The following is a 57,218-nucleotide window of genomic DNA, read 5'->3' on the forward strand; positions in this document are numbered from 1 at the left end:
GTTTACGCCAGAAGGTGAAGTCCATCTGACCCGCAACGCTGAAGCTGAATTGCGGCTACACTTTGTGAGTGGCAAACGCGTGACGGCCCGGTACAACACGCCGTACGGCATCATGCCGATCGAAACCGTGACGCCTTATTTGGAGACCAGCTTCAAGGAAAGACCGTTTAGTGGCAACGTTAAGATCGACTACTTACTCTATGCGAATGAAGATCTGGTCGGAAACTACAAGATTAGATTGCAATTTACCGCATAAACGAGTATCATATTTCGTAGACTGTGGAAAGGACGTGCACCAGTTTGGAATTAAAAGTCTTTGAGGGCCAGAACAAAAAGGAATTATCAATGATCGAAGTTGCTCACGCCATTTTATCGCAACATGGCGATGTGATGGCATTTGCTGACTTAGCAAACGCCGTCCAAGCCTATTTAGGCGATAGCGACGCAGAAGTTCGTGACCGGCTGTCCCAATTCTATACGGATTTAAATGTCGATGGTAGTTTCATTTCTCTGGGTGATAACCTTTGGGGACTGCGAACTTGGTATCCGTTTGAATCCATCGATGAAGCGACCGTTCACGCCGAGGAAGATGAAGATCAACCTAAGCGTAAGAAGCGCAAGAAGGTTAACGCCTTCTTGGCCGACACGACCGATGACGATGATGTGATCGATTACGATGACGACGATCCAGAAGATGACGATACGACCACGTATGCATCTGACGATGACGACGATGATACGACCGGCAACGGCGGCACCCCTGATCTGGGCAAGCTCCAGAACGGGTTAGGCATCGACGACGATGACGAAGAAGACGATTCGGAAGACATTCCGGATGGTATCGAAGACCAGCTTTCCCAAATGGAAGCCCCGGACGACGATGATGAAAATCTTGATTTCTCCGCCGACGACGATGAAGCTGACGATGATGAAGATGAAGATGACGAAGAACAAAAATAATTTTGCGTTCTTTGCTTGACCTCCTGCCCAAAACCAGGTATTATGTTTTTTGGGCTCCTTGCTACTTGTAGTGAGGACAACTGGACGGTAAGCTCCCTATTCGCTATGGATAGGGAGCTTTTTTTATAGTTTTCCGACCCTAAATAATCTTACGAGGAGTTTGCACATGACCAAATATATTTTTGTGACTGGCGGCGTGGTTTCATCACTAGGTAAGGGGATTGTGGCCGCTTCCCTAGGGCGGTTGTTGAAGAACCGTGGCTTGAACGTGACCATTCAAAAATTCGATCCGTACATCAACGTGGATCCCGGTACGATGAACCCCTATCAACATGGGGAAGTCTTCGTCACCGACGATGGGACCGAAACAGATTTGGACTTAGGCCATTACGAACGGTTCATTGACAACAATTTGAACAAATATTCGAACGTCACCACTGGTAAGATTTATTCGGAAGTATTGGAAAAAGAACGGCACGGGGATTACCTGGGTGCCACGGTTCAAGTCATTCCGCACATTACGGGAATGATCAAAGAAAAGATCATGCGGGCCGGCAAGACGCTGGGCGCCGACTTCGTGATCACTGAAATCGGGGGGACCGTTGGGGACATCGAATCCCAACCATTCCTGGAAGCTATTCGCCAAATGAAGGCAGAAGTCGGCGACGAAAACGTGGTCTACATCCACACCACGTTGGTGCCGACGCTGCACGCGGCTCACGAAATGAAGACCAAGCCGACGCAACATTCCGTGCGGGAACTGCGGAGCATTGGGATTCAACCAAACATCTTGGTCGTGCGGACGGAAGCACCGATTACCGATGAGATGCGTAACAAGATTGCGTTGTTCTGTGACGTGAAACCCAGCTCCGTCATTGAATCCATGGACGTGCCGACCATCTACTCGATTCCACTGCGATTACAAGATCAAGGCTTAGACCAAATCGTCTTGGATCACTTCCAAGTCAAGGCACCTAAGGCCGATATGACCAAGTGGGCGGCCATGGTCGATCACATGCAAAACCTGTCCCGGACCATCAAGATTGCCTTGGTTGGGAAATACGTGGCCTTGCATGACGCCTACATTTCCGTTGACGAGGCCTTGCAACACGCGGGTTATCCCGTTGACGCCAACATCGATTTGAAGATGATCGACGCCGAAAAGATTACGGCCGCTAACGTGCAAGACATGTTGGGCGATGCGGACGGCATCATCGTCCCTGGTGGCTTCGGTGACCGGGGAATCGAAGGCATGATTACCGCCATCAAGTATGCGCGTGAAGAAGACGTGCCGTTCCTGGGAATTTGCTTGGGGATGCAAGTGGCCAGCATCGAATTTGCGCGGGACGTCCTGGGCTACACGGATGCCAACTCTACGGAAATGGATCCTAGCACGACGCACAAGATCATTGATCTGATGGCCGACCAAGCCGACGTGCAAGAAATGGGGGGGACCCAACGGTTGGGCCTGTACCCTTGCAAGTTGAAGCCAGGTAGTGTGGCTGCTGCGGCTTACGACAACCAGCCAATGGTTGAGGAACGCCACCGTCACCGTTATGAATTTAACAACCAGTACCGTGAAGAAATGGCGGCCAAGGGTCTGGTCTTCTCCGGGACCTCACCGGATGACCACTTGGTTGAAGTCATCGAGCTGCCCAAGAAGAAGTTCTTCGTTGCGGCTCAGTATCATCCAGAATTCCTGTCACGGCCAGAACGGCCAGAAGGTTTGTTCCGTGATTTCATCGCGGCAGCCAGCAAGGAAGTCAAAGATTAAGCTAAGCTGATTAGCGAAGGAGTAGGGGAAGTTGCCTGCTCCTTTTTTTAACGAAAAATTTCAGTTCTTCAAAATAACGAAATGCCGCCATGCCGCGGTTAATCCACTCAAAAACCACGTTAATTATTTATCGTTCATTAAGAAACTTTTAATGTGAACATGTTTGTGGACGTTAACCACCAATCATGGTATTCTGTAGGGTAATATGAGTGGCTGACTTAAATAAGTTAACTTAGCTAACGACCGTGGGGAGGGCTGTGACGTGAAGAAAAGATGGGGATGGTTAATCGCTTTGGCCGCAATCTGGGGCCTGGGCGGTGGTAGCATCGTGAGTCAGGCAAGCGATACCGCCGTGAGCGACGACTTGCCAGCTAGCTTTGCTCTGAACGGCATTTTCAATACGACCAGTAAGATTCCCAACGTCACGAATAACGCGACGCTGGTCACGAACAATCATGGGCTACAGCTGACCAGTGGTGCGACTAGCCAAAACGGGGCGGCCTGGGCGACGAGTGATAATAAATTTGACCTCAGCAAGAACGGTCGCTTTTCAATGTGGCTGTATTTTGGTAAAAATGGCGCGTCCAACTCTGGCCAGGGGATGGCGTTTGTAATGCAAAATGCGGGTGCTACTGGCTTCACCGCCTTTCCCAGTGCAGCGAAACCAGCTGGGCAATCGCTGGGGGTCTGGGGAGTCGACTACGACAACACGGCGACCGATGCCAAGGCAGTTGCGGCCTCAGCTATTCAAAAGAGTTGGGCGCTGGAATTCGATGAGCAGGTCAATAACAACCGTGACGGGGGCAACAATAGCGGCTTGGATTATAATTATCCCTATGAAGACGAGCAACATGTGGCGTCTAATTATCCGGGTGAGACCACCAGCTACGCGCGAAACGGGACGCAGAGTAGTGGGAATAAATACTACTACCGCTTAATTCATCAGGGGGCTTTTGTCACCACCTTGTCGGACGGTGCCTGGCATCACGTCACGTTGGATTGGACGGCGCCAACGGGGACCAGCGATACGGGAACCATGACCTACACGCTGGGGGACAAGAACCCAACTACCGGGGCCAGTCAAACACCAACGAATACCAAGACAGTCAGCGTGGATTTGACTAAGCTGGGCATCAATGCAACCGATAGCACCAAACAGGTCTACTGGGGCTTTACCGGGACGTCGACCACGCTAACAGCCAACAACGTCGTGGCCTTTGAGCACATCCCGGGACTGGTCAACGCCAGTTCCGCCGTAACGGTGACTGACCAGAGTACCGGTAAGACGATTAGCGACGGTGATACGGTCAACGGCAACGATGCGCTGGCCTACACCTACAAATTAAATTATGATGGTGGCAATCAGACTTGGCAAAACATTGAAGCCCAACTACCACGGCCCGCTGGCGTCACTTTCTCGGCGGGGACGATCACCTATGCCGATGGCAGCACGGAAACCTTGAGCAGTTCCGAACTGAATTCAAGCACGCTGGCCCACACTTTGGGGAAGAATCTTTCCACGGCTAATGCCAGCGCGACAATCACATTGACCGGGCAGGCAAACGCGGTGACCAGCCAGACGAGTGTGGCCAGCACCATCGGCCACTTCAATGGCAGCAATGAAATTAGTTCGGTGACAACGCCGAGCTACACCATTTTCCCCGCACGGCAATGGATATTGGCCGTGTCTTCTGGGAGCACCATGACGGCCCAGCCTGGTCAGAGCGTGAAAGTCACGGGGAGCGTGGCCGTGGATAGTAGCGCGGATGATGAGACGGTGACCAATAAAGATGTGACGATGCATGCTAGTCTGGATAACGGGTACACGATTGACGACTTCACCCTCAACGGCAGTTCCAGCGATCCCGATGAGGAGGGGGTATTTAACCTAACGATTCCCGCCGATAAACTGGTGACGGGTGTTAACAAATTAACGTTGTACACGACCGATGACCGGGGAAATAAATCCAAAGAAGTGAGCGTGACCATCACAGTGACGGGGACGTTGGCGTTTAAGAACGTGAATCCTAAAAGTTCCTTCGTGACCACGCGTCTGGCTGGTACTTCGACGCTGATTGGCCGCAATGCCGACTGGGACGTCTCCGTGACCAACGCCCGAGGGAAAGGTTCCGAGTGGTCGGTGACGGCGCAGGCCAGTGACTTTACAGATCCGGACACGGCTACCAAATTGGCCGGTGAGGCTGTCTGGGTGGACGCATCAGGCAATACCAGTTCACTGACGCAGGCGCAGGTCATTGCCAGCGGGACCAACACTGCCGCCAGCCAAACGACGAACATCGTCGACGACTGGGGCAACGCTGGTGGCATCATGCTCAAAACCAATAGCGACGCGATTAGCGGTGACTATCAGGGAACGATCACCTGGACACTGAGCAATACCTTGAATTAAGTCAGTGTCAGCACCGGCTTGACTGAAAATTGAGAACGCACAAAAACAGGCACGGCCCCAGCGGGCGCGTGCCTGTTTTGTATGCATTTAAAGCTGAAATCAGTTAGAACAACTCATGGCATTAGTAGGATTGGTCGGTTACAGCTTCAGTGTGAGAGCTGGCCGCCTACCGTCCGCCAACTATGGGTTGGAACGCAGTGGCGGACCGGACCGAGCCTGAAAAGCGGTCTCGGCCTCGCTTTGAGCCGAAACCCACGTCTCAAAGACGCCAGTTGTCTAAGCGGCATGAACCGCGCCGCTAAGGCAACTCCCACGGCTGAACCCATATTTGGCGGACTCTCGGCTACAAGTGTGCGTGATAGCAATGGTTAGCTTAGCCCCAGTTAGCGGTTGATTTAACAACTAGTCTTTAACTAGCGCCATCTTGCAGATAATCACCAACCGGCCGGAGGCAGTCAGGGATGGAGCCAGCTGTGGCGACGGTGTTGGCTGAGGTTCTTTCTCAGCCTACAGCGTGGGACGACTTGAAAGCCTGGCGAACTTTGCCAGGCTTTCAAGCGAACCGGAAGACCGCTCCTCAGGCTGGAGGTGTTCCCCAGAGCAGGCGGAACCTCTGGCTGACGCAGGCTCCTGGTGTCGCTATTCAGAACGCAGTGCAGTGGCCGCATCCTTCTTCGCAGCCATGCGGGCTGGCACGTGGCCACCCAGCATCGTCAGGATCGTGCTAATGACAATCAAGACGATACCGTGAACGGGGTTCAGGTGCGCGACGTTGCTGAGGTCCGTGATGTTTTTCAAGACCACGTTGATTGGGAATGTCAGGAGCCAAGCAATGACGACCCCGAGGGCACCGGAGCCCACGCCGAGGATAAAGGTTTCGGCGTCAAAGACCCGGGTGATATCTTTCTTCCGGGCCCCTAAGGCCTTCAAGATCCCAATTTCCTTGGTACGTTCCAGAACCGACGTGTAGGTGATGATGGCAATCATGATCATACTCGTGACCAGTGAAATGCCGGCAAACGCAACCAACACGTAGGTAATAGCATCCATCAGCCCACCAGTCAAGCTGGAGACCGTACCGGCCATGTCGGTGTAAATGACCTTATCGGCTTTCTTCTTACCATGGTTGTATTTATCCAGGTAGGTCAGGACCTTGTCCTTGTTCTTGAACGTGTTCGGGTAGATCAGGATGCTGGCAGGTGTCGTGGAGCCGCCGAGGTAGCTGACCAGTGACTTCTTGGTCGTGCTATCCACGCTTTGTCCCGTCATCACATTGTCGTCAGCCTTCTTTTGGGCCTTAACGATGTCTGAATTTTTGTTCTTTTGAATGATGTTTTGCGTTAACTTATCGCTGTACGCAATGCCGGAGGCCAAGACATTTTCGGAAGACTTGGCCTTGACCTTAACGATGCCGGCGACTTTTAACGTGGTGTTGTGACTGTTGTTGTACAGGGAATTTGAAGCCTTGTTAGGCACGTAATTACCGGTTGGCAAGCTTTGGTAGTAGTCGTTGTTGTTGACGACTTTAATGGTCGTGCCGACAATCTTGCCGTAGCTGAATTTCTGATTGTTCTTGACCGTGTAGCCCAGGTTCTTCAACGCGTTGATGTTGGTGGAGCCATCGCGGTCGACAATCAGAATCACATCGTTAGCACTCTTAGGGTAGCTCCCCGAGACCAGCTTGTAGTGTTTCTTTAAGAAATTAACGCCGCCGTCGCTAGCGCTTGGGTAAACGGAACCGCCCACCCCGGTTGAAGCAGCCATTGCAGATTGCATGGCGCTGGAACTGCTGGAGCTATTGCTATCGGCATTGGAGAAGGAAACCGTCTTGGTCTTGCCATTGATTTGGCGCAGGAGGTTCATCCCCGTGGAATAGGTGTAGGTGACGTTCTTACTTAATTTTGGATCCAGATTTTTAACGTAGTTTAAGTAAGACTTGGTAAGCTTATTGGTATGAGTTGCCTTGTCTTGCTCGCTGATCTTAGCCGTGACCTGTTTCTTGTTGTTGGCCTTGACCTTGTCATTGGACTGCGCGCCGGTGGTACTGGTGGCCGTCTGGGCGATGGTGACCGGGAACTGGGCCAAGGTGTTGGCCTGGGTCTTGTTGATCTGCGTTTGGAACCCATTGGATAACGCCAGGACGACGGCAATCCCGATGATCCCAATACTGGAGGCAAAGGCCGTTAGTGCAGTCCGGCCTTTCTTGGTCCGAATGTTGTTAAAGGACAGCTTCAAGGCCGTCCAGAAGGTCATCCGGGTTTTCTTCAGCTGAAATTGTTCGGCGTCGGCGTGTTCGTTGTAGGGGTTCGAATCGTTTTGAATCTTCCCATCGGCAAACTCGATGATCCGATCGGCGTATTGACGGGCCAAATCAGGGTTGTGGGTCACCATGATGACCAAGCGTTCGGCGGAAAGTTCCTTGATCAGTTGCATGATCTCATCGCTGGTCTCGGTATCCAGGGCGCCGGTCGGCTCATCACACAACAGGATTTCGGGCTCGTTGGCGATGGCCCGGGCAATCGCGACCCGTTGGAGTTGCCCCCCAGATAACTGGTTAGGCTTCTTATTGATGTGCTCGGTCAAGCCCACCCGGTCTAAGGCCTTGAGCGCCTTGTCTTTTTTCTCGGCATTGCTGACGCCACTCAGGGTCATCCCCATTTCGACGTTATCGAGAATGCTTAAATGGCTAATAATATTGTAGCTTTGAAAGATGAAGCCCACTGAATTGTTCCGGTAGGCGTCCCAGTCAGCTTCAGAGAAGTCCTTGGTGGATTTGCCCTCGATGGCCAGGTCACCAGAGTCGTAGATATCTAAGCCGCCGATGCCGTTCAACATGGTCGTCTTCCCGGAACCGCTGGGGCCCAGGATGGCAACGAATTCTTGCGAACGGAACGCAACGGAAACATCATCGAGCGCCTTGGTGACGGAATCACCGACGTGGTAATACTTCTTGATATGTTTGAGTTCCAGCATTTTAAAATAATCCTTCCGTTTTTTGATTTCGGCTGTTGTTACCAGTGTTTTTCTGATAAAATGTACATTATTGCAACACCGTGTCTTATATCGTAAAAAAGTTTCGGGGCTTTGGCAACCGCCAATGTCAACAGAACTGTTGTTAACGCAACACTTTTGACTGACCTGTTGTCATAATGGTCGGCGAACACTTTTGTGAGATTAACCTTACCATATTGGCAAGGCGACGGCACGTAATGTTGCTTGGCCACGCGGTCGATGAAAATGTAAGTAATAGGAGTGAAGCGTAATGGTTGGTGTGAAAAATAACCGACGGGCCCAATACACCCAGCGAGTTATTCAGGAAACAGTGTTGTCTTTGCTGGAAAGTAAACCGATCAACGCCATATCGGTCACGGCCGTTTGCGCCCAGGCTGATGTGAACCGCACGACCTTTTACCGGTACTACACGGACATTTACGACTGCGTGGCCAGTATTGAAAAGGCCTTTGTCAGCGAGCTGCACCCGTTTGAGAGTGGCACGCCGACGCAGGCCTTGGAGCACTTATTGACGGCGTTTTACCACGACAAGAAGCTTAGCAATCTGGTCTTCGTCGAGGGCAAGACCCGGTTGCTGGAACGCATGCAAAAATTGATGCGCCAAAGCGGCCCGGAACCGCCGTTGATCGATGATTACCAGGGGATGTACATTGGCGCGGGCCTGCAGAGTATCCTGAAGAAATGGGTCAAGGATGGGATGCCCGAGACGCCGCACCAACTAACACAGATTATTGTTGACACCATATTGGCCAGAAACCTCGATGACCTGCGCAAGACGAGTTTGTAACCGAACCTAGTTAAACAACGGTGATTAAGCAGATGAGGCTGGTCAAGCGCTGAAAGACATCGTTCACAAAATTGCAAATGATCAGCTCGAATATTACATTTTGCCCGAAATACCGGGAAACAGTTGTCTTTTTGGCTGGGTTTATTTATCATGGTATCTGACTGTATGGAATTATAATGGAAGAATATTAAGTGAGGAACACATCACAATGAAGAAAATGATTATTCACGGCGGCCGACCACTTTCTGGAGAAGTGACCATCGGCGGCGCTAAAAACAGCACAGTAGCTTTAATTCCGGCAGCGATTTTGGCTGATACGCCGGTCCGGTTCGACATGGTTCCGGATATCCTTGATGTGCACAACCTAATGTTAATTTTAAAATCAATGAACGTGCATTCCACGTTTGAAGATGGGGTCTTGACAATCGACCCGACGGAAATCGTGGAGGCGCCACTGCCAAGCAAAGCCATCAAGAGTTTGCGGGCATCGTATTATTTTATGGGGTCCTTGTTGGGGCGGTTCCAACGGGCCACGCTGAGTTTTCCAGGCGGTGACAACATCGGGCCACGGCCCATCGATCAACACATCAAAGCGTTCAAGGCGCTAGGTGCTTCGGTCGATGAGCACGACGGCACGGTGCGCATCACGACGGGTCCTGAAGGCTTACACGGTGCACGAATCTTCTTGGATATGGTTTCTGTTGGTGCGACCATCAATTCCATTCTCGCGGCGGTCAAGGCTGTGGGGACCACGGTGATTGAAAACGCGGCTAAGGAACCGGAAATCATTGACATTGCGACCTTCCTGAACAACATGGGGGCGCACGTCCGCGGGGCGGGGACCGATGTGATTCGCATTGAAGGTGTCCCAACGTTGCGGGCGATGAACACGCACACCATCATTCCTGACCGGATCGAAGCCGGAACATATCTGTCTATGGCCGCGGCCGTAGGGGATGGTATCGTGGTCAAAAACGTGATTCCTGAACACTTGGAGGCCTTTACCGCCAAGATGATTGAAATGGGCGTGCAGCTCGACATCAACGAGGATAGCATTTACGTGCCCCGTTCGGAGAACTTAAAGCCGATTCAAATCAAGACGATGCCGTTCCCTGGTTTCGCCACCGATCTGCAGCAGCCCTTGACGCCGTTATTGTTTAAGGCAGACGGCAGCAGTGTGGTCATCGATACCATTTATCCCAAACGCATCAAGCACATCGCGGAGTTACGTAAGATGGGCGCGCACATTCGTTCCGAAGAGGGCACGATTGTCATCGACCCGAGTGACGACCTGATTGGTGGTCAAGTACAAGCCGGTGAGATTCGTGCCGGGGCGTCATTGGTCATCGCCGGTTTGATGGCTGAGGGCGATACGGAAATCAGTCAAGCGGATAACATTTTGCGCGGCTATGACCGCATCGTGGAAAAATTAACGGCGCTAAACGCCGACGTAGAAATCGTTGATGACAGTTTAGTGGAAAATGGCCGAGATTAGTCATTGCCGCTAAGCGTGATTCATGGTATAATTCAACGGTTGACGATAAAATCAATCTCTGTTCCAGTAAATGGATCAGGGCAAAAGGAGCGTATTACATTATGAAGCAAGGAATTCATCCAGATTACCGCGAAGTTGTGTTCCAAGACTCAAGTACTGGCTACCAGTTCTTGTCTGGTTCAACGGCAACTTCTGACGAAACGGTTGAATGGGAAGATGGCAACACTTACCCATTGATCCGTGTCGAAGTTACTTCTGACTCCCACCCATTCTATACGGGTAAGCAAAAGTTTACTCAAGCCGATGGTGCTGTGGATCGTTTCAACAAGAAGTACGGTTTATCCAACGACTAATTATAAAATTTATGATTTGTCTTTACCGGTGCGCGAGGTTTTCTCGCGGCCGGTTTTTTGTTGCAAAGTAAAACGCTTAAAATTGCCAGCTAACGCTCTGTGGTGCTTGAACCTGTCGGCAGTAGTCTTCGCCGTTTAACGGCTTAAGACGCCGGTTCAGGCGGGATAGCGGCAGACTGAGCGTCAATGCTGGTGGGATTTCGTTAAGTTTTTGACCGCAGCCAGTCTGAAAGCTTTGTTTTTAGCCGGAAAAAGGGTAGAATGCAAAAGCGTAGAGACCGAATTATTTGGGGATTGGAGTAAGTGCTATGGCAGACAAAAAACAACGACAACCGAAACGTCGGTGGCGGTGGTTGTGGAGTACGGTGTTTGTCCTCCTGATCATCATTTCACTGGGGTTGATTTTCAATGAACAAATTAAAAATTGGCTGATCTCTTCCTATCAGCCGGAGATTTCCCGGAAGACGGTCAAGAAGAATGAAAAGAAAAAGGCGTCGTATGACTTCAGTAAGGTCAAGTCACTGGACTTCTCGACGGTCGCCAATGCCCGGTGGAATTCGGCGGACATTCACGTGGTTGGGGAAATCCTGATGCCCCAGTCTAAGATTCACTTGCCGATTGCCAAGGGCGTCAGCAATGAAGTGTTGGCACTGACGGCAGGGACCATGCGTCCGGACCAGAAGATGGGCCAAGGCAACTATCCGTTGGCGGGGCACCACATGTCCTCACAGACGATTTTATTTAGTCCCTTATATTGGAAGACGCGGGTCGGCCAGACCATCTACCTGACCAACGCCAAGCAGGTCTTCGTCTACAAGGTGAGCGTGCGGAAATTCATTCCGGCGACAGACGTCGGGGTGGTCGCGCAAACCAAGCAGAAGCTGGTCACGCTGATCACTTGTGATGCGACCGGGGCTAACCGGTTAATGATTCGCGGCAAATACGTGAAGCAGATGGCGTATAAGAACGCGCCACTATCCGTGCAAAAGGGCTTCCACAGTGGGTTTAACAATAAATAGCGATAAAAATCAGTGTTTTTCTGTCCAGAAGGCAGAAAATGCTGATTTTTTTATTTTTTTGAAAAATTTTTTTATTTTTTTGGTAGCGCATTCCTATGGTGACGGGATTGACGAGAAATCTAGGCGTACCAAGGGATTAGTTACGGTAGTATATACGATATACGACTAACATGATTAGTCTGATACCCGTATGAAGTAGTTTTTAAAATTCGGTAATTTGACGGTTGAGGAACAGAAAAATTCAGTTGGGACGTTACTTAAAAACACCGACAATTGCTGATGTGACGGCGTTTCAATTGTAACTACGTTTATACTATAAATGCTTATAACGGTCATGAAAGTGTTTTCCGATTACTGGTTGTCCCCACAGATAATTAAGAGTGGACAAAGACGGAGAAATGCGCTATTATATGTTTGTAAGGTTGATACAGAGATAACCGCCAAACGTTGGGGGCACGATTAACTAGGGTAATCCCGCGAGGCAGTGACATCGATCAGCCAGGGTTGACAGAAATTCATATTTAGCCAAAAAGGCTCAAAGGGGATAATTAATATGTTTAAGAAGACTTTAGGTTTCGTTACTGTTGCTGCTGCTGTTTTAGGTTTGGGCTTGGCTTCAGGGACGACTGCCAACGCGGCTGATACTGCTACGACTGGTGTCGATGCAAATGCTACTAGCGGTAAAACAACTGCTTCAGTTACCTTGGATTCAGATACAACGACGGGTGTTGGTGGTATTAAGCTAACTGCAGTTCCTACCATCAAGTTTGCTACTACTACCTTAACTGGTGCTGCAACTACTGCAAAACTGGATAGTATGGACAACGATTTGACTGTTACCAACAGTGGTATTGATTCAGCAACTGGTTGGCAAGTAACGCTGAAGAGTGACCCAATGACTAACGGCACTGATACGCTTAATGGTGGTAAATACACTCTAAGCGGGACGGCGTTTGCTTCGAAGAGTACTGCTGAAGATGTTAACGATACGACAGCTACGACGACGCCTGTTACTATTGAGACTGGTGCTAGTCAGTCTCAAAAGATTCTCTCAGCTGACGCTCACCAGGGTATTGGGATTTGGAACGCTGGATTGAATTCTGAAAATACGGCGCCATCATTGAGTATTCCTTCTCAAGCGGTTAAGGGTAATTACACACAAAACCTAACTTGGACTTTGGAAAACACGCCTGCATAAGATAAAAAATAAAATGTGAATTATGAGATGATGGCAGAGATGCTGTCATTTTTTTGTCTATTTTCGGTTAGCAAGGAACTGGTATGTATTAAATCTAGAGATGACAATTATAAATGTACATTTTATCTTATATGGATAGAATGTGCATAATTAAAAGCTGCAGAACCTCGCTAAAATCGTGGCCGTAACAGCGAATTTCGTGATGATGGGAAGAACACGTGAAAAGTTCATGTACCCCCTATAAAAGTTCACTTAAAAATATTTATTGCCACAGATATTTAATTGTGGACAAAGACACAAAACGGTGCTATTATAATTTATGTAATCAGATGAATTCATCAGATGTTTTGTAATAGATATTGTTAATTAAATTGTAGGCAAGCGGAACAGGACGTGAGGATGGGACAGCGATGCGATTACGAGATTTAGGTTTGCTGGTGCTGAGCCTGCTGATCGTCGGTTGGGGAATACCAGCCACAGCTCGTGCGGATGATGTTCAGCAGTCACAGTACTCAGTGACACTCACCAAGCCGAAGACAAGTTCTTCACCAGCCATCGACGGTGGTGGCGGGGCACTTATTGACGGTGACGATGGTGACACAGTAAGCGGCAATCCGGTGAATGGTAACAGTCATTCAGCGGGGGCAACATCACCAACTGGAACTAATGGTGGTCAAGGGGCCACGGTTAGTCCCACCAGTGGCAGTCGAAACGGGCAAGCAGCTTTGGTTGCTACTCGCAGTACTACGGGAAGATTGCCACAGACTTCTGAAGCGTGGTTCGGATTAAGTACCATGGCAGGGGTCATCATATTGTTGCTAGTTTGGATTGGGATTCTATTTAAAAGAAGAAAACAACAAAATTAGTTGAGGGAGATCTTTATTATGACTAAGAAAACTTTACAATTATTAGCTTCTGTTGCTTTGGTTGCGGGCTTGGGCATGACAACGGTTACGGCAAATGCTGCGGATGTTACTGCAGATTCTGGTAGTGTTGATACTACTGCAAAAGTTACTTTGAATGCTGGTGATTCGTCAACCGATGGAAATGGTGATGGCGATGGCGGTAACGTCGCCGGTGCATTAGCCATCACTTCTGCCCCAGACGTCGACTTTGGATCAGGGACATTGAATGGGACGAGTGATACGACGTTAACTGGGACGATTGCCAATGGTACTAATTCTCATAATGATGAAGCTACTCCAGGTGCTGTTACCGTGGTTGATCCCGGGACTGCTTCTGGGTGGAATGTGCAAGTTTCCAATAGCCAGATGGTTAATACAGCAGATGGCGCTACTGGAGCAGCTAAGAGTATCGCCGGTGGTACCTTCACCTATGGCGGAGCGGTTTTAACTGGTTCAACGACTGACAATGCGGCTGTGCAAGACGCCACTTCAGTTAAGTTTGATACTGCTGGGACGGCTAATCAAAATGTTTTCCATGCTGAAGCCGGTAATGGTGTTGGGACTTGGGCAAACACCTACAAGAGTGCCAATTTGGTAGTTCCTGCTGGTAACGCTGCTGGTTCTTACGAATCAACTTTAACTTGGACCTTAACGAATACTCCTGAAACGACATCATCTACCGATGCTAAGTAATTAACCGCAGTCAAGAACGAAAAGGGAGGGCTGCGTAGTGACTAGATGGACAGCATTAATCGTGACTTCGTTGGCCCTCACGGCTTTAGTCTTGAGTGGGTCAACTGCCGCGGCTGCTAGTGCTCGGACTCCCAATGGCGATCAGACGACCACGGCTAAGGTGACGTTAAAGGGTGGCGATACTTCTGGTGCCGTCGCTCCGCAGGATCCAGATGGTTCGGGGAACGCGTTTCCCGGCGATGACCTAGATCCTAGTAATCACGGGACCGGCTCGACTGGTGACCTGACGATTGACTATGCGTCGAACCTGGTGTTTGATGAAAATAGTTATGCAAATGGCGTCATTACCGCGACGGCGACGAATCATCAAGCCTTCGTGCAAGTGAGTGACCGCCGCTACACTGGGGATGGCTGGCAATTGATGCTGACCCCCAGTGTTTTGGTGGGTCAATCGAATTCGGCGAAGATTGATGGTAGCGATGCGTCAGTCGAACTGGGCGTGACCAAATTTCTCGCGTCGGGCGCGACCGTCAGCAAATATCCTCACGTCACCACGACAAGTACCACGCGATTACCGCTGGGAGAAATGGCCAAGGTCGGTCAAGCCGATTATGGCACTGGCTTAGGGACTTGGATCTATCGGTTGAACTACGACACCACGGCACCGACTAAATTGTTGGTCAATGGGAGCGCGGTGACCGCGACCCAGACCTACACCGGGGTATTGAATTGGACCTTAACTGATTCCTTGCATTAAAAATGTAAAAGTTTCGGAATGCGGTGGCGACAGTCACCGCATTCTTTGTTACAATGAGTTTAAAGTTGAGTTTTTATGGAGGTTGGGAGAATCATGAAACGTTGGCTAAAGATTTTGGTAACATTAGGGACGTTACTAATGGCGTTCGGTTGGGTTCAACAGACTGTTCACGCTGAGAGTGTTGGCTATTCGGTGAGTGCGGTTTTGCCGAAGAACCAAGATGATAAAAAGGTCACGTATTTTGCTTTGCGCGTTAAGCCAAAACAACAGCAGAAATTAACGATTGTTATTCGGAATACTAGTAAATCGATGAAACGATTCCAGGTAGGGGTCAATCAGGCCATTACCAATGACAACGGGGTCATCGACTACAGTAAGGCTAACCCCACGCTGGACAGTTCTCTGAAGGTCGGCATCAAGGATATCTTCAGTAAGGACAGTACTCAGAAGGTCAACGTGCCGGCGAAGAGTAGCAAGCGGGTCTCCGTGTCCTACACCATGCCAGCTGAGAAAATCGACGGGATGATTTTAGGTGGGGTCTACGTCAAGCAATTGACGGCCGCCGACGATTCCAGTGCCAAGAAGGGTGTCACGATCAAGAACGCCTTTGCCTATGTTATTGGGGTACGGCTCCGCGAAAGCAGTGTCGATGTTGCGCCGGACATGCGTTTGCATACGGTCAAGGCTGGTCAGATCAACTCTTACAACCAGATTCAAGCGAATTTGCAAAACCCACGGCCAGGTCTGATGAGTGAGCTCAAGATCAAGTCTAAGGTCACGAAAGCCAACGATTCCAAGACGGTTTTAAGCAATGACAAGAGCAACATGTCCATGGCACCAAATTCTAACTTCAACTACTCCATTCCGTGGGGCAGTACCCAGTTGAAGGCCGGCGAATACACGTTGACGCTGGATGCCTTCGCCAAGGGCGGGTACCATTGGCACTTCGTCAAGAACTTCAATGTGACCCAAGCTCAAATCAATCAGTTGAAGAATAAAATCAACACGCCACAGCAGAACAACTACCTCTGGTGGTTCGTGGCGGGTGGTATTCTGATTCTCCTCTTGCTGATTGTCATCATCTACTTGTTAATGAAGAACCGGCGTCGTGATGACGACAGCGCTTCTGACAAGACGGATTCATCTAAATAAAAATACTGATAACCGCCACGTAACGGGTCTTTAGGAGACTTCGTGCGTGGCGGTTTTTGTTTGCCATAAGGTTAGTTCATTTAACAATGATAACGCGATTTCTTACGTAAATGACGCCCGTAAACGACTGACGAGACACAAGATTTCGTGGAACCATCGTATAATTGGGTTAGATATTTAACACGGTAACGGTTCGCCGGTGTCATTAGAAAGTTGGGGCCATGACTAGTTCGACATTGAGGGGAGTGTCTGTGATGAAGTGGCAGCGTATTTGGCTGAGTGTTTTGATAGCGTTGGCAGGTCTGCTGAGTGGGCTGACGGTAGCGTACGCGGCGATGCCGGATGGCTTGCCCATTGCACCGTACTTTAAGACGGGAACCTTTACTGGCAGCAGTAATTCGGCCACGCTGGTCCCCAATGCGGCGGGAGAAAAGGAAACAGTCCAGCTGACCAACGCCGCGAATCAGTTGGGGACGATTTGGGCGGATAAGGATGCTTATTATTTTGAGCTGAATCATGATCAGAAGGCCTCGATGTGGATGTACTTCGACAACAAAGGTGGCAGTGCGGGGGACGGGATGGCGTTCGTCTTGCAAAACGATACGCGCGGAACGGCCGCCGTTTCCCGGACAAAATTGACTAACGTGCCAGCTGCTGGGGAGACCTTGGGCGTGTGGGGCAGTCCGGATGAGTATACGTCGGAAAGCCCCAGCGTGGTCTCCAGCCAGGCGATTCAGAATAGTTGGGCACTGGAATTTGACACCTTTGTCAACAATCAATTTCCGGGGAGCTATATTGATAAATCTTCTGATTTTGATTATTTTATTAATTATGTTACGGATAAGAAGACCGAGTCGCCCCATATTGCGTCCAATTATCCAGCACAATCGGGCACTTATAGCCGCCGTTATAATGCGAACCAATACTATACCGTCATGTTTCACAAAGGCATTTTGAATCCGGCTCTCTCAAACGGTGCCTGGCATCACGTGACCCTGAAATATACGGCACCGAGCAGCTATCCGGGGACCGGGAAGATGACGTACGCCTTTGATGACAAGGACGCGACTACCGGGTTAGCGACCGCCGCGACTACTACCGCCACGGTCGATATCAACACCAGTAATGTGGATCCCCAAAATACGGGCAAGGCCATGTGGGGGTTCACGGGTTCGACTGGACAATCCTTTGAAACGAATCAGGTCGTATTTGAACAGATTCCGGGACTGGTAGATGCCAGTGCCACGGCGAGCTTGTATGACCGGACCGAAGACAATGTCCAGGTCCCGGCTAACGGGATGATTATGGGTGGCGACAGACTGTTGTTGCAATATAATCTGACTTATAATGCGGGGCGAAAAGCTTGGGACAACGTACAGGCGGCCATGACGATCCCGGACAACCTTACTGTCACATCCGGCAAGGTGACCTACGCGGACGGCACGCAAGCAACGGTCGACCTGAGTAGTTATCAACCGGGCGATAAGCAGCTGAATGCGACGTTGCCCAAGGGCCTGTCGATGGAAAATAAGACCGCCACGATTTCACTGTACGCGACGGCGGCCAATCCAGCGACGAACACTGCGGTGGGGATGACGACCAGCAAATTTAGTGCCCCGCTAGGTATTGCGACGGCCGACCTGGGTGGCTTTAGCATCGTCCATTCGGCCGTGAACCTGACTGCGCAAGTGACGAGCGGCAATGCGGTCAATGTGCTTCCCGGCAAAACGACGACGGTGACGGGTACCGCCGCGTTGAAAGGGGCTACCAGCAATGCGCAATTTACCCTGCACCCGACGTTAAATGGTCAGGATCTGGCCCCGGCTACCTTTGATTCCCAAAAACAAAGTGATGGTAGCTTTACTGGGCAGTTTAGTTATCAACCGTTGGCTAGCGACCTCCACTTGGGCGAAAATAAACTGACACTGTACGTATCGGACGCCGCGGGAAATTCGTCGCCGGATGTCACGGTCACTATCAATGTGGCCGGCATCTTGAGCTATGCGAATGTCCCCAAGACGGTGACCTTCGCGGATACGCAACTGACGGGAACGAGCCAGCAAATCGGCCGCCAAGGCGACTGGAATCTGCTGGTCAACGATGCGCGGGGGAGTGGGTCGAAATGGCAACTGACGGCCCGCTTGTCGAAGCCCATGACGGCAATCAATCAGCCGGCGACGCAGTTGGATGGTGACTTACAATATCGCGCTAGCACGGCCACCAGTCCGGTCACGATTGGAACGACGGCGGTGCCCGTTGCCACTCATACCACGACCAGCAATGACGAAACGACTAACGCCACTAGCTGGGGCGCTGATGCGGGGATGTTGCTGCACGTGAACAGTAGCGCCGTTAGCGGCACCTATACGGGCGAGATAACTTGGAATTTGGCGAATGCACCGAGTTAAAGAAATACAGATATGTGGTGAAATAAGGACTACTGGCTGATTTGGCTGGTAGTTCTTTTTTGTGCTGGCAGTGCTATTTTGTACGTTACACTTTACTTTTTATGTACCAGGTATTGGCGAGCCTATTGAAACTAGGAAGTTTACATAAATGCGATTATATCAGGCGACAGATGTTGTCTGAAAGACTAACTAAATAAATTTAATTATAGTTAAACGCCTAAAACGTTAGTGACTTGTGATATAATAATATTTATTATGAGTGTTAAACGTTTTGGGGAGTAGTAATTATTTTATAATTAAAATGATTTCGGCTATCCGCCATTGGTAAAAATGGTTGGCGTCAAATAGAGTTGTAACCATAGCGGTTAGGTTATTTAACTAACATGACTAGGTGGTGGTTCGCGGTGTGCGGCGGGCCGTCATTACTTTGAGAGCTAAAGAAGGGTAAAAAATGAGACTACAAAAGATGATGGTGGGGTTCGGTGCCTTGGTGTTGGCAGTTAGTTGCCAGCTGGTAGGGGCGCGGGGATCTGTGATTGAAGATGTCAAGGTGCCTTTAGATAAAGCACCACAAGGACTCAAAATTGATAATTATTTTAAGATTCCAGGCGCGGATGATGGTATCTCCAATAATTCTGCTCAGCTTGCGGATACGCCTCATGGTAAGCAACAGGCTGTTCAATTAACTGATGCGAGCAAGGGCGGTGACGAGCTGGGACTAATTTGGACTAGTGATGCTGCCAAGATGGATCTTAGTCAGGATCAAACGGCTTCAATGTGGTTGTATACAGGGAATACTGCGCTTAAAGATAGTAATAATCGGCGCAACAATATTGGTGATGGCATGACTTTTGTCATGCAAAATGATGCAAGAGGGGTTGGTGCCAGTGCCATCAATACTTCTGATCCGGAACACCCGACGCCCGCGACTGGAGAAACGCTTGGTGTTTGGGGCGATGATTATGATAATGAAAAATTTACAACCCCTGAATCACTTGCTGCTACGGGGATTCAGGATAGCTGGGCTTTGGAATTCGATACGTTTGATAATGATAACTTTCCTGAAAGTGCAGCAGACGGTTCTGCAGGAAGTACGGCATGGGGAGAGTATTTCAAGGTGGCGGCCAATAGTGGAAATCAGTTTGACGCTCAAGTGGGTGGCATGCACATTGCATCGGGGTATCCCGGGGATGCTGGTTCATACAATATTGTGACGAAGACATTTAATTGGGTAACATATGATTCAAGCGATATTCTTCATTTGCACCCTAAATCTCATTCGCAGTCTTATCATTATGCTGAGCTCAATCATGACAAGCCGATAGAAAGTAGTTTTTTGACTGGTGATGTGTTGGGGAAGGGTGTTTGGCAGCATATCACATTAAACTGGGATGCCTCGGCGAGTGATATGAATTACACATTTGACGATAAGGACCCGGATACCGGAGCCATGCAACCAGGAAAGTCCATTTCGGTGCACGTAGATAAGGAGAAGCTAAAGCTGGGTGCTGATCAAAAAATCCGTTGGGGATTCACTGGAACGACAGGTGCAAGCTTCGAAAACAACCTAGTCGTCTTCGAACAAGTTCCTGGCCTAGTCAGTGCCGATGCTACGGCCAAATTAACCGATAAGACCAAGAATCAGGCCATTGATGAAGCCAGCGATACGGTGAATGCTGGGGACCGGATGCGATTGGATTACAATTTAACTTATACCGGTGGCCGAGAATCTTGGAAGGATATTCAAGCAAAGCTAAACTTGCCTAGCAATATCAAGTTTAGCAGTGCTAAGATCTCGTATGACAATGGTGATTCACAGACAATTAGTGGGTTGGATAGCGATAGTACTGCTGGTCAGACGCTCAGTGCCGCTTTGAATCAAGAACTCTCCAGTACTAATACCAGTGCAACGATTTCGCTTGCCGGTAAAGCGGTGGCGGGGAGTGATAGTGAGACGACGGTGGCGGCAACTAACAGCAGTTTTACCGGTTCTAACGCCATTACGCAAGCCACGCTGAACGGCTTTAAAGTTGAGAAAAATGACGATGCGGCGATGACGCTGTCGCTAACCGGTGAGGGCGTCGATGCGACTGGTACGTTGGGAGCAAAGGTGTTGACCAAGCCAGCCGACGTTGTCGTGACCGGGAAGATCACTTACACGGTGGGGACCGCTGATGCTAACAGTAGCCTGACCTTGCATCCAAATTTGAATGGGAAAGACTTGCCGACGCAGACACTGAGTAACAACGATGCCGCCGGAACCTTTACTTACAAGTTGAACGCGGACCAGCTACTGTCCGGACAAGACAACCTGTTGACGCTCTACGCAACCGATAGTAAGGACCACTCGACCAACGATGTCGGCTATACGGTGACCTTATCACCGGGAACACGCGAGCTGGCGGTGGGGACGCGATCTACGTTTAACGCAGATGATCCGGTGACCATGACAGGTGAGTCTATGACCTTGCAGCCAGACCACAACTGGGACGTCACGGTCAACGATACCAAGGGTAAAGGTGACCGGTGGACGCTGACGGCATCGGCCACGCCCTTTATTTCTAAACTGCGAGGCAGTCTATCTGCGCACCTCGATTACCTGTCCAGTGATGGTAGTGTCTCAAACTTGCAGGCTGGCTCGGCGCATATCATGACGCACACGGCGACCTCGGATAACGACGTCATCAATGTGGCGGATGATTGGAGTGATACGCAGGGGTTGCTACTGAAAGTAAATTCGGACGCCATTCAGGGGGCATACTACAGTACCGTGACCTGGACGTTGAGGGATGCTCCTGCTTAGATAAATTTTGTACCAGATGATGGGACCTACAGACATTGTGTCTGGGGTCCTTTTTTCTTTGTGGTGCGTTAGAAAATGACAATTCAATTGTAACAGAACCGGCTAAAGATTGACTACATATTTGTGAGGAAATGTTTTATAAATATTGTTATATCAACGATTTGACTAGACTAATCTAGTTGATGTGGTATACTAAATAAAACTAGTACGCGGTGTTACTATTGTACGGGAGACAATATAAAAATACTGATAAGTCACTACCGGTGAAAATCAGTAGTAAAGGGCATCGGAGTGGTTAAACGTTTGGGGGTATCGTAGTTGGTGATAGGGGTGAAATCAGTCGAGATGAAGTTAGGAGGGATAATAGTAGGTTTGCTAATACTGGGCTTAATTATGGGGCCTCAAGCGGTTCAGGCGGCAACTACTGATAAAACGGAGGATATTGCCGGTGCTTTGAAGACCGCGCCTCAGGGGGGTAAAGTCGATGGCTATTTTAAAACGGGACAAATCTTGAATAATTCTGCCAAAGTGGTGAACACGGGGCGCGAGGATGGCACTCAAGCAGTTCAGCTGACAGATGGTGGCTATAATGAACTGGGAACGATTTGGACCACCGATGCTGCTAAGATGGACTTGAGCCAGGATCAAACGGCTTCGATGTGGCTGTATACAGGGAATAAAGGGGTGTATAGTGGCGACGGGATGGCCTTTGTACTGCAGAACGGTGGGATCGATGCCAGTGCAGTAGATACTAGCGATACCAAACAACCAGTACCCGCAGTTGGAGAGACTTTGGGTGTCTGGGGATATGATGCGAATAGTAAATTTAGCCTTGGCCGCGATGCACAAGGTTTAGTGAAAACTGGTATTCAAAAGAGCTGGGCGTTAGAGTTCGATACTTTCTCCAATGAGGGAGTGCCACCTCTGTACGGTGATTCGCCAGCTGATATTAATATGAAATGGAAAGACTATTTTTCTAATAGTGCACATTTGGCAAATCAGTTCGATGTCGATGTTCCTAAAATGCATATTGCTTCTGCTTATCCAGGAGACGCAGGGGCGTACGATGTTTCTGGGAAAGATTTTTCTTGGGGATGGCCATTCCGGCATAATTCCCACTACTCTTATGCAAAGTTACGGCACCAAGGAATCATTTTCCGAGAACATGGGAGCTACCAATTACTAGGAACCGGGCACTGGCAGCATCTAACGCTAAGTTGGGATGCGTTGTCTGAAAGTATGAAATATACGTTTGACGATAAAGACCCAGATAACGGAACACCACGAAAGGGTTATTCCGCAACTGTGAGGATTGATAAAACTAAGCTTGGCTTGGCGAAAAATGGTAGTCAAAAGGTGCGCTGGGGGTTCACGGGAACAACCGGTAATGCCACCGGTAATACAGAAACCAATCTGGTGATTTTTGAGCAAGTCCCCAGTCTAGTTAATGTGGATGCAACGGCTAGTTTAAAAGATATGACCAGCAACCAAGCTATTACGCAAGCTAGTGATGTTGTCAATGCAGGGGACCGGCTACACCTCGATTACCATTTGCGGTATGTCAGTGGACGGGAGCCCTGGAAAGACATTCAGGCTAAACTAGAGCTACCCAAGAACATTCAGTTCAATAGTGCCAAGATTACCTATGCCAATGGAAATTCACAAAATATTACTGACCTGATCAGTGCAAACAAGACAGGCGAGCTCAATCAGCAATTGGACTCGCTATCTACGACCAATTTGAACGCGACAATTTCACTATCGGGTATCGCTGTGAGTGGTGGAGAGCGGGTAATACCAGCCACCAATAGTAGTTTTACCGGGACTAATGCAATTGCGCAGGCGGACCTTACGGGGGTTCAGGTTGATGAAAATGACCAGACAGTCAGGGACATTCGACCAATGATGTGACGTACCAAATCACGTTAGCATCGGGATTCCGAGAACTGGCGGTGAGTCCTAAGGCTTCGTTTAACAGTGATCATCCAATTGCGCTGAAGGGGATGGCAATGACATTGCGGCCTGATGCTAATTGGTACGTGACTGTTAATGATACGAAGGGGAAAGTTGATCACTGGACGTTGGCGGTTTCGGCTACGCCATTTATTTCTAAAGTAAAACAGTATCCTGCTGATAAGCAGCGGTTGTCCGCATATTTGGCCTACCAAATTAATGGGAATCTGCTAAATCTCCAACAGGCTTCGGCTGATATCTATCATCATGAGGCGGCATCTGATTGGGATGTCGTGAATGTCGCTGATAGTTGGGGAAAGGATCAGGGTTTACTGCTGAAAGTTCAGTCTGATGCGCTACAGGGTGCATACTATAGCAGAATTACCTGGACGCTGAAAGACGTTCCAGTGGTTTAGAAAGCTAGTTTTGATTGACTATTAGCATGATTATAATGCTGCTTAAAGTTGGAATGTGCTGAAACGAGTTAATTTCAGATATCGGAGGAAGGACAACTATGTTGCGAACATTATTGATAGGATTATTGGGATTGGTAGCGAGCATCGGTTGGTTGTTCTGTTCGATGACGCTAGCTAGTGCGTCTGGTAACGTTGACCTAAATAGTGCGTTGCAAACCACACCACAGGGGATTCCAGTTAAAGATTATTTCGATTTGACTAAATCCACGTTGAGCAAGGCTAAGGTGGTCTCCTCTGCTAATCCAGCGACAAAGCAGACCGAAGTGGTTCAAATCACGAATGGTCCTCATCAGGTGGGGGCAGTTTGGTCCAAGCCCCAGCGACGCTTCGATTTAAATCAGAATCAGACATTATCCATGTGGTTATACTTTGGAAATGAAGCTGAAAAAGCAGCCGACGGAATGGCGTTTGTCATACACAACGATTTACGTAAAGAACAAGCAATGACCCAGTTTCCCAGTAAAAGGAATATTCCAGGAGAGACGTTGGGTGTCTGGGGTGTTGATAACCACAACCAGGAGCTCAGAACGAAAAAAATGGTGAAGCAAGTCGCTGCATCAGCTATTCAACATAGCTGGGCGCTGGAATTTGATACACATCTGAATACAGATCATCGGATGAAAGGGATAAAACCTGCCAATTCATTTGATCTAGCTCGCAATAAGCCATTAATTGGGCCACATTTGGCAGCTAATTATCCTGGAGAAGTCAGTAGCTATTTACCTCACATTGCCTTGAATGCTGTGTACTATTTCCGTTATGTGTCGTTGAATCATCAAGGATTGATTCAGGCTGGAAAGGGCAATTATAATTTTCTGGCAAATGCGCAATGGCATCACGTAACGCTTAACTATGAGACGGGAGGACCCAGTAGTCAGACCGGATTGATGACGTATAGCTTCGATGACCGAGATCCGGTAACGGGAATTACAAATCGTGAAGGAGCGGTGGCTACTTTCAAGATTGACAAAAATAAAGTTGATCCAGAGAAAACGGGTAAGGCTTACTGGGGCTTTACGGGGGCTGCTGGTCAGAAAGGCGAAAACAATTTGGTGGTTTTTGACCAAGTGCCGGGGCTGGTGACTAGTCAGGCAACAGCTACTGTAACCGATGCAAAGAATCATGAAATCAAGAGTGGTGGGGTGGTACATCATGGCGAACAAGTGCGGCTGACCTATAAACTAGCATATTTGCAGGGAGACCTTAACTGGCAAAATATTTCAGCACAAATTAGCCTGCCGGATGAATTGGCTTTTGACACGGTGTCCATCCGTAACGCAGATCATTCAGAGGATACGGGGGTATCGAACTGGACTGCTGGAACGTCGACGTTTAAGCACCAGCTGACCAGTCCATTGGGTAAAGATAACAAGTGGGTCACGATTACATTTACTGGGACGGCTAAAGGAGAAAAGGGCGTGGTTCACCCAACAACCAGCAGTTTTACTAGCGCTGAAGCCGCGGTCGAAAGCACGACACCTGAACTTAGCATTGGCGACCCACTACTGACTCTTAAAATGGATACATCTCTGGATGATCCAGTAGACAATACCAAGCCGATGAGTCTGAATGGACAAGTTACGTTCAGAGAATCACATTACGCCAATTCACAATTGCGATTGGTCAGTAAACTGAATGGGGTAAAACAACGAGATCAACAATTAAGTGATAAAGATAGGGCTGGTGCATTTCATTACGTTCTTAAGGAAAATGTGTTGCATTCAGGTCAGAACTTCTTGGACTTGACCGTTGTGACTAATGATGGCCTAGCCTCTAATCGGCTAAGGGTCGTGTTGGTTCCTCAAGAAATCGATGATGAGGGGCCGGGCACCTTGGCATTTCAGACGCTGTCCCAGCAATTACAATTTAAGGGGCAATTGACTGGACAGTCGCAAGAGCTATTTCGCCAAGCGGGCTTCCAATTGAAAATTCTAGATGAGCGACCGCACGGGACTTGGTCACTTCAGGTTATGGCTGAACCACTGCTTGAGCAGACAACGCAGCAGCCGTTGGCGGGACAATTAGTTTATAGAATGAGTTCGACAGACTTTCCCTTGGATTCAACCGATGTCCAGATGATTGCCAATCATGAAAACGACGGTAAGGCAAGCACAATAGATGTTACCAGTGATTGGCAACACACAAAGAAGGTGGACCGCGGACTATTCCTCAAGCTAGCCAGCAGCGCAACTGCCGGCAATTATCAAGGCAAAATCACCTGGATTCTCAGCGACGCCATGTAAAAAAGGACCAGCCCAGCAGGCCAGTCCTCATAACCGATTTAAGCAGTCGTCAATGTATCCAACCAGGCCGGCAATGCCTCTGCCAGTTCCTGATAGGTCAACTCAAACTTGTGTGTATACCAGGGGTCATCAATGGCTTGACCTGCCCGACCCGGTAAAATGTCTAAACACAGCTTGATTTTCTCCCGGTCGGCAGCTGACGGGGCCATGCGCTGGAGATTGTAAACGTTGCTGTGATCCATGGTAATAATCACATCGGCCCAGTCAAAGTCGGCCGCCGTGATGGGGCGAGACCGGTGCTGGCTGGCATCTAGGCCGTGAGCTCGCATCGCCTTGAGAGCACCGGGATGGGGATGATTACCTTCCTCCTCGGGGCTGGTGGCAACGGAAGCGGCGGTAAACTGGTCGGTCAAATGCCGTTCTTTAACCAGCTGATTGAAGATGGCTTCGGCCATAGGGGAACGACAAATGTTACCAAGGCAAACAAAAAGTACGTGTTGCATGGGATACCTCCTAATTAATGGTTAAGACGGGCGGAGTTGCTGGAGTCCGGCTTCACCGTTTGTTATGATGAGTGTACCAGAAAAATAGGAGGAGTGAGCATATGGTAGCAACGATTATTATCATCGTGGTTGTGGTCCTCTTGGCTGCTTGGTACATTAGTGCCTACAACGGCTTGATTCGGACCCGAACCCACGTGCAAGAATCATGGAGTCAAATTGATGTGCAATTAAAACGGCGGAATGATTTAATTCCGAACCTGGTCTCCACGACCAAGGGATACGCCAATTTTGAACAGTCAACGTTAAAGAAAGTCGTCGCCTTACGAAATCAACTGACGGCAGTGCCTGACGGTGATCACCAACAGACGATGGAAGTGTCTAACCAACTGTCCACGACGTTGCGGTCGCTGTTTGCCTTATCTGAAAATTATCCAGATTTAAAGGCTAACACGCAGTTCACGCAATTAATGGAAGAGCTGACCAACACGGAAAACAAGATTGCCTACTCACGACAACTGTACAACAGTTCTGTGGCGAACTTGACGATGAAGATTCAATCCTTCCCTAGCAACATTGTCGCCAAGGTCCACCATTTCCAAGAAAGCGACTACCTGCAGGTCCCTGAAGAGGAAAAGACAGCGCCGAAGGTTAACTTCGATGACTTTAATTCAGATAAGTAGGCGATAACATGTTATATGACCAAATTGCCATGAACAAACGGCGAACCGGCTATGTCATGTTTGGGTTTGGTGTGTTGGTCCTCGCTTTGGGGGCTGCGTTGGGCTACTTGTTCTGGAATAGCTGGATTTCTGGTACGGTGATTGCGGCCGTGGTGGCGGTCGTTTACATGCTGATTATGATCAGCCAGTCGACCAATGTCGTCATGAGCATGAACCATGCGCACGAGATTACAGACGTCAGCCAGGCGCCGCAACTGTGGCACTTAGTTGAAGACATGGCGTTGGTCGCGCAGGTCCCCATGCCTCGGGTCTTCATCATTGATGATCCGAGTCCCAACGCCTTTGCGACAGGCAATGACCCGCAGCACGCGGCGGTGGCTGCCACTACGGGGATCTTGGAACGTCTGAACCGTGAAGAGCTGGAAGGCGTGATTGGCCACGAAATGTCTCACGTCCGCAACTATGACATTCGCCTACAGACCATTGCTTTGGCCTTGTCGGCAGCCATCAGCCTGCTGGTCAACTTTGCCAGCAACTGGTTCTGGTGGGGCGGTGGTCGGCGCCGGGATGATGACCGGGATTCGGGTGGCAACGTCATTGGTATTGTCATTTCGATTTTTCTGGTGATCCTGGCCCCGTTGGCCGCTAGCATTGCGCAAATGGCGTTGTCGCGGAACCGGGAGTACTTGGCGGATGCCGCCAGTGTTGAGCTGACGCGTAATCCCCAGGGGCTCATCAACGCCTTGCGTAAGATTGATGACAGTGAACCCATGCAAGCGGCCGACCCCAACAGTGCGGCCTTATATATCAGCGATCCCTTTAAACACCAGAAGAAATTCGCTGAATTATTTGCGACGCACCCGCCAATTGCGGACCGAATCGCTCGACTGGAAAAAATGTAAAAAAGACGGGCGTTTTGGGGGTGTTTCGTAGTACAATTAAGTGTGATTGAGACTAGGGGAAAGAGTGTGCAACCATGCGCGGAAATTTTATTTATTTAAGTCTAGAACCCGTGACGAATATGATTTATTCGTTGGGCATTTCACCAGCTGATTTTTTGAACGGTGTGCCGGCCATACCGAACCAGCTGCTTTTGCTGAACGAAGAATCCGGCGCTGACGTGGAGATCAATCCCCACACGCGCCTGCAAACCGTCACGGGTCAAGCGCAGATTCGGCGCTACCTGTTGGCCAAGCATGAACGGCCAGTCAAGTGGCTAGACTACACGCACGGCGATGACTTGGATTTCTTGTTGCCTAGCGAAATTGCGGAATTATTGTACTTAGCGCACATGGAGACGCATTTGCGAACGCCATTTTACGCCAAGCTCCAAAACGAATACGCCTTCTTGACCCTGCGTGATGGCTTTTACAAGACGTATTACCGGCATTTAGCGGATTTTGACCACGTGTTAGAGGTCAGTATCAAACGCCATTTGCGAGCGATGCACAACAATCGCTGGGTCTTTGCCCGGCCGTTAGCCATCAGTGATGTGCCACGAGAGATTCTCTTACAGCTGATTCAAGGCTTATTGGATGGCATGATTGTGGCGTTTGACCAACTGGTGGAGCGACACCGTATCTACGTGATTCCGGTACGGGCCATTACGCATCCCGAGCGGCAAAACACCTGGTACACGCAAGAAGAGGTGTATGCTGATTCGCGGGAAGTGGCTAGCTTACGATATGATTTGGCGACGCGCGAATGGGCATTAAGCATCCACGATAACCAAGTTTTTAGCGACGTGACGGATTTAATTTAAATGATAATGAAGGGAGTTGGACCAGCGTCTGGCTCCCTTTTGGTACACTGCCATCTGAATTTTTTGACGGAGTTTTAAGTTAGGGACCGGTAATCCATGGTATAATGTGACTCAGAATCTAATGCGGAACGAACTAAGCGGACCTTGAGGCCGCGTAGCTTGCAATTTGAAACCGGAACGATCGAGGGGATCGTTTCGTTAAATTAGGAGCAGAAAACATGAAAATGCAGCTTGCCGAAATTGCTCATGCTGTGGGCGCAATCAATGATTTTGAAGAATGGCGGAGTGTCAGTGTCACCAGTGTGGCCTTTGACAGTCGGCATTTACAGCCAGGGGGACTCTTTATTCCATTGACTGGTGAACAGGATGGTCACAAGTTCATCCAGTCCGCCATCGATCACGGGGCCGTGGCGACGCTTTGGGCGCGCGACTTAGCGACGGCGCCAGCGGATTTTCCAGTGATTCAAGTCGCTGATTCGTTGAAGGCCTTACAAGACCTGGCGCAATACTACCTGTCTAAAATCAATCCGCGGGTGGTCGCCATTACTGGTAGTAACGGGAAGACGACGACCAAGGATATGATTGCGGCCATCTTGAGCACGCAATTCAATGTGACTAAGACCCACGCCAACTTCAACAATGAGATTGGGGTGCCGATGACCGTCTTGTCCATGGAACCCAACACGGAAATGTTAGTCGTGGAAATGGGGATGGATCGGCCTGGCCAATTGGACTTCCTAAGCAAGCTGGTCTCACCGGACCTGGCTGTCATCACCATGATTGGGGAAGCCCACATCGAGTTCTTCGGGACCCGGGATCGTATCGCTGACGCCAAGATGGAAATTACGCATGGACTCAGCGACGACGGCATCTTCGTGTACAACGGTGATGAACCACTGTTGCAGGAACGGTCCGCTGATTTAACGCAACGGCAGATCACGTTTGGGCAAGGCACCGACAATGACCTGGCCGCTACCGATATTCAGGGGTCCGCAACGGCGACGACCTTTACCACCAATCAATGGCCGGACCTGACCTTTACGATTCCCATGATTGGGACTTACAACGTGAACAATGCGTTGGCTGCCTTAGCGGTCGGCAATGTTTATCGGATCCGGCCCGAGAGTGCACAAAAGGCGCTCCAAACGGTCAATTTGACTGAGAACCGGGCGGAGTGGGTCAAGAGTGCAAACGGCGCGGCTATCTTGAGCGACGTATATAACTCCAACCCGACGGCGGTCAAAGAGGTCTTAGCAGCCTTCTCGAAGACGCCGGTAACTGGTAAGCGTTACGTGGTCTTAGGTGACATGTTGGAGCTGGGGGATCAAGCCAATGCCATGCACGCAGGCTTGGCTGCCGCGATTGACCCAGCGGCCATCAGTCACGTATATTTGGTCGGACCGCACATGGTGGCGCTCCAACAGGCGTTGGCCAAGCAGGCTCCTGAGTTGGCCGTGACCCATTACGAAAGTGCCGACCTGGTAACGCTTTCAGCCGATTTACAAGCCAGCTTGACCCCCGCTGATCAGATTTTATTGAAGGGATCTCACGGGATTCATTTGGAGCAAGTATTGGCGGCACTACAGGATTCTCCAGAAAAATAAGCGATAAACTAGGCAATTTCCGCAAGTCGTGGGAGTTGCTTATTTTGTTTCAGCGTTGTATGATGGCTTAGTTGTATTTAAGAAACGAACTTACCCCGCCTTAGCCAATCACGGTCCGCACCACGGAAAACGGATTTTTTCCAAGAACCTTGAGGCACTATGGCGACGTACCCATTTAGGAGGAAATTATTTTTGAAGTTTAAAGAACTGGGTCTTTCCGAGGACCTACTGAACGCAGTTACGACAGCAGGTTACGAAGAAGCGACCCCAATTCAAGCCGAGACAATCCCCATGGTTTTGGCTGGTCAAGATGTGATTGGACAAGCCCAAACCGGTACTGGGAAGACTGCGGCCTTCGCCTTACCTATCTTGGAAAAGATTGATAAGAGCAATGAAAATGTTCAAGCGTTAGTGGTTTCACCAACGCGGGAACTGGCAATCCAAACCCAAGAAGAAATTTATAAATTAGGTCGTAACGAACGGGCTAACGTCCAAGTCGTTTACGGTGGGGCGGACATCCGTCGGCAAATCAAGTCCTTGAAGAACCACCCGCAAGTGGTTGTTGGGACCCCGGGTCGGTTATTGGACCACATTCGTCGGCACACTCTGAAGTTAGACCACGTTCAAATGTTGGTCTTGGATGAAGCCGATGAAATGTTAAACATGGGTTTCTTGGATGACATTGAAGACATCATCAAGCAATTGCCAGAAAAGCGTCAAACGATGCTTTTCTCCGCAACCATGCCACCCGAAATCAAGCGGGTCGGTGTCCAATTCATGCAAGATCCTAAGCACGTGAAGATTAAGGCTAAGGAATTAACGACCGACTTGATCGATCAATTCTACGTCCGTTCTCGTGACTTTGAAAAGTTTGATATTATGACGCGCTTCTTCGACGTCCAATCACCAGATTTGACCATTGTCTTTACGCGGACTAAGCGCCGGGTCGATGAAATCTCCAATGGGTTACAGGCACGTGGTTACAACGCTGCCGGTATCCATGGGGACTTGACCCAAAAGCGCCGGACGCAAATCATGAACCAATTCCGTCATGGTCAATTGGATATCTTAGTGGCAACCGACGTGGCTGCCCGGGGGATCGATATCAACGATGTCACCCACGTGTACAACTATGATATTCCGCAAGACCCTGACAGTTATGTTCACCGGGTCGGCCGGACTGGCCGTGCCGGGAAGCATGGGGTTTCCATGACGTTTGTAACGCCAAACGAAATGGATTACCTGCGTGAAATCGAAAAGCTGACGAAGGTGCGGATGCTGCCTTTGAAGCCGCCTTCGGATGAAGAAGCTTTGGTGAGCCAATTAGGCGCTGCCAAGGATAAGGTTACTGACTTGGTCAACAAGACAGATACCGAAAAATTCGCCAAGACTGCGGAAGCTTTATTGAACGAATACGATGCTGAAGACTTGGTAGCCGCTCTGTTGAACGACTTAACCAAGGACGATAGTAGTCAAGTACCCGTTAAGATCACCCCAGAACGGCCATTGCCTAAGCGCGGTGGCAAACGTCATGGCGGTGGCGGTTACCATCATGGTGGCGGCAATCGTCGTGGCGGTGGGTACCGTGGTCACCGTGGGAATGATTCTCGCGGCGGTCGTGGTGGTTCACGCGGTCATGACTCACGTAACCATGATTCACGTAACCATGGTGACAACCGGAATCGTCGGAGCAACGGCGGCAACGGTGGTCGGCGTAACGAAGGTGGGAGCCGCGGCTTCACCATTCGGAAGAAAGACTAATTTGCTTCACTAAAATTGATTAGAAGGAACTCGCCTCGTGGCATACGGGGCGAGTTTTTTTTACGGAAAAATTGCAGGGCCAATCATTTTTCAAAAAAATTTTTAAGTCATCAAAACGTTGTGTCACCGGGGATTGCGAAACCATTTTACCCTATAAATGGATTTTGGATAAAAATATTGGTTGCAATCTGAAAATAGGCGTGATATTATTCCCTTATCGAATTGATACGAGATAACTTATATAAGACAACGGAGGATTCTAACATGGCAAATCATTTTGACTTACACGCTGCACTGACGCTCGCCACTCAGCCGGGGCCATTCATGACCATGACCCTACCGGTAACGGGTATTCCGGCTACGGACCGGACCCAATTCAAAAGTCTTCTCAAACAAGGAAAAGAACGTTTAGCAAAAGTTGCGCCTGACAGAGCGTGGTCGGCTTACGATGAGGCCTTCAGTCCCTTTAGCCAGGGGCCACTCACCAACGGTAGCGCGGCCGGACTTCTGATCATGGCCGGCCCCACGGACAGTTATCACTACTGGTTACACACTCCCGTGGCGGCCACGGTGACGGTCACTTACCAGCCCAACGTGCTACCCATCTTGCAGGCCCGTGACCAGACCAGCGATTTTGATTTACTACTGTTGAGCCAGGACGCCTTTGAACTGGCACAAGTCCGCAGCGGCCGACCGGAACTGATCAACTTACCCGTCGATGCGCCAGCCACCTTGACGCAAGCTTTGGGCAGTGAGCAACGCGGTCGGGGACGGTGGCAACGGTCCGCGGGTGACCAGACCCATTATAGTGGGACGGGGTCGCTGGATGCCGCCCAAGCAGCCGACCAGCGGAACTATTTTCTCATGGTCGACAGCTATGTCAGCGAACACTACTCGAACGTCAACCAGGTGCCACTGATCTTGGTGGCCAGCGCCAGCAACCAGGGGAATTTCCGCAAGGTCTCCCAAAATGCTTACTTGGACCCGGTCGTTCAATTGGTGCAAAATCCCAATCTGGCGGCGGCCAATCAGACGCTGGCGGCAGTGACCTTCAAGGTGTCTGAACAACGTCACCAACAGGCAACTCAGGTGCGGCATGATGTTTACGCAAAAGCGCGGCAAGGCCAGCAGGTGGTCCAAGACCTCGGCGCCCTCGCCACGGCGGCGGTCCAAGGCCAAATCACCAAACTTTGGATTCGTGCCGACGCGACCCAACCCGGTCATCTGACCGAGAAGGGAGAAGTCATGACGGCCACGGCCCTCAGCCGGCAAAATAACCTCTACAATGATCTGGCTCTCCTAGTGAGTCGCTTAGGTGGCCAAGTCGAGGTCTTACCGGCAGAAGCGATGCCGACCCGGAGCCCCGTAGCAGCGCAACTACAGCTACGCGCGGCGATGCTTCACTAAATTCGACATAACATATTTTATGAAGGCAAGCGGACTGAGAGACGCGAGCCTTTTTTACTTAGTTGATTCAGGGGTGAAAGCAGAGTTAACGCGTTGATTCCCGGAGCGATAGGATTTGGCCCGCTAAGATTAGTGAAACTAGAATTCTGTGATACCGCCTGCTAGGGGAAACACCGCCAGCCGGGGAAGCAATCTGCCGGTCTCCGGTGAGCGGGTGATGGCCACTTAGATAATTAAGTTTAAGATTAACCTTAACTGAGCAAGTTGAGGGGGTCAATCGCGAAGGGCTGTGCTAAAATATAACGTAGACATTAATAGGAGGAGTGGCGCGATGATTTACGGAACCGGCATTGATATTACCGACTTGGCCCGGGTACAAGCCGTGGTGGCGAAACAACCGCTATTTTTAAGTAAGGTGTTGACCCCCAACGAACTACATGATTATCAGCAGTTGCGGGGGCAACGGGCAGTCGAGTTTATTGCCGGGCGTTGGTCAGCCAAAGAATCTTACAGTAAAGCCATGGGTACTGGTATTGGGGCCACCGTGGGCTTTCAAGATATTGAGATTCGCGATAATGCGGCTGGCCGGCCCATCGTCATCCGTCACCCGTTTGGGGGCATTGCCCACGTTTCCATTTCACATACGGCAACGTTGGTGATGACGCAGGTTATCCTAGAAAGAGGGAAATAATCATGGTAGTTGGGGTTCATCGGCCAACCAAGTTGGTGATTGATCGGCAGGCATTGCGAGAAAATATTCACACGGCAGTTTCTCGTTTAGCGCCGGGGTGTGAGTTATTCATGGTGGTTAAGGCCAACGGCTACGGGCATGGCGCTATTCAGGTGGCGCAGGCGGCAAAGGATGCCGGAGCCACGGGATTTTGTGTGGCTATTTTAGATGAAGCGTTGGAATTACGGGCCGCAGGATTTAATGAGCCGATTCTCGTATTAGGCGTGGGGGACCCCGCGGATGCGCCGCTGATGGCCGAAAAGCGGATTTCGGCGACGGTCGCGGCACAAGACTGGTTGACGGAAGCCCATCAGTATTTGGCACTGGCCCACGTGACGGCACCGTTGCAGGTCCACTTGGGACTGGACACGGGTATGGGCCGCATTGGCTTTAAGACCAGTTCGTCTTTGCAAACGGCGGTGGCTTACCTCAACGCCCACGCCGATTTGAACTTTGAAGGCATCTTCACGCACTTCTCGACCGCCGACAGTTCAGACGACCACTACTTCAAGCAACAGGTGGCCACGTGGAAAGCGTTGACGAGCAAATTGACGCGGCTACCACGGTACGTGCACGTATCCAATTCAGCGACTAGCCTGTGGCATGCCGAATGCAACGACAATATGGTGCGGTTTGGCGTGGCGGGATACGGATTAAACCCTTCAGGGACTGAAGTGGCGGCCCCGTATACCTTACATCCCGCGATGCGTTTAGTTAGTGAATTGGTGCACGTTAAGCGCGTCGTCGCCGGCGAATCCGTGGGCTACGGGGCGACCTATACGGCGCAACAGCCAGAATGGGTCGGCACGGTGCCGATTGGCTATGCCGACGGCTATGAACGGCGATTACAAGGCTTCCACGTACTGATTGATGGGCAACCTTGTGAAATTATCGGTCGGGTCTGCATGGACCAACTGATGGTGCGGTTACCGCGTGAATTTGCCCGAGGAACGCGTGTGACCTTGGTGGGTCGTGATGGTGACGAAAGCATCAGTCTCCAAGACGTCGCCGACTATTGTGGAACAATTCACTATGAAATTGCTTGTGGCTTTACCGCGCGATTACCCCGCGTGTACGAAAATTAAATTATGGGCTTCTAGTGTCCTGATTCATCGTTTCGTGGTAAACTAGATGAGACGAAGGATTAACTTGAGGAGGGGCAATTCATGGCTCAGTTACAACAATTGAATCGGCCGCAGTTACGGCTGCGCATCACCCGGACGGCACGGCATCAATCGTTGATTCCACTGCGTTCTGCAGCGGCGAACAAGCTAGCTTTAATTGTTGGGTATCAAGCAATGGCGCTCATCAACCGAGATTTGGCCCGGGCCTTCACGCCTTGTGAAGAGGAAGCCGAACGACGGTTAACCCAGTTTCGTAGAACCGAGATCAAGAATTAAGTTTAAAAATTAATACAGTTAGGGGATGGCGGCCCATGGCCCGTGTTGAAGTCAAACGCGGTGACGTATTCTTCGCCGACCTATCACCAGTCGTTGGTTCGGAGCAAGGTGGCATGCGCCCCGTGTTAATCATCCAAAACAACGTGGGGAACCACTATAGTCCGACCGTAATCGTGGCGGCAATCACCGCTCGGATCGAGAAGCCAAAAATGCCGACGCATGTCGGCATTTCCGCAGCTCGGACCGGAATTGAGCGGGATTCCGTCATTTTGCTTGAGCAAATTCGGACCATTGATAAGCAGCGATTGAAAGATCAGGTTACCCACTTGGACGTAAAAACGATGGCAGCGGTCGACGCTGCCCTTGCAACCAGTATCGGCTTGGTGGACAAGGCGCGTAAGAGAAAAGCGAAATAGATTTCGTACATAGCATTGCGGCAAAATTTTAGCTGGTGACTCACCTCTTTTTGGTGATTCACCAGCTTTTTTGTCTACCGCTGTTTTATTTGGGATTTGACTGGCGATGTTGGTTCTGGCTGATGCCTTGCTGTCCGTCTCATATGAGGCTTCACGACCATATGAGTGACTAAACTGGTGCCTGCGGCTGTCAGGGGTCCCACCTGCTATGGGGAACGGCTCCAGTCAAAAAGCGGGCTTCCACCTCGCTTTAAAGCCTGGCAAAACCCGCCAGTCTTCAAAGTCGTCCCACGCTGTAGGCTGAGAAAGGACCCCAGCCAACACCGTCGACACAGCTGGCTCCACCCCTGACCTCCTCCGGCGAAGTGGTGGTGTTCAGCGGTATCATTACAACTCATGGTGGCCGACGACTACTACGGCTAGACTGGTGTGGTGTTTTTGCCGAGGTTGCCAGCAACCACTAACATAGCCGAGAGGCCGTCCCATATGAACTCAGCCGTGGGAGTTCCCTTAGCGGTGGGTTGGCCGGTTAGGGAACTGGCGTCTTTGAGACGGGGGTATCGGCTCAAAGCGAGGCCGAGACCGTTCTTCAGGCTCGGACCGGTCCGCCCACCGCGCTCCAGTCTCATATGGGACGGGTGGTAGGCGAGAGTCAGAACCAACATCGTCAGCCATATGTCAAGAATCACCGCACCAAAAAGGCCAGCCACCGTAGCGACTGACCTGGACCAACTGATTTAGTTTTCGTGCCGGAGATCTTCAATTTCTGGGACGTGGAATTCCTTGCGTTCCAATGCTTTGACGATGCGGTCGAGCTTTTCTTCGTCGACTTCGGCAGGTAAGGTGAACATAGTCCGGTGAACCAATTCGCCTTCCTGGGCGTCTAAGCTAATGACACTGGCAATGGACGTGTACTTGGTGATGATCTTAGCCATGCCGGCCAGGTCACCACGTTCGCCAGCTGAGACCACCGTGATCACGTAACTGCCGATATTGACGTTCCAAGACTGGGACAGCATGTCCATCAACCGCGTATGCGTGAGGATGCCGTAGAACGCGTTCTTGTCATCTAAGACCGCGATGTAAGGCAAGTCTTTGATAGAGAAGAAAACGTTAAAGAAGGCAGCGTTCACAGAAATGAACTTGGTGGCGTTCTTCAGTAATGATGTCACCGGGAGCTGCATGTCGCCGCCCCGGGATTTATGACGATAGATATGCATCTTGTAGATGTTTCCTCGGAAAATTTGCCCCGTTTCATCTAGAATTGGCACACACCGATAGCCTGAGTCTTCCAAGACCTTTAAGGCTTGTTCCAAGGTGACGTCCTCGCGAACCGTAACCAACCGTTCCTTCGGCTTCACTAGGGATTTAAGCAGCATAGCAGATGACCTCCTAAAAATTAGAAACTTCTAATAATCTCTTCTAATAATACCATATTTTACCCGCCAACGGGTAGCTATTTCGTGGGAAATTCGTGTTAAAATAAAAGAAAGCTGGTTAAGGAGGGGAGACCCTGTGAAGAATTCCAATGATTCCGATGACAAGCCCATCATTACGAAAAAATGGCTATACTGGACCTTGGCTGCCTTCGTGGCAATTCTCATTTTATTAGCGATCGGCATGATTTTTTAAACCGACCGCCGGAAAAACAAAAAGTTGCGCTGACCACCAACGGTGAGCGCAACTTTTTTAAAATTCAATTAGAAGATAATCACAGGCGTCCCAACCTTGACGTTGGCGAAGACGGCCGCAATCTTGGAAGGTGGGGTGTTCACACAACCGTGAGACCCGTGCTTGATGTACCAAGTGCCACCATATTGTGGTTGCCATGAGGAATCATGGATACCGACACCGGTGTCATCGACAGGCATCCAGTACTTCACTGGAGAAGCATAGCTGGAACCATTATCGTTTTGACCACGTAATGTGGCATTCCGTTGCTTGCTCCAAATAACCCAGACACCAGTTGGCGTATGGTGCGCAGTCGTTGGTAATCCAGTCACAACGTCGGTTGAAACGACGACTTTTCCGTTCTTGTAGACCCACATGTGCTGGTTAACTTTATCAACTTCGACGTACGATTTTCCAATATCTGTGCCGTCACTGTGATAGCCGCTTCCTTGAATTGCAGGGGTGCGGTCCATGCCCTTGCCAGCAAGAATTGCCTTGCTGAGGGCCGGTGCTTCGGACTTAACTTTGATGGTCCAACCATACAGGCCAGCCTTGACCTTGACCGTCCCACGCTTCGTCGACTTGAACGTCCGGGTCTTGTTGACGGTCCCGTACTTGTGACTGAGCTTGGTCAGGTAAGTCTTGATGGCGGTTGAATCGGTAGCTAACTTCCCGTTCTTAAACGTGATCCAGCTGGCTAACGTGTCCGCTGGAATCGTGATCTTGTGACCACTGAGCTTGTACAGGTAAGTTTGCTTGGTAATGGCTTCTGCCTTAGCTTGCGCCGTCTTAAACGTGGTCGAAGTCGTTGTGACTTGTGGTTGGCGATAGTCGCCAGACACATCAACGGTATTCGACCCCTTTTCAATGGCTGCAGTAATCGTTTTGGCTAGCTTGTCGGCATCGAGTTGGTTACCTTTTTGTTCCTTGGTAACGACCCACTTGCCGTCTTGATAGTTAAACGTTGCATCCTTGGCAGCGGTCCGCGTCTTATTTGCCTTAGTCGCAATCGACTTGGCTAGGGCTTGGACGCTTTCTTGATTCTCGTCACTAGCGTTCAGCTCGAGGCTGTCAGCAGTGGCGGTCGTCACGTGAGCAGGCCAGCTCCAGACGTTTTGCTTACCGATCAGTTGCTTGAGGGCCGCTTCAGAAGTGACCTTCAAATCAACCTGTTTGGTTTTGATCGTGGAGACGGTTTGACTGCCATCCTTTAATGTATATTGTTGGTCCTTCAGCGCGGTTTTGAGCTTGGCTGCCGCTTGGCTAGCCGTGTTGCCCCCGACGTTAACGCCGGCAATTTGCGTGTCCTTAAAGAAGACTTGCGCTGAAGAGTAGTGAAGCGCTTGGCCAACGTAAATGGCCCCAACCGCAACTGCTGCGGTCACCAGACCAATGACCAGACCTTTTCTTTTTTTCATGGGTATAACCTCCTAAAATAGCTAGTGGAGGAAAAGTCGTCATGCTTAACTACCATTAATAGCATACTCCAAGCTTACTTCAAACTACCTTAAATGGCAATGCGAATGCATTTATGTTAACGGTTACATTACTTTCAGGTCAACTATTACAGGAATTCAAAAAAATTCTGACTGCAAGTATTCGCTCGGCTAAACTGTTTAGCTATCGTGTGATAAACGACGTGGGGTGTCGTCAAGCCACCTGTCGTCAAGAAGGCACGCTGCATCTAATGTTGCAGACTAGTTAAACAGAAGCCTAGCAAGGAAAACTAGTCTGCTGGCTGAGACCGATAGTGTTGGTGGTCACTGGTCAGGCAACAGAGCGGCCGGAAAAAGTCGTTATCTCCAACTTTCCCAGGTTATCATTTTAATGCGTGGTGGTAGTCGTCAGCGCAATGGTGAGGAGGGCCAACTGACTTGGTCCGATCCGGCCACCGCGTGCCAACTGGTAGTTGGCGGACAGGAGACAGCCAGCACACAGCGGGTTACCAGTCCGAATCGGGCCGTTTTCTGCAACAAAAAAACGCCGCTCCACGGGGGAGTGGCGTTTCCAATGAGCTAAGCTTAGCCTTCAAGGGCAGCTAAACCATCAGCAGTAACCTTCTTTAAGGTTTCAGCTGACTTAGCCATTAAGTCCTTTTCCTTGTCAGAAAGCGGAACTTCGATAACCTTTTCAATCCCCTTAGCGTTGATGATTGCTGGGGTACCGATGAAGATATCGTTCAAGCCGTATTCGCCGTTCAATGGGGCACCGACAGGCAATACCGCGTTTTCGTCACGCAGGATAGCCTTGGTGATCCGCATCAAGCAGGTGGCAACACCATAGAAGGTTGCGCCTTTACGGTTAATGATTTGGTAAGCCTTGTTACGGGTGTCATCTTCGATCTTAGCTAAGTCGTCATCAGTGATGCCGTGTTCCTTAGCAATGGTCTTCAATGGCTTTGAACCGATGGTAGCTTCGTCGTAAGCGGCGAATTCTGAATCACCATGTTCACCCATGATGTAAGCTTCAACGTTCCGTGGGTCAACGTCCAGCTTGTTAGCCAGCGCAACACGCAGACGAGAAGTATCCAATGAAGTCCCAGAACCAATAACCTTTTCCTTAGGGAAGCCAGAGAACTTCCAAGTAGCGTAAGTTAAAATGTCAACTGGGTTAGCAGCGATAACGAAGATCCCGTCGAAACCGGAATCAACCACTGGCTTAACAACAGCCTTGATGATCTTTAAGTTCTTGTTGACCAAATCCAAACGAGTTTCGCCTGGCTTTTGGGCAGCACCAGCAGTGATTACGACAACGTCTGCATCTTTGCAGTCAGAGTAATCGCCAGAGTATACCTTTTTAGGTGCGGTGAAGACTTGTGCATCTTCGAGGTCAAGGGCGTCCCCTTCAGTCCGTTCCTTAACAACGTCCACAATAGCTAATTCTTCTGCTAATCCTTGGTTTACCATTGAGTAGGCGAAAGCTGAACCAACAGCGCCGTCCCCAACTAAAACAACTTTTTGATGAGTCTTAGTAGTCAAATTCTTCATCTCCAAATAAGTATTTTGACATCAAGGTACGCAATAATACCCGTGAGTTAGTATACCATGTTAAAAGCATGAAAGCTATCGCCGGGACCTAAATTTTGTGAAAAATATCATTTATTTTTTCATGGGTCAGCTATCTAGCCGAAAACACGTCATGACGGTAAACTAGCCACTTGGTCAGCGATTTGCCGCGCTTTGTTCCTGTAAAATCAGCGAACAAATGCCCGGTTTAATTCACAAAACGGGACGGATAATCCCCAGCCAGCGGGTCAGTGCCGGGCCTGGTCACTTGGACTACCGGCCTTTCACAAGCTCACAAAAACTAGCCGAAAACGGTGGCTTTCATGGAAAAATTCGTTCATTTTTCACAAGGAAAAGGGCCATCAAGACAAGCCACAACGAAATTAATTTAATTATTTTTCACATGGCTAAAAAATCATGCCGTTTGTGAAAATTACGGTCGCCGGTCATCGGACGTCATCAGCCCGGATTACCAGGCAGGTTTCGTGAAGTCCAGGCAGGACTATGCTATACTCAAGGGTGGTAATTTTGAATTGAGAAGATAATCTGAGCGGCTGAACGGTGAGTCAAGGCTTCCGTCCAGCTCTTTTGTCTCTAGCTCAGGATCAACAGCTCTAAGGGAGAATAATTTTAAAATGAAAATGATCGTTGGTTTAGGAAATATCGGCCCCCAGTACGACGGCACGCGGCACAACACCGGTTTCATGGTGGTGGACGCCTTTGCTAAGGAACACAACATCACGCTGAACACGCGTAAGATGGATGCCCGCTTTGGGAGTGGGGTCGTGAATGGTGAAAAGGTCTTGCTGGTCAAGCCGACCACGTTTATGAACGAATCAGGGCGGGCGGTTCACCCCATCATGAACTACTTCAAAATCGACGTGGATGACATCATGGTCGTTCACGATGATATGGATTTGCCGGTGGGGCGGATTCGGTTGCGCGACCACGGCTCAGCTGGCGGCCACAATGGTATCAAGAGTATCATTGCCCACGTGTCGACGGAAAAGTTCAAGCGCTTGCGGGTTGGCATTGCCCATCCCCAACAACACACCGTCGTCGATTACGTGTTGGGCAAATTTACCACTGACCAACAACCGCTCTTCAACCAAGCGACGGATCAAGCCGTTGCCGCGTTGGACGACTGGTTAGCCGGCAGTGAGTTTACGCAGTTGATGAACCAGTACAACTAGGATAGGAAGTTATCGCGTGAATTTAGAAGAATTTATGACGCAGACCGCGCAATACAAAGACATCAAGCGGACCTTGGCGCCGGGACAACGGCAACTGGTGACCGGGCTAAATGGTTCCGCCGAAACGCTGTTCATTGCCAGCCTGCTCCATGACCAACAACGGTCGATCGTCTACGTGACCGACACCTTATATCACGCTGGCCAACTCGTCGATGACCTCGCGAACCTCTTGCGAGACGACGAGCTCTTTGAGTTTCCCGTCGAAGAGTTGTTGGCAGCAGAAGTGGCGACGAGTTCACCAGAATACCGGTCGGCGCGTATCGATGCCTTACGGGCATTGCAAAGCGACCGGCCCGTCGTTATCGTCACGGCATTGTCGGGACTGCGGCGGTTCTTGCCAGCCCCGGCCAACTTTGCGGCGGCGCGGTTCACGGTCAAGGTCGGCGACGAGTTCGATCTCGAGGCTCTCCAGCAGAAGCTGTTTGCCATGGGCTATGCGCATCAAAAATTAGTGGCGGCTCCCGGGGACTTTGCCGTGCGGGGGTCCATCGTGGACATTTACCCGTTGGCGGCGGATTATCCGGTCCGGCTGGACTTCTTTGACACCGAGGTCGATTCCCTGCGGTACTTCGACCCGGCCACGCAGCGGAGTATTGAAAACGCGGAGCACGTCGAAGTCTTGCCCGCGACCGATTTCATTTTAACGGCCGCAGAACGGACTGCCGGGGCCACGGCCTTGAGTTCCGCGTTGACCGCACAAGCAGCGAAGCTTGATGCGGACGGAGCCGAAACGTTGACCAACCAGGTGCAACCGCTGATCGACGGCTTGAAGAAGGGGTCCGTTGATCCACAATTAATGGAGTTTGCTGATTATTTATTCCCAGAACACCACCAACTGTTGAACTACTTACCCGCAGATGGATTGGCCTTGTTCGGGGACTATTCGCGTCTCCAAGATGCCGAACGTCAGTTGCTGGAAGACGAGGCTAACTGGGCGACGGATAAATTGAGCCACCACCAAATCTTTGAACAACAGGTCTTTGGCGGCGAGCTGCGGCCCATTGTCAAGGGCGACGACCACGCGCAGATCATGCTGGCCCTGTTTCAAAAGGGGATGGGCAGCTTACGGTTCCAAGCCATCACCAACGTGACCACGCGGGCCATGCAACAATTCTTTGGCCAGTTGCCCGTCATGAAGACTGAAATCGACCGCTGGCAAAAGCAAAAACAAACGGTGGTCCTCTTGGTCCAAGATGAGGAACGGCTAGAAAAAATTGAACAGACACTGGATGACTTTGAAATCAAAGCCGTCTTGACCAAATCAGCGAACCTCCAACCGCAGCTGACGCAATTGGTTCCGGAACGGCTCCACACGGGGTTCGAACTGCCAGAAGCCAACTTGGTGATCATCACTGAAGCCGAGATGTTTCAGAAGATTACGAAGAAACGGCCGCGGCGGCAAAACATGGCCAACGCCGAACGGCTGAAGAGCTACACTGACTTGAAGCCCGGTGATTACGTCGTGCACGTCAACCACGGGATTGGGAAGTTCATCGGGATGCAGACGCTGACGGTCGATGGCGTGCACCAAGATTACATGACCATCGATTACCAAGACAACGCGCAACTCTTTATCCCGGTCACTCAGTTGAACCTGATTCAAAAGTACGTGTCCTCCGAGGATAAGAAACCCAAGATCAACAAGCTGGGGGGCTCCGAGTGGGCGAAGACCAAGCGGAAGGTTGCCGCTAAGATTGAAGACATCGCTGACGAATTGGTCGATCTGTACGCGAAACGGGCTGCCGAAAAGGGCTTTGCGTTTCCGCCAGATGATGCCATGCAGACGGATTTTGAAAATGACTTTCCGTATGCCGAGACGCCCGACCAACTGCGGACCATTGAAGAAGTAAAGCACGATATGGAAAAGCCGCGGCCAATGGACCGGCTGCTAGTCGGTGATGTGGGTTATGGGAAGACCGAAGTGGCTTTGCGAGCGGCATTTAAGGCCGTTGAAGCGGGCAAACAGGTCGCCTTCCTGGTGCCCACGACGATTTTGGCGCAACAACACTATGACACTATGGTCAACCGTTTCGAAGGCTATCCCATCAACGTGGAAATGTTCTCGCGGTTCCGGACGACTAAGCAGATTCACCAGTCCATCAAGGACCTGGAGAGCGGCCAACTGGACATCGTGGTCGGGACGCACCGGTTGTTGTCACAGGACGTGAAATTTAAGAACCTGGGGCTGGTGTTGGTCGATGAGGAACAACGCTTTGGTGTCAAGCATAAGGAACGGTTGAAGGAATTGAAGGCCAATGTGGATGTGCTGACGTTGACCGCAACGCCCATTCCGCGGACCCTGCACATGTCAATGCTAGGCGTGCGGGACCTTTCCGTGATTGAAACGCCGCCAGCTAACCGTTTTCCCATCCAGACCTACGTCATGGAACAAAATGCGGGGGCCATTCAAGATGGGATTCGCCGGGAAATGCAACGGGGCGGTCAGGTCTTCTACCTGCACAACCGGGTGGAAGACATTGAAAAGACTGTGGGCCAGGTCCAATCTCTGGTCCCCGAAGCCCGTGTTGGTTTCATTCACGGCAAAATGACGGAAGCACAGCTGGAAGGCGTGCTCTTTGACTTCCTGCGTGGCGAATACGATGTGCTGGTCACCACGACCATCATTGAAACGGGGATCGATATTCCCAACGCCAACACGCTATTTGTCGAAAACGCCGACCGCATGGGACTGTCTCAGCTGTATCAACTGCGGGGCCGGATCGGTCGGAGTAATCGGGTGGCCTACGCGTACTTCACGTACAAGCCAAACAAGGTGTTGACCGAGGTCAGTGAAAAACGGCTGGAGGCCATCAAGGACTTTACTGAACTGGGGTCTGGCTTCAAGATTGCCATGCGGGACCTCTCGATTCGGGGAGCCGGTAATTTACTTGGGAAACAACAACACGGCTTCATCAATTCCGTCGGGTATGACTTGTACACGCAAATGTTGAGCGAAGCGGTGGCTAAGAAACGGGGTCAAAAGACGCAACCGAAGACCGATACGACGGTCGAACTGGGCGTCGAGGCCTATCTGCCAAGTGATTACATTGAAGATGAACAACAGAAGATTGAAATGTACAAACGGATTCGTCAATTGGCAAGTGACGATGAGGTCAATGAGATTCAAGCTGACCTGATCGACCGGTTTGGCGAATACCCAGAAGCCGTGAGCCAATTACTCACGATTGGCCAATTGAAGCTAGCCGCTGATTTGGCGTTAGTCGATAAGATTCGCCGCGTCAACGGGGATGTCTTCGTCACGATTTCCAAGCAGGGGACCGATATTTTAGGCGGCGAGGACGTCTTCAAGGCGTTGGCTGCTACCGATCTCAAGGCGACCGTCAGCATCAACGACGACCGGCTGCACATTAAGCTGGTCATCCAACCTAAGATGACGGTCAACGATTGGCTGCCTCAGGTACGCCAATTCCTAGCCGCCCTGCGCGATATCGTGGAAGTGACCACCAAGCCGAAAAACGACGATGCTGCGACGACGGACAAGTAGTCGGCGAGATTGTTGGCGCTGGCCGCCTTGCCGTTCACTAGAGATGAGTTGGAACGCTGAGGGCGCCGGCCCAAGCCAAAAGACGGTCTTGGGCCTCAAGTTGGAGCCGGTAGCCCACGTCTCCAACTTGTCAGTTCCCTAAACGACGTGAATCGTGTCGTTAAGGGAACTCCCACAGCTGAACTCATCTCTAGTGAACTATCGGCTACGATGGTGGGTGTTGTGAACGCTGATTTGGTGGCGGGACATCGGTGGTTTGCTGGCACAACGGTGAGTCACCGATGGCGTGGTGCTTGCTTTGATACGGGCAGGCAGTGGTCTGATTTTTGATTCGCAACTATACGTGGTAGATGACACTAGGCATTACCGATGAAGGAACAACTATCGTGGCCTTGAGTGGAGCGCCCCCTTGCCAGGGGAAATTTCGCTTCGCAATCAGGCGGCCCAATCTACGAAAATTTCAGCGAGGAGGGTGCCAATGGGTAACCGCAACGTAAATACGACCTTGCAGGGGGCCTTGATTCTCTCAATCGCGGCGTTTATTGCGAAACTATTGAGTGCGGTCTATCGGGTACCCTTTCAAAATATGGTCGGCAACACCGGGTTTTATGTGTATCAACAAGTCTATCCGCTCTACGGCATTGGGATGACCTTTGCGTTGAGTGGGTTGCCGGTCTTTATTTCCAAATTAATTGCCGAAGCACCGGACCTGCCCAGCCAGCAAGCCGTGGCGCGGCAAGTCTCACGGTGGGTCTGGGGCCTGGCAGTGGTCATCTTTGGTGGCCTGATGCTGGGGGCGCCAGCCATTGCTCGGGGGATGGGGGATGGTCAGCTGGCGCCATTGATTCAAATGGTGGCGTGGATGTTTCTCCTGATGCCCGCGCTATCCGTGGGCCGCGGCTATCATCAAGGCCAGTTTCAAATGTTGCCGACTGCTCGCTCACAAGTCGTCGAACAGCTGGTGCGGGTCGTGGTGATTTTGGTGGCGGCCGGTTGGGCGACGAGTCACGACTGGTCCGTTTACCGGATGGGGATGTGGGCGCTCAGCGGTGGTACGATTGCGGCGGTGGCAGCGTTAGTGGTGCTCCCCCGTTGGCGGCAACCGCCACAGCCAACGCGCTGGCGAGTCCCCCATTTGGGCCGGCGATTGTTGGTCGAAGGGGGCACGCTGTGTCTGCTAACGGCCATGATGGTCTTGTTACAGTTGGTCGATTCCTTTACGGTCAAAAATGGCCTGGTGGCTGGTGGTCTGAGTGATTTGGCCGCCAAAAGTCTGAAGGGGGTCTATGACCGAGCCCAACCGTTGGTACAACTAGGATTGGTCGTAGCGGTGGCCTTTGCGACCTCCCTACTGCCAGCCTTGAGTGAAGCGCAACATCAGGGCCGACCGCAAGCCTTTAAACGGCTGACGACCACGATGATGCGGATTGCGCTGGTGATTGCTAGTGCGGCTACGGCGGGGCTGATCAGCCTGATGCCGTGGATCAACCGGCTGTTATTTGGCGACGCTCAGGGGTCCGTCATGCTGGCGGTTTACATGCTGGGTATCATCTTGGCCACGTTGATTCAGACGTACAATAGTGTGTTGCAAAGTCAGGACAGCTACCGACTGACCGTTCTAGCACTAACGGCGGGCTTAATCGTCAAAGGCCTTTCCAACCGCTGGGCTGTGGTGCATTTTGGTGCAAGCGGGGCCAGCTGGCTGACGGTGTTGAGCCTGGCCGTGATGTTTATCGTGATTTGGTACGGTTCAGCGCAAGAATTGCGGGCCGGCGTCTGGTCACAGGCGTTCATTCGCAAGCTGTTGGGCTGTACCATCCTGATGGTCGCGGGAGTCCGGCTGACCGCCATGCTCCTGGAAGCCTGGTGGCCGGCATTAGCCACGGGCCGATTGGCGGCCGGGGCCGGTCTGTTGATCACGATTCCAGTGGGGGTCATCATCTTCTTCAGCTTGGCCTTGAGCTGGCAGTTGCTGACCGTGCGCGAGTGGTTGGCGATTCCCCACGCAGAAACAGTGTTAAGATTATGGCAGAAACTAAGCCAACACGGAGGAAATTAATATGCGATTAGATAAATATTTAAAAGTCTCACGGATCATCAAGCGGCGCTCAGTTGCCAAGGAAATTGCGGACAAGGGCCGAATCGAAATCAACGGTAAGGTAGCCAAGTCTTCAACTGAAGTCGCCCCTAAGGATGAGCTGGTCATCAAGTTTGGGAACAAGACGTTGACGGTCCAAGTCGACGAGCTCCTGGAGACCACGAAGAAAGACGATGCAGAACGGATGTACACCATCGTTAAGGAAGAGTACGCCCAAGATTTCCGCCAAAACTAACTGGTTTTGGTGGGTGGCGGCACTTACCATACTGTCCGCCTACCGTTCGCCAAATATGGGCTGGAACGCGGTGGGCGGACGGTGAAAGCCTGAAAGACGGTCTTTCACCTCGCTTTGAACCACCACAGACCGGTGTTTCAAAGACGCCAGTTGCCTAAGTGGCATGAACCGCGCCACTAAGGCAACTCCCACGGCTGAGCCCATATTTGGCTTCACTCTCGGCTACGTTAGCGGTTGTCAGCACCACTGACGTTAGTTAGGTCAACGGGGACAGTTGTGCCCATCTGCCGGAGGAGGCCAGAGGTGTAGCCAGCTGTGACGACGACCTTAGCTGGCGTTTTTAGCCAGGTTAGGTCGTGAGACGACTTCGGAGACTTGCGGGTCTGGCAAGGCTTCGAAGCGAGCCGGAAGCCCGCTCTTTGGCTGCAGGCGTTCCCCATAGCAGGCGGAACCTCTGACAGCCGTAGGCAAGTGTTGCGGCGAACGGCAGGCGGACAGTAACGGTAAGTGTTGCAGTACCGCGGAATGTGACGAATGTTTTACAATGTGCGTAAGGCGGTAGACGTGGTATTTGAAACTTGCTATACTCAAGTTAAACTATCTGGTGAAAACTGAGGAGTGAGGGCTATGGCGGACGCGAAACCGACGGCAAAGATTAAACGACTGGAAAACGATTATACGCGGAAATTAGATCACCAGCAGGCGGTTGTGCACCATACCCGCTGGCTGGGCCATCGGCGCGTGCGGCGGGCAACCCGGATTCTCGTGGTGTTTGCGGTATTTGCCATCATTCTGGGTGTCCAGTTGATTCGCAGCAACGCCAGCCTTCATCAGGTCGATCAGCAGGTCACGACCAGCAAACAGCACTTGGCTAAGTCTAAGGCGAAGAATGCTGATCTGAAGCTTGAAATCAAGCAGCTGAACGATAAAGACTATTTGGGCCAATTAATTCGGTCTAAGTACTATTACTCCAAGAACGGTGAGACGATTTACAGTCTCCCCGGGGATCACGCCAGTGACGTGACGGCTAAATAAACGACGATGTGAGAGTCTGGGATTAGGTTCCTAGGCTCTTTTTACTAAACGGCGATGTTGAGCTGGTTCACGCCTAGCGACCCCACTCAGATGGGGCAAACGGATGGCAGCCAAGACGCGCCTGTTTTACCCTGTTGGCGAAATCGTTTAGCAACGCGACTAATTCGGTTGAAAGTTAATTTAACAAGGTTTACCGGCCGTAAAAAAGTTGGTCAAGGGGCTGTATTTTTTTCGTTTGGGCGTGTGGCATTGGGAAGAATTGTGTTATACTGAAAGCACTTATTTTAAGGAGGAACTTCTTGTTTATGGCAATCGAGGTTGGAGCTAAAGTTACCGGAAAGGTCTCCGGAATTACGAACTTTGGTGCATTTGTTGATTTAGGTGACCACAAGACCGGGCTGGTGCACATTAGTGAAATTTCTGACGGGTACGTTAAGGATATCCATGACGTGTTATCCGTTGGTGACGAGGTAACGGTTAAGGTATTAACCGTGGGCAATGATGGGAAGATTGGGCTGTCGATTCGTAAGGCGACGGACCATCCGGCGTCCGAACGGCCACATCATAACCACAACGAACATCGTGAAAACAATCATGGTGGCAACCGTGAATTCCACGGCAATGGTGGTCGCGGTGGTGAGAACCACGGTCATGGCGGCCGGCGGTTTGAAAACAACGGGTCACGGCCACATCACAGTTCAGCGAATGGTCGTTTCTCGGGTCATCACTCGGCTAAACATGAAGAAAGCTTCGACGACTTGATGTCAGGGTTCTTGAAGCAAAGTGAGGACCGCTTGGCAACGATTAAACGTAACACTGAAGGTAAGCGTGGTGGCCGTGGTGGCCGGCGCAGTTAAACTGCCTTTAATCAGGACCGCATTCGTGCGGCCCTTTTTGGTAACGGAAGTGGGGGTGTGACAGGTGACGCTAGAAACAGCCTTCCAGCAAAACTGGCGGGCAAATGGGTGGGCCAACTCCCAGCAACGGGGGCTCGTAGCCGTCTCGACTGGGGTCGACTCCATGGTGTTGTTGCAACTGATCTTGCAGCTGCCGGCGAGCGAGCGCCCAGCCATCACGGTGGTCCACGTCAATCACCAGTTACGCCAACAAAGTCAAACCGAAGCAGCTTTTTTGCGCCGGTGGTGTGCTGAACATCAGCTGCCGTTAGAAGTGGCGGTTTGGCCGACTGCAGCCCATCCCGACCACGGCGTTGAAGCGGCTGCCCGGGCGTTTCGCTACCAATTCTTTCAAACGCAATTGCAACGTCAACAGGCTGCGTGGGTGGCGACCGCCCACCAGGCCGATGAACAGGCGGAAACGATTCTGTTGAAACTCATGCGTGGCGGGCAACTGGACCAACTCACGGGCATGGCGCCTAGTCGGCCGTTGGCACCGGGACAAGTGATTCATCCGTTGTTGCCTTTTACCAAGGCGCAGCTGATTGCTTACGCGCGTGAGCGGCAGATTCCCTGGTATGAAGATGCCACGAATCAAGCGCTGGTCGCGAGTCGCAACCGTGTGCGCCACGAGATTTTACCGCGCCTGCAACAGGAAAACCCGCAGGTCGTGACGCACGTGAACGCGTACGCCCAGCAGTTGCAGGCGACGTTGACGGTCGCCAACCGAGCGCTAGATCAGCAGTTGGCCCAAATCGTGACCACCGCTGCACCGGTGACCGGTGAGACGGCGCGGCTACTGGCGGTGCCAATCGCCGAACAGCAGTTATTACTGGCCCGGTTGATCAGTCGCAGTGCGCCTGGGACCTCGGTCAGCGCCGAACACTTGCGCGAATGTTTGCAGCTCTTGGCCAATCCGCAGCGGCCCACGGGGACCGTAGCATTTGGTCAAGATTGGGTATTCATTAAAACGTATGACCGCTTTCAATTTTTACAACTGAAAAAATTCAGGGAAAAATCCGTGGAACATTTTAGATTTATGGTAGACTTAAACCAATGGCGGTCGGTAGGTAACGGCTGGCAGATTGGGTGCTTCACAACTGAACAGCAACTCGCACTGACCCCCCATGAAACGGTGGCTTTGACCGCAGACCAGTTGCCCTTAATGGTCCGACCGTGGCAATCGGGTGACCGACTGCGACTGGCAACGGGTCATCATCAGCTGGTGCGCCGAGCGTTGATCAACGCTAAGGTGCCCCAGTTTGACCGCAAAAATCAGGTCGTTTTAGTCACCGCGACGGGCGAGGTGCTCGCGCTGTTGGGTGTGAAGTGGTCGGTCTACCCACCACGGCCGCACACAAAAAACTATCATATTGTTTGGAAACATGAATAGGCGAAAGGGGAACAGCATGAATAACGATATTTTAAAGGTCCTTTACAGTGAGGAAGACATTGCCGCAGCTTGCAAACGGTTAGGTACGCAACTCGCCGAGGATTACAAAGACAAGACGCCCTTGATCATCTGTGTGTTAAAGGGGGCCATCTTGTTTATGACCGACGTCATCCGCGACATGGATATTTACGCAACGATTGACTTTATTGACGTTTCCAGTTATAACGGCGGAACGGCTTCTTCCGGGACCATCAAGTTACTCAAGGACCTGGACACCGACGTTGCTGGTCGCGATATTTTGTTAGTTGAAGACATTATCGACACCGGTCGGACATTGAAGTATTTGGAAGACCTGCTGAAGGATCGGCAAGCCAAGTCCATTAAGGTCTGCACATTGATGGACAAACCCAGTGGCCGCGTGGTTGAGGCCAAGGCGGACTACGTTGGGTTCAACGTGCCAAGCGAGTTTGTCGTGGGCTATGGTTTGGACTATGAAGAAAAGTACCGGAACCTTCCGTACGTTGGTGTTCTGAAGCCTTCAGTCTATTCAGATAAATAATTAGTCAATGATAGTCAATTGTGATAACATCTTATTTAGTTAAGGGGCATTTGCCCTAAATTCTGTTCCTATCTTAATGCTGGGAACTGTGGGTAAGGAGGCACGACATGAATAATCGACGAAATGGGCTGTTTCGTAATAGTCTATTTTACATTGTGATCTTCTTGTTGGTCATTGGTGTTATTTACTTATTTAACGGAAATAACAGCAGCTCACAATCCCAAGAAATCCAATCGAGTCAGTTCGTTAAGGATTTAAATGCGAACAAGATCAAGAATTTCTCCATTCAACCTTCCGGGGGAGTTTACAAGATTACCGGTGAGTATCGGAACGCCCAAAAACGGACGACCAATACTGGCTTCAGTCTCGGCGGTTCACAAAGTACCGCTGTGACCAGCTTCACCACGCAAGTCTTGACGAATAACTCGACGGTTTCCGAGATTGACAAGACCGCCAAGAGTCACAACGTAAAGGTCAACACCAAAGCTGAAGAGTCGAGTGGCTTCTGGATTAACTTGTTAGTCTACGTAGCGCCACTAGTGATTTTCTTCTTCTTCTTCTACATGATGATGGGTCAAGCCGGCCAAGGTGGCGGCAACGGCCGAGTCATGAACTTTGGGAAGAGCAAGGCCAAACCAGCCGATAGCAAAGAAAACAAGGTTCGCTTTGCTGACGTTGCTGGTGAGGAGGAGGAAAAGCAAGAACTGGTCGAAGTCGTCGAGTTCTTGAAGAATCCGCGTAAGTTTGTTTCATTAGGTGCCCGGATCCCATCTGGGGTCTTACTTGAGGGCCCACCTGGTACTGGTAAAACGTTGCTAGCGAAGGCCGTGGCTGGTGAAGCCGCTGTGCCATTCTTCTCGATTTCTGGGTCAGATTTCGTGGAAATGTTCGTTGGTGTCGGGGCCAGTCGTGTCCGGGATCTGTTTGAACAGGCCAAGAAGGCCGCACCTTCCATCATCTTTATTGATGAAATCGATGCGGTTGGTCGTCAACGGGGTGCCGGCATGGGCGGTGGCCACGATGAACGTGAACAAACGTTGAACCAATTGCTGGTCGAAATGGACGGGTTTACTGGGAGCGAAGGCGTCATCGTGATGGCCGCTACCAACCGTTCAGACGTGTTGGACCCAGCCTTGCTACGGCCAGGCCGGTTTGACCGGAAGATTTTAGTTGGTCGGCCAGACGTTAAGGGTCGTGAAGCGATTCTGAAGGTTCACGCCAAGAACAAGCCATTAGCTAATGACGTTGACTTAAAGGAAATTTCCAAGCAAACCCCTGGCTTTGTCGGGGCTGATTTGGAAAACCTCTTGAACGAAGCGGCCTTATTGGCGGCACGGCGGAATAAGACGCAGATCGATGCTTCCGACTTAGACGAAGCTGAAGACCGGGTTATCGCTGGGCCAGCTAAGAAGGACCGGGTCATCAGTCCTGAGGAACGCAAGACGGTGGCGTACCACGAAGCTGGGCACACCATCGTGGGGTTAGTCTTAAATGACGCCCGCGTGGTCCACAAGGTAACGATTGTCCCTCGTGGCCGAGCCGGTGGGTACGCAATCATGCTCCCACGGGAAGACCAAATGCTGATGTCTAAGAAGGATGCCATGGAACAGATTGCCGGCTTAATGGGTGGTCGGACGGCCGAAGAGTTAATCTTCCACTCCGAATCATCCGGGGCCTCTAATGACTTTGAGCAGGCAACGCAAATTGCCCGTTCCATGGTTACCCAATATGGGATGAGTGACGCCTTAGGGACGGTTGCACTGGAAAGTGCTGGCGGCCAGCCATTCGCTGGTGCCGGATACCCAGGCCAACCAAGTTACTCAGAACATACGGCTAACTTAATTGATAGCGAAGTTCGCCGGATCATCGGGGAAGCGCACGATACTGCCCGGAAGATTCTGGAAGAACACAAAGCAGAACACAAGATTATTGCGGATGCCTTGCTGAAATACGAAACGCTGGACGAAAAGCAAATTCTCAGCCTGTTTAACACTGGGAAGATGCCTGAAAAGGACAGCAATGACGAATTTCCAAGCGAAAAGGCGGCAACGTTTGAAGAATCTAAGCGCGAATTAGAACGGCGCGAAGCTCAACGACAAGCTTCTACGGAAGCCAAATTAGCTTCGTCCGCAGCCCAAAACCAGTCCTCAGCGGCTGATTCAGCGGCAAGTTCGGCAGCAGATGATTCACACGATGACACTGATCATTCTGAATAATCACACGAAGGGCGAGACCTGCATCTCGCTCTTTTTGTTTGGCATTTAAGGTACTGGCGAAGCCGTGGCGCATTGTTAAAGCAGGGATGGATAGGATTGCGCCGAACCGAGGTTAGCCTGGCATTTGTCGCGGATAGGGGTGGCTTAAGGGGAATCCGTGTCGTCAGTCACTGGCCGGTGTGCTGGCGATGACTGCTGCGATTAACCAGTCGGGTAGTTAGCGAACAATAAGATGGCCAGTGCCATGACATGGACAGATCGTTACTATTTGCAAAAGCGGTGGTTTCTGGTAAGGTAGGGCATGGTGAAAAGACACGAAAGGACGTTTACAAGAATGGCAGATTATTTAGTAAAAAGTTTGATTGATGATGGGATGTTCCGGGCCTACGTGGTCGACGCGACCGAGACCGTAGCTGAGGCGCAACAACGTCACGACACTTGGAGTGCGGCAACCGCTGCATTAGGGCGGACGTTAATTGGGACGATGCTCCTGTCGACCTCACTGTTGAAGGGTGAGGAGAACTTAACGGTCAAGGTCAATGGTCACGGACCAGTCGGGGCCATCGTGGCGGACGGTAACGCTAACGGGACGGTCAAGGGCTATTTGCAATACCCTCACGTGAGCCTGCCGTTGAATGAGAAGCATAAGATCGATGTTAAGAAGGCTGTCGGGGTCAACGGGATGCTGACGGTCACCAAGGACCAGGGCTTGGGCCAGCCATATACCGGCCAAGTGCCATTGATCTCTGGTGAACTGGGCGAAGACTTTACCTATTACTTGGCGAAGTCAGAACAAATTCCCAGTGCTGTTGGCGTATCAGTCTTCGTTCAACCGAATAATACGGTCAAGGTAGCCGGCGGTTTCATGATCCAAACCATGCCAGGAGCGTCTGACGAGGCCATTTCTCGGTTGGAACAACGGTTAAAGGAAATGCCAATGGTCTCAGAACTATTATTGGACGGGCAAACACCTGAAGAAATCCTTCAATTGTTGTTCAAGGACGAAAAGATTCAGATTTTACAAAAGATGCCAGTAGCCTTCAAGTGTGACTGTTCCAAGGAACGGTTTGCCAAGTCCCTGGCTGCCATTCAACCGGCCGCCATCCAAGAGATGATTGACCAAGACCATGGTGCGGAAGCCGTTTGTCATTTTTGCGGGACCAAGTATGAATACTCTGAAGACGAGTTGCGGCAAATTCTCGCCAAGGCCCAAGCCAAGTAAGGGGGACGGCCATGTCTTGGAAAATTGGTAACGTCGAAATTCCGAACCGCGTGGTCGTTGCGCCCATGGCGGGGGTCACCAACGTGGCTTTTCGCCGAATCTGCAAGGAGTTTGGCGCGGGGCTGGTGACCTGTGAGATGATCTCAGGGCAAGGAATCCACTATCACAATCAGCGCACCCTAAAGATGATGGCGGTGGACACCCACGAGCACCCCATGAGTATTCAGATTTTTGGTGGGACGCAGGAGACTTTGGTTCAGGCAGCGCAGTATGTGGATCAGCAGACCAATGCGGACATTATCGACATCAATATGGGGTGTCCAGTCAATAAGGTCGTGAACACGGATGCGGGGGCCAAATGGCTATTAGATCCACAGAAGGTTCATGACATGGTGGCGGCTGTCGTTGCAGCGGTGGACAAACCGGTCACAGTAAAGATGCGGACGGGCTGGGATGCCCATCACGTCTTTGCAGTAGAAAATGCCTTAGCTGCGGAGAGTGCTGGTGCGAGTGCCATTGCAATGCACGGTCGAACACGTAAGCAGATGTATCAGGGCCAAGCAGATTGGGATATCTTGGCGCAGGTTGCCCGGCAGTTAACGATTCCGTTTATGGGGAACGGGGATGCGCGCACGCCCCAGGATGCCAAACGGATGCTGGATGAAGTGGGCGCTGATGCGGTGATGGTGGGCCGTGCGGTCATGGGGAATCCGTGGCTACTACAACGGATCAACCAGTACCTAGCGACGGGAGACCTTTTGCCGGAGCCCACGCCCGCAGAAAAAATCGCGACGGCCAAAGAGCACTTGCATAAACTCTGTCTGGCTAAGGGACCGGTAGAGGGACCTCGTGATTTTCGCAATCAGGTGGCTTACTACCTAAAGGGGATTCCCCATGCGGCCCGAACCAAGGTGGCCTTGACCGATGCTACTGAAGAAGCAGTAATGGTCACCATTCTGGATGATTTTCTAGCCAAAATGGCGGCACGTAGCCAACGAGCGCCAGTACGACGCTTTACAGATCAATAGGTATTCGGTAGGTGAGGTCAGCTGATCTCACCTTTTTTGAATTATTCTGAAAATTCGCTTGACCGGGGTGCAGATAATTGATAAGATATTACCTGTTGCTGATTAACGCAAGCAATGCATAAAGAACAATTTTATGAATAGTCATACAAATTTGAATTTATGCTTGACGAGTTAAAACGTAACTGATACAATGATTTATGTTGTCACGACGCGTGACGGCTTGATTAAAGGATTTGAATATTGAATAAATATTCAAATTAAATTTAAAAAGTTGTTGACACGTTTTAAACGACATGATATACTTTAAAAGTTGTCACGGAGCGATTGCTTCTCTGATAACTTGGTAGACCTTTGAAAACTGAACATTGTTTCGACAAACCAAATATGTGTAGGGCGGTTTGATACTTGGTATCAAACCCAAACAATATTTGCGAAGTCAAT

The 57,218-nt window shown here is 50.7% G+C and carries 44 protein-coding genes (1 of these 44 only partly in view); 39 read left to right on the forward strand and 5 right to left on the reverse strand.

Annotated elements, in window-relative coordinates; genetic code table 11:
* From EKM83_RS08140 to EKM83_RS08155, 4 genes are all read left to right on the forward strand, one after another.
* A protein-coding gene (locus EKM83_RS08140) for a DUF1934 domain-containing protein (protein ID WP_125576288.1) crosses the window boundary here: on the forward strand, positions 1–256 show its 3' portion. The gene continues 185 nt to the left of window position 1, outside the view; only the last 256 of its 441 coding nucleotides appear in the window; its start codon lies off the left edge, out of view; the stop codon is at positions 254–256.
* 44 nt (positions 257–300) lie between these two features.
* Complete coding sequence (rpoE, locus tag EKM83_RS08145; RefSeq protein ID WP_125576290.1) at positions 301–960, forward strand: DNA-directed RNA polymerase subunit delta; 660 nt, start codon at positions 301–303, stop codon at positions 958–960.
* A 166-nt stretch (positions 961–1,126) separates the two neighbouring features.
* Positions 1,127–2,734, forward strand: a complete 1,608-nt coding sequence (locus EKM83_RS08150; protein WP_125576292.1) for a CTP synthase — start codon at positions 1,127–1,129, stop codon at positions 2,732–2,734.
* Between the two features lie 262 nt (positions 2,735–2,996).
* Complete coding sequence (locus EKM83_RS08155; protein WP_125576294.1) at positions 2,997–5,144, forward strand: L-type lectin family protein; 2,148 nt, start codon at positions 2,997–2,999, stop codon at positions 5,142–5,144.
* A 639-nt stretch (positions 5,145–5,783) separates the two neighbouring features.
* On the opposite strand, the gene EKM83_RS08160 is transcribed toward EKM83_RS08155, so the two are convergent.
* A complete protein-coding gene (locus EKM83_RS08160; protein ID WP_125576296.1) occupies positions 5,784–8,117 on the reverse strand; it encodes an ABC transporter ATP-binding protein/permease in 2,334 nt (777 codons plus the stop codon).
* Between the two features lie 289 nt (positions 8,118–8,406).
* On the opposite strand from EKM83_RS08160, the gene EKM83_RS08165 reads away from it, so the two are divergent.
* From EKM83_RS08165 to EKM83_RS08230, 14 genes are all read left to right on the forward strand, one after another.
* Positions 8,407–8,943 (forward strand): TetR/AcrR family transcriptional regulator, encoded by a 537-nt coding sequence (locus tag EKM83_RS08165; protein ID WP_125576298.1) that lies wholly within the window; start codon positions 8,407–8,409, stop codon positions 8,941–8,943.
* A 208-nt stretch (positions 8,944–9,151) separates the two neighbouring features.
* A complete protein-coding gene (locus EKM83_RS08170) occupies positions 9,152–10,438 on the forward strand; it encodes a UDP-N-acetylglucosamine 1-carboxyvinyltransferase (RefSeq protein ID WP_125576300.1) in 1,287 nt (428 codons plus the stop codon).
* A gap of 101 nt (positions 10,439–10,539) precedes the next feature.
* Positions 10,540–10,791 (forward strand): type B 50S ribosomal protein L31, encoded by a 252-nt coding sequence (locus tag EKM83_RS08175; RefSeq protein WP_125576302.1) that lies wholly within the window; start codon positions 10,540–10,542, stop codon positions 10,789–10,791.
* 308 nt (positions 10,792–11,099) lie between these two features.
* The gene (locus EKM83_RS08180) at positions 11,100–11,810 is read left to right on the forward strand and encodes a class A sortase (RefSeq protein ID WP_125576305.1); all 711 of its coding nucleotides are present in this window, start codon (positions 11,100–11,102) and stop codon (positions 11,808–11,810) included.
* A gap of 553 nt (positions 11,811–12,363) precedes the next feature.
* Entirely contained in the window at positions 12,364–13,008 is a 645-nt protein-coding gene (locus EKM83_RS08185; protein WP_125576307.1) for a WxL domain-containing protein, read from the forward strand.
* Between the two features lie 410 nt (positions 13,009–13,418).
* Positions 13,419–13,874, forward strand: a complete 456-nt coding sequence (locus EKM83_RS08190) for an LPXTG cell wall anchor domain-containing protein (protein WP_125576309.1) — start codon at positions 13,419–13,421, stop codon at positions 13,872–13,874.
* An 18-nt stretch (positions 13,875–13,892) separates the two neighbouring features.
* Positions 13,893–14,606, forward strand: a complete 714-nt coding sequence (locus EKM83_RS08195; RefSeq protein WP_125576311.1) for a WxL domain-containing protein — start codon at positions 13,893–13,895, stop codon at positions 14,604–14,606.
* Positions 14,607–14,643: 37 nt separating this feature from the next.
* A complete protein-coding gene (locus tag EKM83_RS08200) occupies positions 14,644–15,363 on the forward strand; it encodes a WxL domain-containing protein (protein ID WP_125576313.1) in 720 nt (239 codons plus the stop codon).
* 93 nt (positions 15,364–15,456) lie between these two features.
* Positions 15,457–16,515, forward strand: coding sequence for a DUF916 and DUF3324 domain-containing protein (locus tag EKM83_RS08205; RefSeq protein WP_225418648.1), 1,059 nt, complete (start codon positions 15,457–15,459; stop codon positions 16,513–16,515).
* A 254-nt stretch (positions 16,516–16,769) separates the two neighbouring features.
* A complete protein-coding gene (locus EKM83_RS08210; protein ID WP_125576317.1) occupies positions 16,770–18,923 on the forward strand; it encodes a lectin-like domain-containing protein in 2,154 nt (717 codons plus the stop codon).
* 451 nt (positions 18,924–19,374) lie between these two features.
* Positions 19,375–21,726, forward strand: a complete 2,352-nt coding sequence (locus tag EKM83_RS08215; protein ID WP_125576319.1) for a lectin-like domain-containing protein — start codon at positions 19,375–19,377, stop codon at positions 21,724–21,726.
* 345 nt (positions 21,727–22,071) lie between these two features.
* Positions 22,072–23,637 (forward strand): L-type lectin family protein, encoded by a 1,566-nt coding sequence (locus EKM83_RS08220; protein WP_125576321.1) that lies wholly within the window; start codon positions 22,072–22,074, stop codon positions 23,635–23,637.
* 92 nt (positions 23,638–23,729) lie between these two features.
* Entirely contained in the window at positions 23,730–24,095 is a 366-nt protein-coding gene (locus tag EKM83_RS08225) for a hypothetical protein (RefSeq protein ID WP_125576323.1), read from the forward strand.
* Positions 24,096–24,193: 98 nt separating this feature from the next.
* Entirely contained in the window at positions 24,194–26,398 is a 2,205-nt protein-coding gene (locus EKM83_RS08230) for an L-type lectin family protein (RefSeq protein WP_125576325.1), read from the forward strand.
* A 38-nt stretch (positions 26,399–26,436) separates the two neighbouring features.
* Here EKM83_RS08230 and EKM83_RS08235 read toward each other — a convergent pair whose 3' ends face one another.
* Positions 26,437–26,901 (reverse strand): low molecular weight protein-tyrosine-phosphatase, encoded by a 465-nt coding sequence (locus EKM83_RS08235; protein ID WP_125576327.1) that lies wholly within the window; start codon positions 26,899–26,901, stop codon positions 26,437–26,439.
* Between the two features lie 101 nt (positions 26,902–27,002).
* On the opposite strand from EKM83_RS08235, the gene EKM83_RS08240 reads away from it, so the two are divergent.
* From EKM83_RS08240 to EKM83_RS08285, 10 genes are all read left to right on the forward strand, one after another.
* Positions 27,003–27,581 carry a LemA family protein gene (locus EKM83_RS08240; protein ID WP_125576329.1) on the forward strand — a complete coding sequence of 193 codons (579 nt, stop codon included), beginning with the start codon at positions 27,003–27,005 and terminating at the stop codon, positions 27,579–27,581.
* Positions 27,582–27,589: 8 nt separating this feature from the next.
* Positions 27,590–28,483 (forward strand): zinc metalloprotease HtpX, encoded by an 894-nt coding sequence (gene htpX, locus EKM83_RS08245; RefSeq protein ID WP_125576331.1) that lies wholly within the window; start codon positions 27,590–27,592, stop codon positions 28,481–28,483.
* A 74-nt stretch (positions 28,484–28,557) separates the two neighbouring features.
* Positions 28,558–29,343 (forward strand): hypothetical protein, encoded by a 786-nt coding sequence (locus tag EKM83_RS08250; protein WP_125576333.1) that lies wholly within the window; start codon positions 28,558–28,560, stop codon positions 29,341–29,343.
* Positions 29,344–29,561: 218 nt separating this feature from the next.
* Positions 29,562–30,947 (forward strand): UDP-N-acetylmuramoyl-tripeptide--D-alanyl-D-alanine ligase, encoded by a 1,386-nt coding sequence (locus tag EKM83_RS08255; RefSeq protein ID WP_125576335.1) that lies wholly within the window; start codon positions 29,562–29,564, stop codon positions 30,945–30,947.
* A gap of 192 nt (positions 30,948–31,139) precedes the next feature.
* On the forward strand, positions 31,140–32,708 hold the full coding sequence (locus tag EKM83_RS08260; RefSeq protein ID WP_125576337.1) for a DEAD/DEAH box helicase: 1,569 nt from the start codon (positions 31,140–31,142) through the stop codon (positions 32,706–32,708).
* A gap of 264 nt (positions 32,709–32,972) precedes the next feature.
* Entirely contained in the window at positions 32,973–34,115 is a 1,143-nt protein-coding gene (locus EKM83_RS08265; protein ID WP_125576339.1) for a baeRF6 domain-containing protein, read from the forward strand.
* 331 nt (positions 34,116–34,446) lie between these two features.
* A complete protein-coding gene (gene acpS, locus EKM83_RS08270; RefSeq protein WP_125576341.1) occupies positions 34,447–34,806 on the forward strand; it encodes a holo-ACP synthase in 360 nt (119 codons plus the stop codon).
* Positions 34,807–34,808: 2 nt separating this feature from the next.
* Positions 34,809–35,930 (forward strand): alanine racemase, encoded by a 1,122-nt coding sequence (gene alr / locus EKM83_RS08275; RefSeq protein ID WP_125576343.1) that lies wholly within the window; start codon positions 34,809–34,811, stop codon positions 35,928–35,930.
* 81 nt (positions 35,931–36,011) lie between these two features.
* Positions 36,012–36,245: a hypothetical protein gene (locus tag EKM83_RS08280; RefSeq protein WP_125576345.1), complete on the forward strand. Its 234-nt coding sequence runs from the start codon at positions 36,012–36,014 to the stop codon at positions 36,243–36,245.
* A gap of 35 nt (positions 36,246–36,280) precedes the next feature.
* Entirely contained in the window at positions 36,281–36,661 is a 381-nt protein-coding gene (locus EKM83_RS08285; protein WP_125576347.1) for a type II toxin-antitoxin system PemK/MazF family toxin, read from the forward strand.
* Between the two features lie 737 nt (positions 36,662–37,398).
* On the opposite strand, the gene cbpA is transcribed toward EKM83_RS08285, so the two are convergent.
* From cbpA to EKM83_RS08300, 3 genes are all read right to left on the reverse strand, one after another.
* Positions 37,399–38,040, reverse strand: coding sequence for a cyclic di-AMP binding protein CbpA (gene cbpA, locus EKM83_RS08290; protein WP_048732552.1), 642 nt, complete (start codon positions 38,038–38,040; stop codon positions 37,399–37,401).
* Positions 38,041–38,361: 321 nt separating this feature from the next.
* On the reverse strand, positions 38,362–39,750 hold the full coding sequence (locus tag EKM83_RS08295) for a L,D-transpeptidase family protein (RefSeq protein ID WP_125576349.1): 1,389 nt from the start codon (positions 39,748–39,750) through the stop codon (positions 38,362–38,364).
* Positions 39,751–40,353: 603 nt separating this feature from the next.
* Positions 40,354–41,319, reverse strand: coding sequence for an L-lactate dehydrogenase (locus EKM83_RS08300; protein ID WP_125576351.1), 966 nt, complete (start codon positions 41,317–41,319; stop codon positions 40,354–40,356).
* A gap of 653 nt (positions 41,320–41,972) precedes the next feature.
* Here EKM83_RS08300 and pth point away from each other — a divergent pair.
* From pth to dusB, 11 genes are all read left to right on the forward strand, one after another.
* On the forward strand, positions 41,973–42,530 hold the full coding sequence (gene pth / locus EKM83_RS08305) for an aminoacyl-tRNA hydrolase (protein WP_125576353.1): 558 nt from the start codon (positions 41,973–41,975) through the stop codon (positions 42,528–42,530).
* Between the two features lie 16 nt (positions 42,531–42,546).
* Positions 42,547–46,095 (forward strand): transcription-repair coupling factor, encoded by a 3,549-nt coding sequence (gene mfd, locus EKM83_RS08310; RefSeq protein WP_125576355.1) that lies wholly within the window; start codon positions 42,547–42,549, stop codon positions 46,093–46,095.
* Between the two features lie 478 nt (positions 46,096–46,573).
* Complete coding sequence (locus EKM83_RS08315; protein WP_125576357.1) at positions 46,574–48,154, forward strand: polysaccharide biosynthesis protein; 1,581 nt, start codon at positions 46,574–46,576, stop codon at positions 48,152–48,154.
* Position 48,155: 1 nt separating this feature from the next.
* A complete protein-coding gene (locus EKM83_RS08320) occupies positions 48,156–48,428 on the forward strand; it encodes an RNA-binding S4 domain-containing protein (protein ID WP_164505629.1) in 273 nt (90 codons plus the stop codon).
* A gap of 627 nt (positions 48,429–49,055) precedes the next feature.
* Entirely contained in the window at positions 49,056–49,463 is a 408-nt protein-coding gene (locus tag EKM83_RS08325) for an FtsB family cell division protein (RefSeq protein ID WP_125576361.1), read from the forward strand.
* Positions 49,464–49,768: 305 nt separating this feature from the next.
* Entirely contained in the window at positions 49,769–50,320 is a 552-nt protein-coding gene (locus EKM83_RS08330) for a S1 domain-containing RNA-binding protein (protein WP_125576363.1), read from the forward strand.
* A 64-nt stretch (positions 50,321–50,384) separates the two neighbouring features.
* Positions 50,385–51,752, forward strand: coding sequence for a tRNA lysidine(34) synthetase TilS (gene tilS, locus EKM83_RS08335; RefSeq protein WP_125576365.1), 1,368 nt, complete (start codon positions 50,385–50,387; stop codon positions 51,750–51,752).
* Between the two features lie 16 nt (positions 51,753–51,768).
* Positions 51,769–52,311 (forward strand): hypoxanthine phosphoribosyltransferase, encoded by a 543-nt coding sequence (gene hpt / locus EKM83_RS08340; RefSeq protein WP_125576367.1) that lies wholly within the window; start codon positions 51,769–51,771, stop codon positions 52,309–52,311.
* A 107-nt stretch (positions 52,312–52,418) separates the two neighbouring features.
* Positions 52,419–54,527: an ATP-dependent zinc metalloprotease FtsH gene (gene ftsH, locus EKM83_RS08345; RefSeq protein WP_125576369.1), complete on the forward strand. Its 2,109-nt coding sequence runs from the start codon at positions 52,419–52,421 to the stop codon at positions 54,525–54,527.
* Positions 54,528–54,861: 334 nt separating this feature from the next.
* On the forward strand, positions 54,862–55,749 hold the full coding sequence (hslO, locus tag EKM83_RS08350) for an Hsp33 family molecular chaperone HslO (RefSeq protein WP_125576371.1): 888 nt from the start codon (positions 54,862–54,864) through the stop codon (positions 55,747–55,749).
* A gap of 11 nt (positions 55,750–55,760) precedes the next feature.
* The gene (dusB, locus tag EKM83_RS08355) at positions 55,761–56,777 is read left to right on the forward strand and encodes a tRNA dihydrouridine synthase DusB (RefSeq protein WP_125576374.1); all 1,017 of its coding nucleotides are present in this window, start codon (positions 55,761–55,763) and stop codon (positions 56,775–56,777) included.
* The last annotated feature ends 441 nt before the right edge of the window (positions 56,778–57,218 follow it).

This window comes from Levilactobacillus angrenensis, assembly GCF_003946085.1.
Classification (GTDB): domain Bacteria; phylum Bacillota; class Bacilli; order Lactobacillales; family Lactobacillaceae; genus Levilactobacillus; species Levilactobacillus angrenensis.

What these genes read in the sequence shown, in the direction of transcription:
- ftsH (WP_125576369.1), top strand. Translation starts at nt 52,419, where the DNA reads ATGAATAATCGACGAAATGGGCTGTTTCGTAATAGTCTATTTTACATT.
- EKM83_RS08190 (WP_125576309.1), top strand. Translation starts at nt 13,419, where the DNA reads ATGCGATTACGAGATTTAGGTTTGCTGGTGCTGAGCCTGCTGATCGTC.
- EKM83_RS08250 (WP_125576333.1), top strand. Translation starts at nt 28,558, where the DNA reads ATGCGCGGAAATTTTATTTATTTAAGTCTAGAACCCGTGACGAATATG.
- EKM83_RS08210 (WP_125576317.1), top strand. Translation starts at nt 16,770, where the DNA reads ATGAAGTGGCAGCGTATTTGGCTGAGTGTTTTGATAGCGTTGGCAGGT.
- EKM83_RS08175 (WP_125576302.1), top strand. Translation starts at nt 10,540, where the DNA reads ATGAAGCAAGGAATTCATCCAGATTACCGCGAAGTTGTGTTCCAAGAC.
- EKM83_RS08195 (WP_125576311.1), top strand. Translation starts at nt 13,893, where the DNA reads ATGACTAAGAAAACTTTACAATTATTAGCTTCTGTTGCTTTGGTTGCG.
- EKM83_RS08325 (WP_125576361.1), top strand. Translation starts at nt 49,056, where the DNA reads ATGGCGGACGCGAAACCGACGGCAAAGATTAAACGACTGGAAAACGAT.
- EKM83_RS08205 (WP_225418648.1), top strand. Translation starts at nt 15,457, where the DNA reads ATGAAACGTTGGCTAAAGATTTTGGTAACATTAGGGACGTTACTAATG.
- dusB (WP_125576374.1), top strand. Translation starts at nt 55,761, where the DNA reads ATGTCTTGGAAAATTGGTAACGTCGAAATTCCGAACCGCGTGGTCGTT.
- EKM83_RS08230 (WP_125576325.1), top strand. Translation starts at nt 24,194, where the DNA reads ATGTTGCGAACATTATTGATAGGATTATTGGGATTGGTAGCGAGCATC.
- EKM83_RS08220 (WP_125576321.1), top strand. Translation starts at nt 22,072, where the DNA reads ATGAAGTTAGGAGGGATAATAGTAGGTTTGCTAATACTGGGCTTAATT.
- EKM83_RS08215 (WP_125576319.1), top strand. Translation starts at nt 19,375, where the DNA reads ATGAGACTACAAAAGATGATGGTGGGGTTCGGTGCCTTGGTGTTGGCA.
- acpS (WP_125576341.1), top strand. Translation starts at nt 34,447, where the DNA reads ATGATTTACGGAACCGGCATTGATATTACCGACTTGGCCCGGGTACAA.
- EKM83_RS08235 (WP_125576327.1), bottom strand. Translation starts at nt 26,901, where the DNA reads ATGCAACACGTACTTTTTGTTTGCCTTGGTAACATTTGTCGTTCCCCT.
- EKM83_RS08150 (WP_125576292.1), top strand. Translation starts at nt 1,127, where the DNA reads ATGACCAAATATATTTTTGTGACTGGCGGCGTGGTTTCATCACTAGGT.
- cbpA (WP_048732552.1), bottom strand. Translation starts at nt 38,040, where the DNA reads ATGCTGCTTAAATCCCTAGTGAAGCCGAAGGAACGGTTGGTTACGGTT.
- EKM83_RS08160 (WP_125576296.1), bottom strand. Translation starts at nt 8,117, where the DNA reads ATGCTGGAACTCAAACATATCAAGAAGTATTACCACGTCGGTGATTCC.
- EKM83_RS08320 (WP_164505629.1), top strand. Translation starts at nt 48,156, where the DNA reads ATGCGATTAGATAAATATTTAAAAGTCTCACGGATCATCAAGCGGCGC.
- hslO (WP_125576371.1), top strand. Translation starts at nt 54,862, where the DNA reads ATGGCAGATTATTTAGTAAAAAGTTTGATTGATGATGGGATGTTCCGG.
- EKM83_RS08225 (WP_125576323.1), top strand. Translation starts at nt 23,730, where the DNA reads ATGGCAATGACATTGCGGCCTGATGCTAATTGGTACGTGACTGTTAAT.
- EKM83_RS08295 (WP_125576349.1), bottom strand. Translation starts at nt 39,750, where the DNA reads ATGAAAAAAAGAAAAGGTCTGGTCATTGGTCTGGTGACCGCAGCAGTT.
- EKM83_RS08280 (WP_125576345.1), top strand. Translation starts at nt 36,012, where the DNA reads ATGGCTCAGTTACAACAATTGAATCGGCCGCAGTTACGGCTGCGCATC.
- EKM83_RS08185 (WP_125576307.1), top strand. Translation starts at nt 12,364, where the DNA reads ATGTTTAAGAAGACTTTAGGTTTCGTTACTGTTGCTGCTGCTGTTTTA.
- EKM83_RS08255 (WP_125576335.1), top strand. Translation starts at nt 29,562, where the DNA reads ATGAAAATGCAGCTTGCCGAAATTGCTCATGCTGTGGGCGCAATCAAT.
- EKM83_RS08170 (WP_125576300.1), top strand. Translation starts at nt 9,152, where the DNA reads ATGAAGAAAATGATTATTCACGGCGGCCGACCACTTTCTGGAGAAGTG.
- EKM83_RS08180 (WP_125576305.1), top strand. Translation starts at nt 11,100, where the DNA reads ATGGCAGACAAAAAACAACGACAACCGAAACGTCGGTGGCGGTGGTTG.
- EKM83_RS08285 (WP_125576347.1), top strand. Translation starts at nt 36,281, where the DNA reads ATGGCCCGTGTTGAAGTCAAACGCGGTGACGTATTCTTCGCCGACCTA.
- hpt (WP_125576367.1), top strand. Translation starts at nt 51,769, where the DNA reads ATGAATAACGATATTTTAAAGGTCCTTTACAGTGAGGAAGACATTGCC.
- EKM83_RS08330 (WP_125576363.1), top strand. Translation starts at nt 49,769, where the DNA reads ATGGCAATCGAGGTTGGAGCTAAAGTTACCGGAAAGGTCTCCGGAATT.
- EKM83_RS08315 (WP_125576357.1), top strand. Translation starts at nt 46,574, where the DNA reads ATGGGTAACCGCAACGTAAATACGACCTTGCAGGGGGCCTTGATTCTC.
- pth (WP_125576353.1), top strand. Translation starts at nt 41,973, where the DNA reads ATGAAAATGATCGTTGGTTTAGGAAATATCGGCCCCCAGTACGACGGC.
- alr (WP_125576343.1), top strand. Translation starts at nt 34,809, where the DNA reads ATGGTAGTTGGGGTTCATCGGCCAACCAAGTTGGTGATTGATCGGCAG.
- EKM83_RS08300 (WP_125576351.1), bottom strand. Translation starts at nt 41,319, where the DNA reads ATGAAGAATTTGACTACTAAGACTCATCAAAAAGTTGTTTTAGTTGGG.
- htpX (WP_125576331.1), top strand. Translation starts at nt 27,590, where the DNA reads ATGTTATATGACCAAATTGCCATGAACAAACGGCGAACCGGCTATGTC.
- EKM83_RS08240 (WP_125576329.1), top strand. Translation starts at nt 27,003, where the DNA reads ATGGTAGCAACGATTATTATCATCGTGGTTGTGGTCCTCTTGGCTGCT.
- EKM83_RS08265 (WP_125576339.1), top strand. Translation starts at nt 32,973, where the DNA reads ATGGCAAATCATTTTGACTTACACGCTGCACTGACGCTCGCCACTCAG.
- EKM83_RS08165 (WP_125576298.1), top strand. Translation starts at nt 8,407, where the DNA reads ATGGTTGGTGTGAAAAATAACCGACGGGCCCAATACACCCAGCGAGTT.